Origin of the sequence: Mycobacterium sp. IS-1496 (genome assembly GCF_001499995.1) — a bacterium.
GTDB lineage: Bacteria > Actinomycetota > Actinomycetes > Mycobacteriales > Mycobacteriaceae > Mycobacterium.
In genome coordinates, this window is the sequence record NZ_LQIU01000011.1 from 1 (window position 1) to 57,671 (window position 57,671).

Sequence of the window (57,671 nt, forward strand, 5' to 3'; positions counted from 1 at the left end):
GGGGGGCGGGGGGCGCGGGGGAGGGCCCCGTCGCCTCGGGGGTCTTGGACACCGTCGAATCGCCGGAGCCACAGCCGACGAGGGTCACCAGAGCGGCTGCCCCGACCGCGATCTCGACCACCCGTCTCACAACAGCGCACCGTACCGGGATCGGATGTGAGGTGGGAACAGGCGCGCTGGGCGGAAGCGGCCCGATGGCGCACTAGACTTGCCTCGTTATGACGTCGCCTGAACCGGACGCCCCCGGTACCGAAACCACCTTCGCTGATCTGCAGATTCACCCGGAGGTGCTGCGGGCCGTCACCGACGTCGGCTACGAGAGCCCGTCGGCGATCCAGGCCGCCACCATCCCGGCGATGCTGGCCGGTTCCGACGTCGTCGGCCTGGCCCAGACCGGGACGGGCAAGACCGCGGCCTTCGCGATCCCCATCCTGTCGAAGATCGACACCGCCAGCCGCCACACCCAGGCGCTGGTCCTGGCCCCGACGCGCGAGCTCGCGCTGCAGGTCGCCGAGGCCTTCGGCCGCTACGGCGCGCACCTGCACGTCAACGTGCTTCCGGTCTACGGCGGCTCCTCGTACGGTCCGCAGCTCGCCGGCCTCAAGCGTGGCGCGCAGGTCGTCGTCGGCACGCCGGGCCGGGTGATCGACCACCTCGACAAGGGCAGTCTCGACCTGTCGCACCTGGACTACATGGTGCTCGACGAGGCCGACGAGATGCTGCAGATGGGCTTCGCCGAGGACGTGGAGCGGATCCTCGCCGACACCCCCGAGTACAAGCAGGTGGCGCTGTTCTCCGCGACCATGCCGCCGGCCATCAAGAAGATCACCGCCAAATACCTGCACGACCCCGTCGAGGTGACGGTCAAGGCGAAGACCCAGACCGCCGAGAACATCACGCAGCGCTACCTGCAGGTGTCCTACCCGCGCAAGATGGACGCGCTGACCCGGCTGCTCGAGGTCGAGCAGGGCGACGCGATGATCGTGTTCGTCCGCACCAAGCAGGCCACCGAGGAGGTCGCCGAGAAGCTGCGGGCGCGCGGGTTCGCGGCGGCGGCCATCAACGGCGACATCCCGCAGGCCGTGCGTGAACGCACCATCAGCCAGCTCAAGGACGGGTCGATCGACATCCTGGTGGCGACCGACGTGGCGGCGCGCGGGCTCGATGTCGAGCGGATCTCGCACGTGGTGAACTTCGACATCCCGCACGATCCGGAGTCCTACGTGCACCGCATCGGCCGCACCGGCCGCGCCGGACGGTCGGGCACCGCGCTGCTGTTCGTCACGCCCCGCGAGCGGCATCTGCTGAATTCGATCGAACGGGTCACCCGGCAGAAGCTCGTCGAGATCGCGCTGCCGTCGGTCGAGGACGTCAACGCCCAGCGGGTGGAGAAGTTCCGGGATTCGATCAGCGAGGCGCTCAACGCCCCGGGCATCGACCTGTTCCGCCGCCTCATCGAGGACTACGAGCGGGACAACAACGTGCCGCTCGCCGACATCGCCGCGGCGCTGGCCGTGCAGTCCCGCAACGGCGAGGCGTTCCTGATGACCGAGCCGCCGCCGGAGAAGCGGCGCGAGCGTCCCGTGCGCGAGGACGGCGGACCCCGCAAGGCGCGCGACCGGTCGAGGACGGACCTGGCCACCTACCGCATCGCCGTGGGCAAGCGGCACAAGGTGATGCCCGGTGCGATCGTGGGTGCGATCGCCAACGAGGGCGGCCTGAACCGCAGCGATTTCGGCCACATCTCGATCAAACCCGAGTACTCGCTGGTCGAGCTGCCGGCCAACCTGTCGAAGGACACCCTCAAGAAGCTCGAGCGCACCCGCATCCAGGGCATGCTGATCAATCTCGAACCCGATCGCGGGCCCAAGGCGCGCCACAAGGGCAAGTGACCGCACCGCGCGGCGTGCAGGAGCCGGTCGCTCAGGGCGGGCTCGAATCGGTGTCCAGCGCCGAGCGTGTCGCCTCGCTGACGGGTGTCCGCGCGGTCGCCGCGCTACTGGTGGTGCTGACGCACGCCGCCTACACCACCGGCAGGTATCCGCAGGGGTTCGAGGGTCTGGTCTATTCGCGTATGGAGATCGGCGTGCCGATCTTCTTCGTGCTGTCGGGTTTCCTGTTGTTCCGCCCGTGGGTGCGGGCGGCGGCCCGTGGCGGCCCGCCGCCCTCGGTGCGCCGCTACGCCTGGCACCGGGTGCGCCGCATCATGCCCGCGTATGTGGTGACCGTGGTGGCGGCCTATCTCGTCTATAACTTCCGCACCGCGGGGCCGAACCCCGGACACACCTGGGAAGGGTTGTTCCGCAACCTCACCCTGACGCAGATCTACACCGACGACTACCTCTACTCGTTCCTGCACCAGGGGTTGACGCAGATGTGGAGCCTCGCCGTCGAGGCGGCCTTCTACGTCGTGCTGCCGGCGATGGCGTACGTGCTGCTGGTGGTGGTGTGCCGACGGGCGTGGCGGCCGGGGCTGCTGCTGTCGGGGCTCGCGTTGTTCGCCGCGGTATCGCCGGTATGGCTGTGGCTCGTGCACAGCGTGGACTGGCTGCCCGACGGCGCCCGGCTCTGGCTGCCGACGTACCTGGTGTGGTTCGTCGGCGGGATGCTGCTGGCCGTGCTGGCGGCGATGGGCGTGCGGGTCTACGCGTTGGCGGCCGTTCCGCTGGCGGTGGTCTGCTATCTGATCGCGTCCACGCCGATCGCCGGTGAACCGACCACCTCACCTGCCGGACTGCAGGAGGCGCTGGTCAAGACCGCGTTCTACGCCGTGATCGCGACGCTGGCGGTGGCGCCGCTGGCCTTGGGTGATCGCGGCTGGTACGAGCGGTTCCTGGCGAGCAGGCCGATGGTGTTCCTCGGCGAGATCTCCTACGAGATCTTCCTCATCCACCTGATCACCATGGAGGTGGTGATGGTGGAGATCCTGCGTTACCCGATCTACACGGGGTCGATGCTGTGGTTGTTCGTCGGCACGATGGCGACGACGATCCCGCTGGCGTGGGTGCTGCACCGGTTCACCCGGGTGCGCCCGACCTGACGCCCCCGCACCGGCGCCGAGACCGTCGCGGCGAACGACGGACGTCCGTTCTCGCTCCTGTCTTAGGTTAAGCTGCCCTAAGCTTGACGACGAAGGGTGGGACGCATGGCCGACAAGAAGCCATCGCGCGGGTTCAGCGGCGCAGTGCTCAAGCTGATGCGGGCCGGCGACTACACGCTCACGGTCACCGGCAGGCGCGAGATCGGCCCGTACTACCTGCGGCTGAGCTTCACCGCAGGCGGCATGCTCGCCGACAACCCGCCGCACCCGACGCAGTGGGTGCGGGTGTGGTTCGCCGACGGCGACAAACAGCACCAGCGCGGCTACACCCTGGTCGACCCGGATCCGGCGCGCGACACCGTGGACATCGAGTTCGCCCTGCACGACGGCGTGGCATCGCAGTGGGCACGCGACGCGCAGCCCGGTGACACCCTCGAGATCACCGTCCTCGGCAGCAATTTCGCGCTACCCGAACCGCGCCCGGTCGGTTACGTGATCGTCGGCGACACCGCGTCGCTGCCCGCCATCAACTCGCTGCTGGCCGCCATCGGCGACGCCCCGGCACGGGTGTTCCTCGAAGCCGGCCACGAGGAGGACAAGCAACTGCCGGTCGCCCGCGCGTCCGACGTCACCTGGGTGGACCGCAAGAACGCCGGTGAGGCGCTCATCGAGACGGTCGCCGCGGCGGCGTTCGACGCCGCCGACCACTTCGGGTGGGTGGCCTGCGACAACCGCACCACCCGCGCGGTGTCGAAGGTGCTGCGCGAGGACTACAAGATCCCGAAGAAGTCCATCAAAGCACAGGCGTACTGGCAGGTCTGACGGCCGGCCGGGGCTTTGTGACGGCGCGCCGAAAACGCCGGGGCGCCGCCGCGCACCGGCATAGGCTGGCCGGGCCCGGACTCGAAAAGCGCGGTCCGGGAACCTCGGGAGGCCGGCCATGTCCCACTCGTCACCGGAGCGCGACGGACAGCACACCTCGGCGGCCGCGGTGCGGCGCGACGTGCTCCCGATCCCGGATCCCCGGCACGTCGGTCTGACGACGTACGACGCGAAGGATCCGGACACCACATATCCGCCGATCACCAGACTGCGGCCGCCCGAGGGCGCGCCGAACGTGCTGATCGTGCTGATCGACGACGTGGGCTTCGGCGCGAGTTCGGCGTTCGGCGGCCCGTGCCGCACACCGGTCGCCGAACGGCTGGCGGCCAACGGCGTGAAACTCAACCGCTTCCACACCACCGCGCTGTGCTCGCCGACCCGTCAGGCGTTGCTGACCGGCCGCAACCACCACTCGGTGGGGATGGGCGGTGTCACCGAGATCGCGACGTCGGCGCCCGGGTACAGCAGCATCCGGCCCAAGGACAAGGCGCCGATCGCGGAGACGTTGCGGCTCAACGGCTACTCGACGAGTCAGTTCGGCAAGTGCCACGAGGTCCCGGTGTGGGAGGTGTCGCCGGTCGGGCCGTTCGACCAGTGGCCGACGGGGTCGGGGTTCGAGCACTTCTACGGGTTCGTCGGCGGCGAGGCCAACCAGTACTACCCGGGCCTGTTCGAGGGCACCACACCCGTCGAGCCGGCCAAGACGCCCGAGCAGGGCTACACACTCACCGAGGACCTCGCCGACCGGGCGATCACCTGGGTGCGCCGGCAACACGCGCTCGCCCCGGACAAGCCGTTCTTCATGTACTTCGCACCCGGCGCCACGCACGCGCCGCACCACGTGCCCCGGCAGTGGTCCGACAGGTACCGCGGCGAATTCGACGCCGGCTGGGATGTGTTGCGCGAGCAGATCTTCGCACGCCAGAAGGAGCTCGGGGTGGTACCGCCGCACGCCGAGCTGACGCGACGGCACGACGAGATCCCCGGCTGGGACGACATGCCCGAACGGCTCAGGCCGGTACTGGCCCGGCAGATGGAGATCTACGCGGGCTTCATGGAGCAGACCGACCACGAGGTCGGGCGGCTGATCGACGCCATCGACGATCTCGGCGCGCTCGACAACACGCTGGTCTACTACATCATCGGGGACAACGGCGCGTCCGCGGAGGGCACGCCCAACGGGTGCTTCAACGAGATGTGCACGCTCAACGGTCTGGCCGGGATCGAGACCGAGGACTTCCTGCTGTCCAAGATCGACGACTTCGGCACACCCGACGCCTACAACCACTACGCGGTGGGCTGGGCGCACGCCCTGTGTGCGCCGTATCAGTGGACCAAACAGGTCGCGTCCCACTGGGGCGGCACCCGCAACGGCACGATCGTGCACTGGCCGGCCGGACTCGGCGGCGGCGGCCGGACCCGCGACCAGTTCCACCACGTCATCGACGTCGCGCCGACGATTCTCGAAGCAGCGGGCATCCCCGCGCCGCTGCTGGTCAACGGCATCGCGCAGGCGCCGATGGAGGGCGCCAGCATGATCTCGACGTTGCGCGCCGCCGACGCTCCCGAGACCCACCGCGTGCAGTACTTCGAGATGTTCGGCAACCGCGGCATCTATCACGACGGGTGGACCGCGGTCACCAAACACCGAACGCCGTGGCTGGCCGACCAACCCCCGCTCGAGGACGACGTGTGGGAACTCTACGGCCCGGACGACTGGACCCAGGCCCACGACCTGGCGGCCGAGAATCCGGCGAAACTGGCCGAGCTGCAGCGTCTGTGGCTCATCGAGGCGGTGAAGTACGACGTGTTGCCGCTCGACGACCGGTCGTTCGAGCGCTTCAACCCGGACATCTCCGGCCGGCCGGTGCTCATCACCGGCACCACCCAGACCATCTTCTCCGGCATGCGATTGATGGAGAGCTGCGTGCTCAACATCAAGAACAAGTCGCACTCGGTGACCGCCCGGGTGTCGGTGCCCGAGTCCGGCGCGCAGGGGGTGGTGATCAGCCAGGGCGGTGGCGTCGGCGGGTGGTGCCTCTACGCCCACGAGGGCCGGTGGAAATACTGCTACAACTTCCTCGGCATCGAGTACTACTACGTCACCACCGACGCACCGATTCCGGCAGGCGACCACCTCCTGCGCATGGAGTTCGCCTACGACGGCGGTGGACTGGGCAAGGGTGGCGACGTGACGCTGTTCTGCGACGACGAAACGGTCGGCAGCGGCAGGGTGGAGCAGACCGAGCCGATGGCGTTCTCCGCCGACGAGGCGTGTGACGTCGGTTCGGACACCGGGTCACCGACCTCGCCCGACTACGGACCGCACGGCAATGCATTCACCGGGCGCATCGACTGGGTGAAGATCGACATCGGCGCCGACGGCCACGACCATCTGGTCACCCCGGAAGACAAGCTGACCATCGCGATGTCGCGACAGTGATCACCGCGCTCGTTGCGGGCTGATCAGGACCGGCGCCACGAAGTCCTCGAGCATCGCGCGCTCGTCGTCCTCGTCGCGACCGGGGAACAGCAACAGCGAGGTGAGCACCCGAACCAGCCAGCGCGCCCGTCGCTCGACGTCTTCGGTATGGCCCAGCGACCGCACGAACGCCTCGACCATGGCCGCGACGACGTCGGACCGTTCGGCCCACTCACCGCCGATCGGGCGCGCCGTCGGGGTGAACCACGATGCGAGCGCGGGGTTTTCGCGCACACTGCGCAGGGTGAGCACCGTGCTCTCGATCAGCCGCTCGGCCGGGTCGGCCACCCCGCCGAGCCGTTCGGCCAGCGTGCGGTACAGCCGCTGCGCCTCGCGGTGGACGTAGGCGGTGTGCAGGGTGTCGCGGCTGTCGAAGTGGCGGTACAGCGTCGCCCGCGAACACCCGGCCGCCTTCGCGATGTCGTTCATGCCGACGGTGGCGGCGTCGCGTTCGGCGAACAGCCGCTCGGCCGCGTCGAGGATGCGGTCGGCGGCCGTCACAGCGCGAACGGCACCGACAGCGGACGGCGGACGTAACTGCCGCCCGCCCAGACGATCCCGGCCTCGTCGACGGTGAAGTCGGGACACCGGGCGAGCAGCTCGGTCAGGGCGACCCGCGACTGCATCCTGGCCGCCGCGGCGCCGAGGCAGAAGTGCGCGCCGTGGCTGAACGTCAGGATGTTGCGCGGCCGCCGGGTGACGTCGAGTTCGCCTGCATCAGGACCGAATTCGCGCTCGTCGCGGTTGGCCGACCCGTAGAGCAGCAGGACCTTGCGGCCCGCCGGGATGGTGGTGTCCCCGATGGTGACGTCGCGGGTCGCGGTGCGCGCCAGCCCCTGCACCGGTGAGGTCAACCGCAGGAATTCGTCGACCGCGTCGGTGACGAGCTCCGGTTCGGTGGCGAGCAGGCGCCGCTGGTCGGGGCGCTGATGCAGCAGTTGCACTGTGCCGCCGAGCATTCCGGTGGTGGTGTCGTTGCCCCCGGTGACCATCGTGAACGTGAACGCCAGCACCGGCAGCACGTCGACGCCGGCGGCCACCAGGTGGCTGATGGTGTCGTCACCGGGTTCGCGGCGGCGGCGTTCGATCAGTTCGGCGAAGTAGCCCATCATCGCGCCGATCGCGTCGCCCGCCCCGGTCACCCCGCCGGGCCCGGTGTTGGCCGCGACGATCGCCTCGGTCCATCCGTCGAACTGCGCACGGTCCGCCTCGGGTACGCCGAGGTAGTGCGCGACGACCATCGACGGCAGCGGTTTGAACAACTCCCGGACGATGTCGCCACCGCCGTCCGCACGCAACCGTTCGATGCGCTCGACGACGAACGCGCGGACCGCCGGTTCCACGGCCTCCACCTGCCGGGGGGTGAAACCGCGTGACACCAGCTTGCGGAAGTCGGTGTGCGTCGGCGGGTCCTGCATGACGAACGGCGGGTTGTCCGCCAGGCCGATCATCTCGAGTTCGCCGTAGTTGACGGTGAGGCCCTGCGCGGACGAGAACGTCTCGTGATCGCGGGCCGCGCGCCACACGTCGGCGTGCCGGGACAGCACGTAATAGTCGAGGTCAGGTGTCGCGGGCGGGACGACGTGGTGGACGGGGTCGTGCTCGCGCAGGGCGGCGTACATCGGCCACGGGTTCGTCCAGGTCTCGGCCGTCGCCAGTTCGAAGCGGGCCGCATGAGACACATTCGCCGTCATGTCTCATGGATACGGCAGACCGGTGACGGCGTCAACCCCCGTTGGCCCGTCCGCGCGAAACAGCATTCTCAGTACGCGGCGCCCGGGTTGAGGATCGCGTCGGGGTCGAGGGCCTGTTTGATGCGGCGGTTGAGTTCCATCGCCTCCGGACCGATCTGGCCGGCCAACCACGGCCGTTTCAACCGCCCGACACCGTGTTCCCCGGTGATGGTGCCGCCCAGGCCGACCGCGAGGTCCATGATCTCGCCGAACGCCTTCTCGGCACGCTCGGCCATCGCCGCGTCGGCCGGGTCGAACACGATCAGCGGGTGGGTGTTGCCGTCCCCGGCATGGGCGATCACCGAGATCAGCACATCGCGGTCGGCGGCGATCTTCTCGATGCCGGCGCACAGCTCGGCGAGTCGGGGCACCGGCACGCCGACGTCCTCGAGCAGCAGCGCGCCCTTGGCCTCGACGGCTGGGATGGCGAACCGCCGGGCCGCCACGAACGCCTCGCCCTCGTCGGGATCCGTCGTCGAGAAGACCTCGGTCGCACCGGCTTCGGTGAACACCTTCGCCATGAGCTCGGCGTCCTCGGCGCCGGCCGCACCCCGGTCGTCGGAGGCGGCGACCATCATCGCGGCGGCATTGCGGTCCAGGCCCATGCGCAGCTTGTCCTCGACGGCGTTGATCGCGACGGCGTCCATGAACTCGAGCATCGACGGCCGGATCGTTCCGGTGATGGTGGCCACGGCGTCCGCCGCCGCCTCGACGGAGTCGAACGTGGCGACGACGGTGCACGGTGACGGCTGGGGCGGCAGCAGGCGCAGCGTCACCTCGGTGATGACCCCGAGCGTGCCCTCGCTGCCCACGAACAGCTTGGTCAGCGAGAGCCCGGCGACGTCCTTGAGCCGCGGCCCGCCGAGGCGCACCGCGGTGCCGTCGGCGAGCACCACCTGCAGACCGAGCACGTAGTCCGTGGTCACCCCGTACTTCACACAGCACAGGCCGCCGGCGTTGGTGGCGACGTTGCCGCCGATGCTGCAGATCTCGTACGACGACGGGTCCGGCGGATACCACAGTCCGTATTCGGCGACCGCCTTCTTGACCTCGGCGTTGAGCAGGCCGGGTTGGGCCACCGCGGTTCTGGTGACCGGGTCTACGGTGATGTCGCGCATCTTCTCCGTCGACAGCACGATTGCGCCGTCGAGCGCCGTCGCCCCGCCGGACAGCCCGGTGCCCATCCCGCGCGGAACCACCGCCACCCTGTGCGCCGACGCCCAGCGCAGCACGGTCTGCACCTCTTCTGTGCGGGTCGGGCGCACGACGGCCAGCGCGGTTCCGGCGCTCGGATCGGCCGCCCGGTCCTGCCGGTAGGACGCCACGATGTCGGGATCGGTGACGACGACGCCGTCGGGCAGTTCGGCGATCAGATCGCTCAGGGCGGGGCTCACGTCGCCATGGTAGGTCGTGGTGAGACGGGCTCAGCGGACCGCGAAGACCTTGTAGTGCACGGCGCTGCGCGACACCTCGTTGATCGCCACCGTGTGAAGGCCGGTGAGCCAGCGGTACCGGTGGTCGTCGGTGTCGAACAGCGGACTCGACCGGGCGTAGATCTCGTCGTACCGCAGGAGCGCTCCCGAGGAGAAACGTTGCGCGGCAACGGCGGACATCGAGACGCGGCCGGTGTTGGTGAGGTGGATGTGGGCGCCGTCGTCGGTGCGCAGGGTCGCCCGCACGTCGAGGCGGGCCACGCCGTCGGCTCCGAGCACCACCCAGTCCCCGCCGCCGGGGAGCACGTCGGCGCGGATCCGCGGACCTTCGCAGCGTCCCTCGGCGATGACGTAGGTGGCCCGCATGCCGACGGGCGTCGTGAAGGTGTGGACCGCCGAGAACGCGATGCGGATGTCGAGCAGATGCTCGAGTGCCGGTTCGGCGTCGATGTCGACCAGTGGGGAAGCGGTCATGACCTACGGTAGGAGTATCGCTTGGAAAAAGCAAGTATCCGTTGAAGAGGGGTTGAGCTGCACTAGTTTCGACGCATGCCCCGCTCCTACGGCCAACACTGCGCGCTGGCCAAGAGCCTCGACCTGGTCGGCGACCGGTGGACGCTGCTGATCGTGCGCGAGCTGCTCGACCGGCCGCGGCGCTACGGGGATTTGCTGAGCGGGCTCGCGCCCATCGCCACCGACATGCTCGCCGGGCGGCTGCGCGACCTCGAACGCAACGGGCTGGTGGTCAAACGCGAACTCCCCAAACCCGCGTCGGGCAACGTCTACGACCTCACCGACGACGGCCGCGCGCTCGAAGACGTCATCAACGCGTTCGCGCGGTGGGGCAGGCATCTGCTGTTCACGCGCACCCCCACGGACCTGGTCCGCCCCGAGTGGCTGGCGCGCGCGGTGCGCGCCTATGTGCGTGACGACCGCACCGGACCCGATCTGGTGCTGCGGCTGGCGACCCCGCAGGGCGGTGCGACCATGATGATCGGTGACCGCCGGGTCGAGGTGGTCGGCGACGACGTCACACCCGACGTCGTGCTGACCGGTGAGGTCGACGTGCTGGCCGCCGCCACCGATCCCGCGCGGGTCGACGAGTTGGTCGCCGCGGGCAGGTTGCACGTGGCAGGCGCCCCCGACGCGGTGCGGCAACTCGCGGAGGTGTTCATCCCGCCCCGGGTTCGTCTCTGAGGGGTCGGGCCGGCTCCCGGTCGAGTTCGCGCAGCGCGGGCAGGAAGACGGCCGCCACACCGAGGGCCAGCATCGGCAGCGCGAGCGCGAAGAATGTCGCGGACAAACCCGCGCCGTCGGCCAGGGGACCGGCCACCACCAGGCCGAGTGGTCCGGCGGCGTAGGCCAGCGACCCCATCACCCCGACCACGCGGCCCCGCAGGTGAGCGGGCGCCCGCGTCTGCATGACGTAGTTGTAGATCGGCGCGATCGGCCCGTACACCAGCCCGACGATCGCCGACAGGATCAGGATCACCGGCAGCGGGGGGAGGAATGCGATGACCGTCATCGCGACGCCGAGGGTGAGTACGGCGGCCAGCATCACCGTTCGGCGGTTGACGTATCGCGACAGCGCCGCATAGCCGAGGGCGCCCACCAGCCCGCCGACCGACAGCGCCATCAACACCCAGCCCAGCTGCGCCGGTTCGTCGCGGTCGGTGAAGTACTTCGGGAACAGCACGCTCTCCATCGGCATGTACAGCCCGGTGGCGATCAGGTCGACCACCGCCAGGGTGCGCAACACCGGTGTGCGCCAGACGAATCCGAGCCCTTCGACGATGCCGGCCCACACCCGCTCGGGCAGTTGGTCACGCTCGGGCCGCCCCGCACCCTCCAGGCTCAGCGCCGCGATCGCCAGGATCGACAGCACGAACGCCCCGGCCGTGACCCACATGGTGTTCACGCCGCCCATGGTCGCGATCAACAGTCCGCCGATCCCGGGCCCGACGATGTAGGCGAGGTTGAACACGGCCTCGTACACGCTGTTGGCGTGGTCGAGTGTCCACCCGGCCCGGTGGGCGGCCTCGGGCAGCATCGTCTCGCGGGCGGTCATCCCGGCCGGGTCGAAGAACGCGCCGAGCGCCGCGAGCGCTGCGAGCACCGCCACGTTGACGACCTGCACGCCGAGGGTCCAGGCGAGGACGGGCACCGCGGCCACCGACAGCGCGGACAGCGCATCGGAGATCATCGACACCCGGCGCCGGCCCAGGTAGTCGACGGCCGCGCCGGCGATCAGGGTGGCGACCAACAGCGGCAGGGTCCCGGCCATCGCGACGATCGACGCGTCGACCGCTGAGCCGTTGCGCTGCAACACCAGCCACGGGAACGCCACCAGTGAGATGCCGTTACCCGCTCCCGCGGTCAACGCCGAGAAGTAGATGAGGTACAGCGGACCGCGCTTGCTGGTGATCATGGGTTATCGCGCCCGAATCTAGCAGCGGGCGGCACAGTGGAGACGTGCAATCACCTCACCCGCGCACCGGTGTCCTGTTTCCCTCGCCCGTGCCGCCGGGCACCGGGTGGCCGGGCGACCCGGCCACGCCCGCGACGGCGGTGGCCGCGTCCGCGGCGGCGGTGGAGTCGCTGGCCGAGGCGGCGGGGTCGCTGAACGAACTGGACGCGCTGGTCTCGGTGTGCCGCGCGTGCCCGCGTCTGGTCGAGTGGCGGGAGGAGGCGGCCGCGGTCAAACGCAAGTCGTTCGCCGATCAGCCCTACTGGGGCAGACCCGCACCGGGGTGGGGTGACGCCCATCCGCGCATCATGGTCGTCGGGCTGGCCCCGGCCGCCCACGGCGCCAACCGCACCGGCCGGATCTTCACCGGGGACCGCTCCGGGGACTTCCTGTTCGCCGCGCTGCACCGTGCCGGCCTGGCCAACCAGGCGCTGTGCGTCGACGCCGCAGACGGTCTGGCGCTCAACGACGTTCGGATGGCCGCCGCGGTCCGGTGCGCGCCGCCGGGTAACGCGCCGACCCCGGCCGAGCGAGCGACGTGCGCACCGTGGCTCGACGCGGAGTGGCGTCTGGTCCGCGGTGACGTGCGGGTGGTGATCGCACTGGGCGGCTTCGCGTGGAAGGCGGCGCTGCGGATGCTGCGGCGTGGCGGCGTCGCCGTGCCGGTGCCCGCGCCGACGTTCGGCCACCTCGCCGAGGCCGCGATCGGCGACGTGACCCTGGTGGGCTGCTACCACCCGAGCCAGCAGAACACGTTCACCGGCAAGCTGACCCCGGCCATGATGGACGACGTCTTCACCCGGGCGCGTGACCTGGCAGGACGGTAGCCCGCCGGCCGGCGGGAACGTAGCCGGGCCGGAATGCGTTGACGTTGCCATGCGTCTTTCTGTCCTGGACCTCATACCCGTGCGCACCGACCAGACCACCTCGGATGCGCTGGCGGCGACCACCCGGCTCGCGCAGACCGCCGACCGCCTGGGCTACACCCGCTACTGGATCGCCGAGCACCACAACATGCCCGCCGTGGCGGCCACCAGCCCACCGGTCGTGATCGCCCACCTCGCCGCGCAGACGTCCCAGGTGCGCTTCGGTTCCGGTGGCGTGATGCTGCCCAACCACGCGCCGCTGGCGGTGGCCGAACAGTTCGCGCTCCTGGAGGCCGCCCACCCGGGCCGCATCGACCTCGGGATCGGCCGGGCGCCCGGATCCGACCCGGTGACGTCGATGGCGCTGCGCGGCGCCGCCGGCCGCGACGACACCGACATCGAACGCTTTCCCGACTACCTCGACGACGTCGCGGCGCTGATGAGCCGCCACGGTGTACGGGTGTCGTTGCCGCGCAACCTGATGCGGGAGAACTACATCCTCAAGGCCACCCCCGCGGCGACCACCGAACCGCGGCTGTGGCTGCTCGGCTCCTCGATGTACTCCGCGCACCTCGCCGCGGCCAAGGGGCTGCCGTACGTGTTCGCCCACCACTTCTCCGGCCAGGGCACCGCCGAGGCGCTGGCGACCTATCGCGCCGAGTTCCGCCCCAGCGACGTCGCCGCCGAACCGGTCACGTTCCTCACGGTCAACGCCGTCGTCGCCGAGACCCACGACGAGGCGATGGCGCTGATGCTGCCGAACCTGCACATGATGGCCCAGCTGCGCACGGGTCAGCCGCTCACCGCGCTCGACCTCGTGGAGGACGCGCAGGCCAAGGAGCTCAGCCCGCAGGCCCAGGCCGTCGTCCAGCACGGACTGCAGCGCGCCGTGGTGGGCTCACCGGCGGAGGCGGCCGCGCAGGTGCGGGCGCTGGCCGCCGAGTTCGACGTCGACGAGGTGATGGTCAACCCCGTCGCCTCGGCGCGCCGCGGCACCGATCCCGCGACGGCGCCGGCGCGCGACACCACGCTGGAACTGCTCGCCAAGGAGTTGTTCTAGGGGGTGAGCACGACGATGGGGATCGGCCGCGTCGTGCGCTTCTGGTAGGCGTCGTAGCGGTTGGAGTTGTTGTCGTTGACGATGCGCCACAGCCGGGCGTAGTCCGGGTCGTCGGGCAGGACCGGTCGCGCCGTCACCGCCAACCGCCTTGTCCCGACGTTGATCTCGACCGCGGGATGAGCCTTGAGGTTGTGGTACCAACCCGGTGATCGGGGGGCCCCGCCCAACGACGCGACGATCAGGTAGTCGTCGCCGTCGCGGGCGTAGGTCAGTGTGTTGCTGCGGGCCTTGCCGGTCTTGGCGCCGACGGTGTGCAGCAGCAGGCTCGGCGGGGCACCGGGGATGCGGTGGCCGATGCGGCCGCCCGACTTCTTGTAGAGGAGGTCGTGCACCCTAAGCAGCCGGATGCCGATCTTCTCGGCGGGATCGAGGTTGCTCATTGCACCAGTGTGTCAGCCGCCGCGACCATAGGGTGTCGAGATGCACGACTGGGGCGGGGCGCGCGCGGTGGTGGTCGGAGGCTCCATCGGAGGCGTGACCACCGCATTGTTGTTGCGGCGGCTGGATTTCGAGGTGTCGGTCTTCGAGCGGACACCCGAGGATCTGGGCGGTCGCGGTGGTGGCATCGTCCTGCATCCGGAGACGCTGCGCTGGTTCACCGAGTGCAGCGACCGGCATCCCGAGCAGGTCAGCACGTCGACCCATCACGTGCAGTACCTCGACCGGGGTGACGCCGTGGTGCACACCGAACCGCTGGCCTGGACCTTCACCTCCTGGGGCACGTTCCAGCGCGCGCTGCTCGCCGATTTCGGCACTGACCACTACCACCTCGGTGAGACCGCGACGGGGTTCGACCAGGACGCCGACGGCGCCGAGGTGTATTTCGCCTCGGGTCGTTGTGAACGCGCGGACCTGGTGGTGTTCGCCGACGGCGTCACCTCCACCAACCGGCGGCACTTTTCCCCATCGGCGGATCTTGAGTACGCGGGCTACGTCGGATGGCGCGGGACGCTGCCCGAGAGCCGGCTCTCGGCCGGCACCTTCGAACGGTTGCACGACGCGATCACCTACAGTTTCGCGCCGCACACCCATCTCGTCGCCTACCCGATCCCGTCCCCGGACGGCGGCCTGGCGGTGGGGCGGCGACTGATGAACTTCGTGTGGTACCGCAATGTGGCGGCCGGCGAACTCGCCGAGTTGATGACCGACCGCAACGGTGACGTGGCGGCGGTGTCATTGCATCCCGGGGCGGTGCAGGACCGCTTCGTCGAGGAAATGCGCACAGCAGCAACGGCTTTGCTGGCGCCATCGGTTGCGGAGCTGGTGCTGCGCACCGAACAGCCCTTCCTGCAGGCGGTCTTGGACGTCGGCGTGGACCGCATGGTCTTGGGCCGGGTGGCATTGCTCGGCGATGCCGCGACCACCGCGCGGCCCCACGCCGCAGCGGGCACCGCCAAGGCGGCCGCGGACGCCTGGGCGCTCCACGACGCACTGCGGGCGTGCGGCGGTGTGGCCGAGGCGCTGGCGAAGTGGGAACCCGAGCAGCTCGAGCTGGGCCGGCGCCTGCTGTCCCGGGCCAGGGCCATGGGCACGCGTTCGCAGGTCGACTGCAGCTGGGAGCCGGCCGATCCGCAGAACCGGTTCGGCCTGCACGGGCCGGCGTGGTGACGCTAGGGGGTGGTGTCGAGTTGGGCGAGCGCCTCGCGCAGCAGCCGGCCCGACTCCTCGCGGTCCGGATCCCGGCGCAGCACCATGTTCTTGGCGAACGAGAGCTTGTCGCCGCCGCGGCGGGGCAGCACGTGCAGGTGGATGTGGAACACCGTCTGGAACGCCGCTTTTCCGTCGTTGATCACGACGTTGTTGCCGTCGGCGTGCAGCCCTGAGCGCCGCGCCGCCTGGGCGATGCGCTGTCCGAGGCGGGCCATACCGGCCACGGTGTCCGGCGGGGTGTCGGTGAGGTCCACGCTGTGGCGCTTGGGGATCACCAGCGTGTGGCCGCGGGCGAACGGCCGGATGTCGAGGATTCCCAGATAGTCGTCGTCCTCGTAGACGCGGATGGCGGGCGCTTCGCCGGCGACGATGTCGCAGAACACACAGGACATCCCGCCACGTTAGCCCGCGTGGTCACACGTTCTCGCGTGCCCAGTCGGCCAGCCGGCGGTCGCGCTCCTCGGCCGAGACGTCCTCGACCCGGGTCAGCACGGCCCAGCGCTGACCGAACGGGTCGACGATCGACCCGAACCGGTCCCCGGTGACGAACGTCTGCACCGCTTCGCGCACCGTCGCTCCCGCGGCTTCGGCGCGCGCCACCACGCCGTCGACATCGGTGCAGTAGAGCACCATCGAATGGGTAACCGAGTCGGTCCGCTCCGGGGCCACGAGACCGTAGTCGGGGTTCGGGTCGGACAGCTGCAGGCGGCCGTCGCCGAAGTCGAGTTCGGCGTGCGCGACCGTCCCGCCGGAGCCGTCCATCCGTTCGACGAGTGTGGCGCCGAAGACGCCGGTGTAGAACTGGATCGCCTCCGCGGCGCCGTCGATGACCAGGAACGGGGTCAGGCTCGTATAGCCCTCCGGAATGGGTGAGACGCTCATGGCTCCAGCTTTGTAGCCTGGCCGGTGTGGGGGCTTGGAAAAACTTGTCAGCCGTCCCGGTGCGCGGCGTGGTCGGCCGCGCCGGCAACGCCTCGATGTTCGACCTGAAGCGTTGGGCACCCTCGCCGGAAGCCGCGGTGTTCGTGGAGCACTTCTGGTCGGTCACCTGGGATCTGCGCGGGCAGCCCCCTTTCGACAGCAGCGTCATCGCGTTTCCGTCGGTGCACCTCACCCACGAATGGGGTGACGACGGGGTCCGGCACGGACACCTGCTGCCAGCGACCCTGGTGCACGGCGTGGTGGAGCGGGTGTTCCGCACGACCATCCGCGAGCGGGGCGCGGTCGTCGGTGCGCGCTTTCGGCCCGGCGGGTTCGCCGCGCGTTTCGGCCGCGACGCCGCGCCGTTGACGGGCCGCGTCCAGCCGGTCGACGACGAGCTGTTCGGCGGCCCGCTCGCGGTACCCGACCACATCGGGCGCGCCGGCGAAGTGCTGGACCGGGCCGTCGCCGCGGTCGCCGGCGACGTTGACCCGGTCTACCCGGCGTTGACGGCGCTGGTCGACCGGATCCGTGACGACGACCGGTTGCAGCGCGTCGAACAGGTGGTGGCCCTGTCGCCGTGGAGCGAACGCACGGTTCAGCGGGTGTTCCGCCGCTACGTCGGGGTGCCGGTGAAGTGGGTGCTGTGCCGATACCGTCTGCAGCAGGCCGCCCTGGAGATCGAGAGCGCACCCGACGTCGACTTCGCCGACCTCGCGGCGCGACTCGGCTGGTACGACCAGGCCCACTTCATCAATGACTTCCGCGCCATGTTGGGTTGCACGCCAGGCGAATACGCCTCCCGGCACGGCGCCTGACCGGTCGAAGCATCGGTCAGCGGATGGTGACGTGGACGATGCGGTCGTCGTTGTCGTAGCGGACCGAGACGATGCTGGACTGTTCGAGCGGCTTGTTCATGCCCTGCTTGGTGACGCGGACCTGGTAACCGCGGTCGTCGAGGGAGCTGGCTCAGGACATCTGCTGTGCGAGCGCCACGTCGGCCTCGTACCCGGAGTCGACCGCCAGCGTTCGGTATCGGTCTCGGAGGTGTGCGTAGGTGGCGTTGTCACCACGGACATGGGCCAGGAGCGCGCGCAAGCGCAGCACGGTGGTGTCTCGCGTGCGCCACCCGTCCAGCGCTGTCTCCGCGGCGAGCACACCGATGGTCTCCTCCGCCTCCGCGATCTCGTCGGCATCGCCGCCGTTGAGCAAGGTCTCGACGAACAGGCGAGCGGTCGGCGCGGTGTGCCCGTGCTGGCCTTCCGCGCGCAGAGCGTTCCACGCAGCGCGTAGCACCGGCACCGCGCCGTCTCGATCCCCACGCAGCGTCATCCCTCGACCGATCCAGGAGTCGAGTATCGGCAGGTGCGCCTGATAGAACCGCCCGTCCACACACATCTGGCGGGTCTGCCTCAGCAGCGTCATCGCCGCATCGGCGTCCGGGCGGTCCCCGTGGAGCAGCGCCACACCGAAGCCCATCCGTGCGAAGCCCAACCCGAGGTCGTCCGCCGACCGTTCCGCGAACTGCAGGACGCTCTCGAGTTGACGGCGCACACCCGCATCCGGCTGCAGGATTCCGTGGGCGATCGGCATCGCGAATGCGTACACGATCACGATGCCCAGCGACATCGAGTCCGTCTCGTTGACCATGGCGACGGCCCGGTCCGCATCGACCCGCCACCCGTGCTCGCCGGCCGCTGCCCGGCCGAACGCGCGGGATGCATAGGCGCTTGCCAGCGGGGCTCCGACGAAGAGTCCCGCACCGCTGAATTCGGTGTCGTCGGCGACTTCGATGACCATCTGCGCCCACCGGAGCGCCTCGGCGAGATCTCCGGCGGTCATCCGGATGGCGATCGGTCCCACCGACAGCTGCATCATGAGTGTAGGGTCACCGGAGGATTCGATCAGGGCCGACAACTCCGGCGTCATCTCGATCGCTTCACGCGCTCTGCCTTTCATGAAGTGCTCGCCGAGAACGCCGGACATCGCGACCGCGAGTGACGCTTTGTCTCCCGCCTGTTCACACAGTTCGCGCAGCTCGTCGAAACGCTCGCCGGAGACCTCGAGGCCGGTGCGGAAACCGGAGCCGCACAACATTGTTCGCGGGGCGATCCGCTTGGTGAGGGTGTCGGGCGCGTCGGCGGGTAGTTCGTCGGCGATTCGGCGTGCGCGCTCCCAGCTCACCTGTGCCGCGGAGATGTCGCGCGTGGTCAGCCACGCTCCGGCACGCATGTGCCAGTCGTAAGCGTCCTCCCATTCTCCGGCGCGCTCCAGGTGTTCGGCGATCAGCGCCGCGTTCCCGTCGACGGCAGCGGGATCGAGTGTCTGAACCAGTTCCGCCAGACGACGGTGCAGGATCGCACGATCCGACTTCAGCTGCGACTCGTACGCGACCGCCCGGATGAGCGGCTGGTGAAAGGCGTACAAGGGGCGCGGCGTGAAGCGGATCTGGTCGACCAGCTCGGCCGCCACCAACTCGTCGATCTGCGGCTCGATGCCGAGTCCGTGCAGCGTGCGGGCCTCGAACACCGATCCCGCGACCGCCGCGGCGCAGAGGGTGCGTTTGGCGCCAGGCTGCAGTCGGTCGATACGCGCGGCGATGGTGGCCTGCAATGTCGCCGGAACCGTCAGCTCGTGCCGCCCGCGGATCACCGTGTAATCGCCGCGTTCACCGCGCAACGCACCGCGTTCTTGGAGGTCACGCACCATCTCGCGCAGGAAGAACGGATTACCCCCGCCCTGCTCCACTATCGCGGAGCACAATTCCCGGTCGGCGGCGGCCGGGCCGAGCAGGCCGGTGACGAGGGCGGAGGATTCCGGCTCGGACAGGGGCATGAGCGCAAACGTCTGGGCTACGGGGATGGCGTTGAGAGTGCCGCGGTACTGCGGTCGTGAGGTGATCAGCACCATGCTGGGCACCCGTGGCACCACACTGAGGAAGTCGGCGAGCAGCGATTCGCTGATCCGGTCGATCCAGTGCACATCCTCGATCACGTACAGCGCCGGGGTGGTTCGGCTGAGCGAGACGGCGTTGATCAGCGCAGTGAGCCGGCGGCGACGAGCGTCCGGATCGATCGGAGGGATGTCCGCGTCGGATTCGGCGACCCCGAGAAGTTCCTGGAGGAGGAGCCGGTCCTGTGGATCGGCACCCGGCGTCAGCTCGTCGAGGATCGCTCTGGCGGTGCCGGGCTCGACACCGGACACACCGGTACCGGTGCGGAGGAGTTGCCGGATGACATGGAAAGAGATGTCGCTGGCATGCGATTCGCAGTACACGGAATGGATCTCCATCCCGAGCCGCGCCGCATCCTGCAGCACCGCCCGTACCAGCCGGCTCTTCCCGATACCCGGCGGGCCGACGACGTGTACCACCGAGCCCTGTCCGCCCGTGACCCGCTGCAGGAGCGCCTCGACCGCTGCCCGCTCCCAGCGGCGGCCGACCATGTCGGTGTCATCGATTTGTGCGGTGCGGGCGCCGACGGCCAGCAGACGACGCGCGGGGACGCGGATCCCCGAACCCTTAAGGACGACGGTCTCCGGGTCGCCCAATTCGGCGCAGTCCCGCACCAACCCGGCCGTCGCGGCGCTCAGCATCACCCCGCCGGGCGGGGCGGCGGACTCCATGCGCTGCGCCAGTCCGACGTGTTCGCCTATCGCGGTGTAGATCGGCGAATCGGACCCGACTCCACCGGTGATCACCTGACCGGAATCCAGACCGACGCGCAGTGCAAGTGCCACCCCGTCGCGCGCGCGGATCTGTTCTCGCAGACCGTCTGCCTCCCTCTGGATGTCGATGGCGGCCAGACAGGCGCGAAAAGCGTGGTCTTCCAGAGCGATCGGCGCACCGAAGACCGCCATCACACCGTCACCGGTGAACTTGTCGAGGGTGCCGCCGTAGTGCCGCACGACGCGCGAACACCGGTCGAACACATCTCCCATGATCTCGCGCAGCCGTTCTGCGCCGACGCTCGCGGCCAGATCCATCGACCGGACGACATCGGCGAAGAGCACTGTGACCTGCTTGTATTCCGCTTCCTGCGGTGCGGCCACCGGTGCGCCACAGGCGTCGCAGAACCGGGCGTCAGCCCGCGGGTGTGCTCCACACACCGAGCATTCCGCCGCCGCCGCCGTCATCACCCGCTCCCACCAGCACGCCTCATGCCGAGCATATTGGCCGCGTAAATGCCCGAGGCCGGGTTCGGCGGATGTTCGCATCGGCCGGTTGCGGCCTCAAACAATCGAATTCGCTGCCGAACCGGTTCAGCTACCCCGCCTTCAGCGCCTCGCGCCAGGCCGCCAGCTTGAGTTCGTAGCGCATGGTCTGCGCCGGGCTCGTCGACGGCAGCCGGGAGAACTCGACATCGAACCCGCCCGAGACCAGCCGCCGGAAGTTCTTCTCCGCGGCGGCGCCGTTGAACAGCACCCGTCGAATCGTCGGGTACTCGCCGAAGAAGGACGGGAAGTCGTTGACCACCATGCTCGCCGGCTGCACCGCCGAGTCCAGACTGCCTGCGCGCCGGCACGAGTGCAGCACGTCCCACACGGCCACACCGTGCGCGGTGAGCGCGCTGGTGCGGCACGGGTACGGATCGTCGGCGTCGAATCCGTAGAGCGCACCCATGATGCGCCAGAACGCATTCCGCGGGTTGCCGTAGTACTGGTGTCTGGCCAGCGCCAGCACACTGGGCGCATTGCCCAGCACGAGCACCTCGGGCGCCCCATCGACGATCGGTTCGAACCCCTGCACCAGGTCGGACATCACCGACCATGATGCCCAACGCCCGGCTGGGTATACGTTGGGGCGTGACCGAAGCGCGCGACATCGACGACATCGAGGACCTCCTCGACGGACTGACCGGGGAGGCGCGCGCTGAACGCGCCGAGCTCATCGAGTGGCTGTTCGACCGTGGTTTCAGCACGGCCGAGGTGCGCGAGGCCATCTCGCCGATGCTGCTGGCCTCGCGACGGCACGTCGGCGACGACGGGGTCTACGTGTCCGCCCGCGAGACCAGCGAGAAGTTCGGTATCGACCTGACCCTGCTGCAGCGGGTGCAGCGAGCCATGGGCCTGTCCCGGGAGGACGATCCGGACGCGGCGGTGCATCTGCGCGCCGATGCGGAGACCGCCGCCCACGCCCAGCGGTTCATCGAGTTCGGGCTCGATCCCGACCAGGTCGTCCAGGTGGTCCGGGTGCTCTCCGAGGGACTCGCGAGGGCCGCCGAGGTGATGCGGTACACCGCGTTCGCCGCCGTGCTGACACCCGGTGCGTCCGAGCTCGAGATCGCCAGGAAGTCCGAGGCGCTCGTGCGGGAACTCGCCCCGCAACTCGGTCCCATGATCCACGAGATGCTGCTGCTGCAGTTGCGCCACGCGATGGAGACCGAGGCGGTCTCGGCCACCGAGCGGGCGGAGGGTCTGCCGCTGCCCGGGGCCCGCGAGGTGTCGATCATGTTCGCCGACCTGGTGGGTTTCACCCGCCTCGGCGAGGCGGTGCCCCCCGAGCAGCTCGAGCAGCTCGCGCGCCGGCTCGGCGACCTGGCGCGCGAACTCGCCGTGGCCCCGGTGCGGTTCGTCAAGACGATCGGCGACGCGGTGATGCTCGTGAGCACCGACCCGGCGGCGCTGCTGGAGGCGGCGCTGGCCCTGCTCGACGCGGCGACCAGTGACGCGGACTTCCCGCGGCTGCGGGTGGGGCTGGCCGCAGGGCAGGCGGTCAGCCGGGCGGGGGACTGGTTCGGCAGCCCGGTCAACCTCGCCAGCCGGGTCACCGGCGCCGCCCGGCCGGGAACGGTGCTGGTCGCCGAGTCGGTCCGCGAGGCCATCGGTGACGACGAGCGGTTCTCGTGGTCGTTCGCCGGCGCCCGTCACCTCAAGGGCATCAAGGGCGAGACGAAGATGTTCCGCGCCCGCCGCCCCACCGACTGACCCTCAGCGCGACGGGGTGAACCGTCGCAGCCGCAGGCTGTTGGTCACCACGAACACCGAGCTGAACGCCATTGCCGCACCGGCGATCAGCGGGTTGAGCAGACCGAATGCGGCCAGCGGCAGCGCGGCGACGTTGTAGGCGAACGCCCAGAACAGGTTTCCCTTGATCGTGCGCAGTGTGGCGCGCGAGAGCCGGATCGCGTCCGGCACGGCGCGCAGGTCACCGGTCACCAGGGTGAGGTCCGACGCCTCGATCGCCGCGTCGGTGCCGGTGCCCATGGCCAGGCCGAGATCGGACTGCGCCAGCGCGGCGGCATCGTTGACGCCGTCGCCGACCATCGCCACGACCCTGCCGTCGTCCTGCAGCCGCCGGACGGCGTCGACCTTGTCCCGCGGCAGCACCTCGGCGATCACGGTGCCGGCCCCGACGCCGACGCCGACCTGCCGGGCCACCGCCTCCGCCGCGCGTCGGTTGTCTCCGGTGAGCAGCACCGGGGTCAGCCCCAGCGCGCGCAGGTCGGCGATCGCGTCGGCGGCGTGGTCCTTGACCGTGTCCGAGACGACGGCGACCGCGCGGATCGCTCCGTCGGCGGCGAACCACACCGGGGTCCGTCCCTCGGCCTCCGCCGCGTCGGCGGCGTCGCGCAGGCTGTCGGGTGCCGGTGCGCCGGTGGTCTCGGTCAGCCAGGCCAGCCGCCCCGCCGCGACGCGATGCCCGTCGACCACACCGCCGACGCCGCTGCCCCCGTGGTTCTCGAACTGTTCGACCACCGGCAGCTCACCGTGCTCGGCGGCGTGGGCGGCGATCGCACGGGCGATGGGGTGTTCCGATGCGCTCTCCAGGGCGCCGAACAGCCGCATCGTCGCCTCGTCGGCGAAGGTGGCGACGACCGACATCTGCCCCGTCGTGACGGTTCCGGTCTTGTCCAGGACCACGGTGTCGACGCGGCGGGTCGACTCCAGCATCTGCGGACCCTTGATGAGGATGCCCAGCTGGGCGCCGCGGCCGGTGCCGACGAGCAGTGCGGTCGGCGTGGCCAGGCCCAGCGCGCACGGGCAGGCGATGATCAGCACGGCGACCGCAGCGGTGAAGGCGGCGTTGACCGATCCGCCGGTCAGCAGCCATCCCACCAGCGTCAGCAGCGACAGTCCGATCACCACCGGGACGAAGACCGCCGAGACCCGGTCGGCCAGGCGCTGCACCTCGGCCTTACCGCTCTGCGCCTCGTTGACCAGCCGGGCCATCTGCGCCAGCTGGGTGTCGGCGCCGACCCGGGTGGCGCGCACCGTGAGCCGGCCGCCGACGTTGACGGTGGCGCCGACGACGTCGTCACCGGGGCCCTTCTCGACGGGCACCGACTCGCCGGTCAGCATGGACATGTCGACGGCGGAGGAGCCGGACGCCACCACCCCGTCGGTGGCGATCTTCTCGCCGGGGCGCACCACGAACTCGTCGCCCACCACCAACTGGTCGACGGGGATCCGGACCTCACGCGAACCACGCAGCACCGCAACGTCTTTGGCGCCCATGTCGAGCAGCGCACGCAGCGCCGCGCCGGACTGGCGTTTGGCCCGGGCCTCGAAGTAACGGCCTGCGGTGAGGAACGTCGTCACCGCTGCGGCGACCTCGAGGTACAGGTGTGCGTCACCGGTGTCCGACGCCAGCAGGTCGAACGTCATCGTCATCCCCGGCATGCCGGCGTGGGTGAAGAACAGCGCCCACAGCGACCACAGGTACGCGGCGCTCACGCCGACGGAGATCAACGTGTCCATGGTGGCCGCACCGTGGCGCAGGTTCACCCACGCGGCCCGGTGGAACGGCCAGGCGCCCCACACCACGACGGGAGAGGCGAGCGTCAGCGTCAGCCACTGCCAGTTGTCGAACTGCAGCACCGGGATCATCGACAGCAGCACCACCGGCAGTGTGAGCGCCGCCGAGACCGTCAATCGCTGTCGCCACGCGGCGGCCTCATCCGGGCGGGCCGGCTCGATCTCAGCGGGTTCCGGGGTGGGCAGGGAGGCGGTGTAGCCGGTCGCCTCCACGGCGGCGACCAGGTCCTCCGGTCGCACGGTGTCGGGGTAGGTGACGGTGGCCTGTTCGGTCGCGTAGTTCACCGACGCGCTGACGCCCTCGATCCGGTTGAGCTTTTTCTCGACGCGGGCGGCGCAGGAGGCGCAGGTCATACCGCCGACATCGAGGACGACCGAGCTCATGGCGTGGGGCGTACGTCGTATCCGCAGTCCTCGATGGCGGAGACGACGGCGGTCTGGTCGGGTTCACCGCTGACCGTGACGGCCGAGGCGTCCAGATCCACCGCGACGGCGGTGACGCCGGGCAGCGGCTGCACGGCCTCGGTGATGCTGGCGACGCAGTGCGCGCAGCTCATCCCTTCGACTTCCAACTTCAGGCTCATGACCCGAGCATATACCCGTAGGGGGTATGGGTAAACGGCCCGGTCCTCATCCGAAGGCGGCCGCGAGCGCCTTCTTGTCGACCTTCTCCCCGGCCAGCGTGGGAAGGGGTTCGCTCCGGATCAGCCACCGGGTCGGGACGGCGAACGAGGACACCACGCCCGCGAGGTGGCGCCGCAGCTCCTCCTCGGTCGGTGGCCGGGCGCCCGTGCGGTGGACGACCACCGCGGCCAGCTCCTCGCCGAGGTCGGGGTGGGGCAGGCCCAGCGCGGCGGCCTCGACCACGGCCGGATGGCTGGTGAGCGCCGCCTCGACGTGGGGGCACGCGATGTTCTCACCGCCGCGGATCACGATGTCCTTGCTGCGGCCGTCGATGAAGAGGAATCCGTCGCTGTCGAGGTGGCCGAGATCGCCGGTGTGCAACCAGCCGTCGGCGTCGACGGTCTCGTCGTCGGCGCGACCCGCGTAGCCCAGCATCACGGTCGGGGAGCGGGCCAGCACCTCACCCACACCTTCGTCGTCGGGTCGATCTATGCGCAACTCGACGACGGGATAGGGCCTGCCGACCGTGCCCGGCCGCGCGCGCAGGTCCCGGCTGTCGGCGACGGTGAGAAAGCCACCCGCCTCGGTCATCCCCCAGGTGTTGGACAGTCCGCGCTCACGCAGGTTGGGCAGCGTCGCGCGGATCCGGTCGAGCAGTTCGGGACTCACCGGGGCGCCACCGAGCGGCCAGGACCGCAGGCTGCTCAGGTCACGCGACCCGGAATCCGGGTGTTCGAGGACGCGCACGGCCATGGTGGGCACCGCACCCCAGATCTGCACGCGTTCGCGCTCGATCAGCGACATCACCTGCCCGGCGTCGAACCTGCCCTGCGCCAGCACGATTCGGCCGCCGGTCAGGAAATGCGTGAGCAGGCTCGACAGGCCGCCGATGTGGAACATCGGCGTACTCGCCAGGCTGACCGCCTGCGGCGAGTCGGCGTCGAGCAGGTGGGGCAACCTGCCGTTGCGCGCCAGGATGTTCTGCTGATTGGCGATCACCGAACGTCGCGACAGCTCAACGGCTTTCGGTAGCCCGGAGCTGCCGGAGGTGAACAGGATGACCGCGACGTCGTCGAGGTCCGGTTCGATGTCCGGGTCGACGCCGACGTCGCCCGAGGTGTCGGGGCCAGCACCCTCGAAGGCGGATGCGAGGCCGGCGAGTGGGCTGGTGGCGGTCGACGTGTCCAGCGCGGTGTCGGTCAGGATGTGGCGCAGGTCGAGCAGGTCGCCGGCATGGGCCACCTCGGTCCGGCTCCACCAGCGGTTGCCGAGCACCGGAACCGCCCCGCGCAGCAGGAGCGCGAACACGGCCAGGACCCACTCGGGGCTGTTGTACCCGAAGACCATCACCCGGTCCCGTGGGCGCACCCCGAGGCCGTCGATCTGCGCGCCGGCCCGGCCGAGGGCGCTGCGGAATTCGGCGTAGGTGATGCGGCGCTCGCCGTGGACCAGGAACTCCCGGTCCGTCCAGCAGCGGGTGCCCGCGATGAGATCGCCGATCGTGGTGGGGCTGCGGCGGTAGAGGCGGCCGGGGTGACCGGCGTAGACCCCGTCGAACGCCTCGCTGTCCCAGTCGCTCACGATGCGGCCACCTCCTTTCCGCGCCGAGACTACGGTTCGTGACGCTTTCCGCGCCGGACGCGTCAACAACCGTAGTGTCGCGGCCTGCGCCGCCGCGCTGACGTTCGCCCCTGGAGAAACCCTTCCACCAGTAATGTAACGGTGTAATCATGTAATCATGAAGACACATCATCACCGCCGACCCGGCCGGCCGGGCGGCTGGCAGCAAGCCGATCAGCCCGACGCGGGCGACGCCGCCGACTGGTTCGCGGGCCGGATACCGGACGGGTGGTTCGCCGGCGACCCCACCGTGGTCGTCGACCGCGAGGAGATCACCGTGATCGGCCGTCTGACCGAACCCGACGAACAGGAGAGCGAGGCCCGGGCCTCCGGGCGCGCCGCCCGCTTCCGGGAGCAGACGCGTCCGGAGCGCATGCAGATCGCCGACGAGGCCGAGGCCCGCTACGGCCGCAAGGTCTCCTGGGGCGTCGAGGTGGGTCCGGCTGAGCACACCGAGCGAATCCTGTTCACCCACATCGCCGTACCGGTCATGACGCGGCTCCGCCAGCCCGAGCGTCAGGTGCTCGACACGCTGGTCGACGCCGGGGTCGCGCGGTCACGCTCGGACGCCTTGGCCTGGTCGGTCCGGCTGGTGGGTCAACACGCCGACGAGTGGCTGGCCCAACTGCGCGAGGCGATGGCGAAGGTCGACGATCTGCGCGCCGACGGCCCGCAACTCTAGGGAGTCACCGCGCCGGGGCCACGGTTGTTGACGCAATCTCGCCGCAGATCCGTCATCAACCGTCGTCTCGCGGCAGGCGCTCGACCCCGACCCACGCCTCGCTGAGCGTCGAGGTCTGCGACAGCGGATCGAGTCCGGTGCCGTCCACGAGCAGGTTGCGGTTGACCCCGAACGACTGTGGCTCCGCCCCGCCGCGCGGATCGAAAACCCGTGAGCCCCAGCCGTGGTCGAGGACCACGAGCCCGCGGCGCGGCTGGTCGCTGACCGCGGCCCGCAGTTCGACGGCGCCCACGGGGGAGAACACCCGCACCCGGTCGCCGTCGGCCACGCCCAGGGCGGCCGCGTCGTCGGGATGGATGACGACCTCGTTGCGCTTACCGGCCGGGTGCAGGCCCGGCAGGTCGTTGAGCCACGAGTTCATCGAATGGCGGTGGCGCCGGTTGCCCAATTGGAACGGGTACCCGTCCGGGGCCATCGGAGGCGGGGCGGCGAGCAGTTCACGCGCCCGCGCCACGAACTCCGGCGGCGCCGCGTGCACCTTCTTGTCCGGCGTGCGCAACGCCTCGCGGAAGTGCCCGAACTCGCGGGGGCCCAGCACCAACCCATGCGGACTCCGCACGACGTCACGCCATTTCAGCTTACGCCCGTTGACCTTCCGCGCCGTCGCGATGAGGATCCGGTTCATCCACTGCGGGCTGAACGCCAGCGCGGGACGACGGCTCACCGCGGCGGCCCGCCGACTGGCCCGGACGAACGCATTCATCCCCTTCACCCCGAACAGCGGCCGCCCCATCGCGAGTGTGAGGTCGGTGAAGATCTGCCACTCCTCGCGAGCGCCCGGCGGAGGGTCGACGGCCCGGCGCCCGTACTGCACGAACGGTTCGTCGTGCATGCTGCTGGTGAACGCCAGCAGATCGTCGCGTTCGAGCCAGTGCGCGGCAGGCAGCAGCCAGTGCGCGTGGCGGTGACTCTCGCGCTGCACCAGGTCGATCACCACCAGCAGGTCGAGCGTCGCCAGCGCGCGGTCGAGTTTGGCGCCGTCCGGGCCGGACACCACCGGGTTGCCGCAGTTGATCAGCATGGCCTTGATCTGGCCCGGCCCCGGTGTCGTGATCTCGTCGGGCAGCTCGGCCAGAGCGTGTGCGCCCGAGACCATCTCGCGTCCGGCCACCCGGCTCACGTGGGGTGTGCCCTTCGCCAGGTCCGCGAGCCGCAGCGCGTCGACGTAACCCGGTTCGAACCGCCGCCCGCCGGGCCGGTCCATCCGGCCGGTGATGACGTTGAGCACGTGACCGAGCCATTCGGCGACCGTGCCCGCCGCGTGCAGCGACACCCCGGTGCGGGTCACCACCATCGCCCCACCGGCGGTCGCGAAGTCGCGCGCCACCCGTTCGATCGTCGCGCGGTCGATCCCGCAGCGCGCCGCGAGGTCGTCGAGGTCGGCGTCGGCGACCAGCCCACGCAGCTCCGGCACGCCGACGGCGAGGTCGGCGCAGTCGCCGCGATGCTCGAGGCCCTCGTCCAGAACGACTTTCACCAACGCCAGCAGCAGCGCCCAGTCCTGACCGGGCCGCACCGCGAGGTGGACGTCGGCCTTCTCGGCGCTCTCGGTGCGGATCGGGTCGACGACCACCAGCGTCGCGCCCCTCTTCTGGCGCTCCAGCGCCCGGCGCCACCCGCCGGGCACCGTCTCGAGCCAATTCCACGCGCTCACAGCGGGATTGGTGCCGACGAGCAGGAAGTAGTCACAGTTGTCGATGTCGGACACCGGCGCCATGAGCATCGACCCGTACATCGCCTCGGCGACGACGTGCATCGCGTTCTGGTCGACCGAGCCGACGAAGTACCGGTTGCGGGTGCCGACGGCGTCGAGCCAGGCGTTCATGAAGATGACGTTGGAGCCCGAGAAGCCGGTGGGGTTGCCGTAGTAGGCGCCGATCGCGTCGGGCCCGTCGGCGTCGATCGCGGCGTTCATCCGCGCGGCGATGTCGGTGATCGCCTCCTCCCAGGTCGCCTCGACGTAGCGGTCACCCATCCGTCGCATCGGGGTGAGGATCCGGCGTGGATGCTCGACGAGTTGGGCCGCGGTGCGACCCTTGGCGCAGAAGTCGTGCCAGCTGTGCGGGTTGAGCCGGTCGGCGGAGATCTTGCGGACGCGGTTGTCCTCGACGGTGACCTCCACCCCGCACGACGCCAGGCAGTAGCGGCAGAAGGTGTGCACGGTGGTGCTGGGCATACCGCGCATCCTGCCCCACCGCGCGGGCGGCGGGACGCGGAATCGTGACCAGCGGAGTGCTTAAACCTGTGTCATGGACCAGTATTCGCCGCGCCGGGCGACGAGGTCGTCGTGCGTTCCGCGCTCGACGATCCGGCCGGCCTCCATGACCAGGATCAGGTCGGCGTCGCGGATGGTCGACAGCCGGTGGGCGATTATGAAACTCGTCCGGTCGCGGCGCAGTTCGGCCATCGCCTGCTGGATGAGCAGTTCGGTCCGGGTGTCCACCGAACTCGTCGCCTCGTCGAGCACCAGCAGTTGCGGCTGGGCGAGCACCGCCCGGGCGATCGTGATCAACTGCTTCTCGCCCGCACTGATCGAGCCGCCGTCGTCGCTGACCCGGGTGGCGTAGCCGTCGGGAAGGGTGTGCACGAAGCGGTCCACGTGCGCGGCTTTCGCGGCCTCGATCACCTCGTCCTCGGTCGCGTCGGGCCTGCCGTAGGCGATGTTGTCGTAGATCGTGCCGGCGAACAGCCAGGTGTCCTGCAGCACCATGCCGATCCGCGAACGCAGGGAGTGGCGGCTGACGGTGGAGATGTCGACGCCGTCGAGCAGGATCCGGCCGGAGTCGACGTCGTAGAACCGCATCAGCAGGTTCACCAGCGTGGTCTTCCCCGCACCGGTCGGCCCGACGATGGCCACGGTGCTTCCCGGTTCGGCCACCAGCGACAGATCCTCGATCACCGGTGCGCCCGGCCGGTAGCCGAAGTGCACGTGGTCGAATTCGACCCGCCCCCTGGTGGTGGGCAGCGGTGTCGCCGGATCGGCGGACTGCTCGTCGGCGTCGAGGAGTTCGAAGACGCGCTCGGCGCTGGCGATCCCGGACTGCAGCGTGTTGTACATGCCGGCGACCTGGGTCAGCGGCTGGTTGAACTGACGCACGTACTGGATGAACGCCTGGATGTTGCCGAGCGTGATCTGTCCTCCTGCCACCTGCAGCCCCCCGACGACGGCGACCGCCACGTAGCTGAGGTTGCCGATGAACCCCGTCGCCGGTGAGACCAGTCCCGAGAAGAACTGGGCCCCGAAGCTCGACTGGTACACCTCGTCGTTGAGTTCGCGGAACCTCTCCTGCGCGGCGGCGCGGTGCCCGAACGTCTTGACGATCGTGAAGCCGCTGTAGGTCTCCTCGATGTGGGCGTTGAGCCGGCCGGTGTTGCGCCACTGCGCGACGAACAGCCGCTGGCTGCGCCGGGTGATCCAGCGGATCGCCAGCAGTGACAGCGGCACGGTCAGCACGGTGAGCAGGGCCAGCAGCGGTGAGATCGTCAGCATCATCACCAGCACCGCGACGATGGTCAGCAGGGAGGTCAGCAGCTGGCTGATCGTGATCGTCAGCGAGGTCTGGATGTTGTCGACGTCGTTGGTGACGCGGCTGAGCACCTCGCCGCGCTGGCGGGTGTCGAAGTAGGACAACGGCAGCCGGTGCACCTTGTCCTCGACGTCGGCGCGCAATCTGACCATCGTGCGCTGCACGACCACGTTGAGGATCCGGGCCTGGATCCAGACCAGGAGTGCGGCAACGAGATACAGACCCAGCGCCAGCGCCAGCGTGCGGGCGACGGCGCCGAAGTCCACTCCCTGCCCGGGTACCACGGCCATCCCGGACAGCAGGTCGGCGAAGGTCGAGTCGCCCCGGGCCCGGGCCGCCTCGATGGCCTGCTCCTTGGTCAGCCCGGCGGGCAGCCCCCGGCCGATCACCCCGTTGAACAACAGGTCCGTCGCGTGTCCGAGGATCCGCGGTCCGATGACCCCGAGGGCGATGCCGGCGACCCCCAGCGCGATCACCGTCGCGGTGAGCGTGCGCTGCGGGGTGAGCCGCCGGACCAGGCGCAGGGCGGAGCCCTTGAAGTCGCGGGTGCGTTCGGCAGGCGCCTGCGGCAGGCCGCGCATCGGACGGCCCATCGGTCCGGTCACGGGCGACCGCCGACATCGGCGCCGACCGACTGCGACTCGGCGAACTCCGCGTAGGTCGGGCAGTCGACCAGCAGCGATTCGTGCGTGCCGACGCCGACCACGCGCCCGTCGTCGACGACGATCACCTGATCGGCCTGCGTGACGGTCGAGAGCCGTTGCGAGACGACGACGACGGTGGCCTCGGCCGACACCTCGCGCAGCGCGGCGCGCACGCGGGCGTCGGTGTGCACGTCGAGTGCGGAGAACGCGTCGTCGAACAGGTACACCGACGGTCGGCGGATGACGGCGCGGGCGATCGCCAGCCGCTGCCGCTGTCCGCCGGAGAAGTTCATGCCGCCCTGGGCGACGCGCATCTGCAGTCCGTCGGCGTGCGCGCGCACGAAGTCGTCGGCGGCGGCCACCCGCAGCGCGGTCCACATCTGTTCCTCGGTGGCGTCGGGATCGCCGTACCGGAGGTTGTCGGCGACGGTTCCGGTGAACAGGTAGCCGCGCTGGGGCACCAGCCCGATCAGCGACCACAGCCGTTCGATGTCGTAGTCGCGCACGTCGATCCCGTCGACGCGGATGCTGCCGCCGGTCACGTCGTACAGCCGGCAGATCAGCGAGATCAGGGTGGACTTCCCGGATCCGGTGGACCCGACGATGGCCGTCGTGGTCCCGGGTCGTGCGGTCAGCGAGACGTCCTCGACGACCGGCCGGTCCGCGCCGGGATAGCAGAAGGTGGCCCCGTCCAGGCGGATCTCCCCGCGCACGGTGTCGGGCCGGACGGCGTCGGGCGGGGTGTCGATGCCCGGCCGGGTGGCCAGCACCTCACCGATCCGGTCGGCGCACACCGCCGCCCGCGGGATGATGATCAGCATGAAGGTGGCCATCAGCACGGCCATCAGGATCTGCATGAAATAGGACAGGAACGCGATCAGCGAGCCGACCTGCATCTGGCCGGCGTCGATGCGCAGGCCGCCGAACCAGATCAGCGCGACGCTCGAGATGTTGATGACCAGGGTGGTGACCGGCAGCATCAGCGCCTGCCAGCGGCCGGCGTCGAGGGCGGTGTCCGACAGCGTCTGGTTGGCCTCGGCGAAGCGGTCGCGTTCGAGCGGCTCCCGGGCGAACGCCCGGATCACCCGCAGCCCGGTGAGCTGGTCGCGCATCACCCGGTTGATGTTGTCGATGAGCTGCTGCATGCGGCGGAAGATCGGCAGCAGATGCGAGACGATCCAGTAGTTGGCCAACGCCAGCACCGGGATGCTGACCAGCAGCAGCCACGACAGCCCGGCGTCCTGGTGGATCGCCATGACGATGCCGCCGACCGACATGATCGGGGCGGTGATGAGCATCGTGCACGTCAACTGCACGAGCAGCTGGATCTGGCCGACGTCGTTGGTGGTGCGGGTGAGCAGCGACGGGGCGCCGAACCGCGCGGTGTCCTCCGCCGAGAACCGCGTCACCCGGTCGAAGATCGCCGAGCGCAGGTCCCGGCCGAACCCCATCCCGGCACGCGAGCCGAAGTACACCGCGCCGACCGCGCACACCACCTGTAGCGCGGTGACCGCGAGCATCACCATGCCGAGTTCGACGATGGTCGCGGTATCGCCGCGGGCGACACCGTCGTCGATGATCGCGGCGTTCACGGTCGGCAGGTACAGCGAGGCGAGTGTGCTGACGATCTGGAGCCCGGCGACCACCGAGAGCAGTCCGCGGTACGGCCGCACGTTGCGCCGCAGCAGACCCCAGAGCATCTCGCTACTGTCGCACATCGAACGAACTTGCAGGTCAACCGGCATGTCGGTGGTTCACGATCAGTGCTGCCGCTACAGTGCATGGCGTGAACCCCAGCACGCGCACGACGGGACGGACCCGCCACGCGAAAGCGCTGGCCGCGCTGGCGGCGGCCGTGATCCCGCTGCTGGCCGCCTGTTCCTCGGACTCGGAGCCCGCGGCACCGGGTGAGTCGCCGCAGGCCACGCAGGCCCAGCAGGACATCAAGCACGGCCCGTTCTTCCCCCAGTGCGGCGGGATCAGCGATCAGACCATCAGCCAGCTCACCGAGGTGCCGGGCCTGGTGAACACCGCGACCACGTCCGTGGGCTGCCAGTGGCTGGCCGGCGGCAGCATCGTCGGGCCGCACTTCTCGTTCACCCATTTCCGCGGCAGCCCGATCGGTCGCGAGCGCAAGACCGAGGAGTTGTCGCGCACCAGCGTCGAGGACATCAACATCGAGGGCCACGACGGGTTCATCGCCACGGGCGACGACCTGACGCTGGGCACCAACCTGTGTGAGATCGGCATTCAGTTCGACAACGACTTCATCGAGTGGTCGGTCAGCTTCGCCCAGAAACCGTTCCCGGATCCGTGTGAGGTCGCCAAAGAGCTCACCCGTCAATCGATTGTGAATTCCCGATGAGCCGCTCCGCACGGACTCTGGCCGTCGTGGCCGCGCTCCTGGCCGCCCTGACGATGCTGCTGGGCTGCACCCGTACGGTCGAGGGCACTGCGGCGCGTGCGGGTTCCGGCGGCGGGCCCAGCAACAACGACTCTGAACGGCAGTACCCGAACCTGCTCAAAGAGTGCGATGTGCTGACCGAGGACATCCTGGCCGAGACGGTCGGCGCCGACCCGCTGGACATCCAGAGCACCTTTGTGGGCGCCGTCTGCCGCTGGCAGGCCGCCAATCCCGCCGGCCTGGTCGACATCACCCGCTTCTGGTTCGAGGAGGGCAGCCTCGACAACGAGCAGCAGACGGCCCAGAAGCTCGAGTACCAGATCGAGAACCGGTCGGTGGCCGGGGTGCCGTCGATCGTGATGCGGCCCGGCGATCCGAACGGTGCGTGCGGGGTGGCCAGCGATGCGGGCGGCGTGGTCGGCTGGTGGGTCAACCCGCAGGCGCCCGGGATCGACGCGTGCGGGATGGCGATCAAGCTGATGGAACTGACGCTCGCCACCAATTCCTGAGATCGCCGCGTCAGCGAGGCACGTGGAAGGTGAGCAGCGCGGCGCCGCCGAGCGCCACGCGATCCCACGGCTGCGCGGTGCGCAACACGGCGATCGCCGAGGTCGGGAACTTCGCCGCGATGCCCGCGGCGGCCCTGCGGTCGCTGTCCTCGACCCCGGCCAGTCCCAGTGCGACGTGCGACATGGCCGGTTCGTGCCCGATCACCAGGAGCGTGTCGACCTGGTGGTCGAACCGCTGCGCGACCTTGTTGATCTCGTCGATCACCGTGCCCGGCGTGGCGTCGTAGAGCCGGTCGGCGTAGTGGACCGGTGCGTCGATACCCGTGCGCTCCAGGGTCTGTCGCGTCCTGGTGGCCGTCGAGCAGAGCACCGCGTCCAACGGCGTCAGGTGGGCGCGCAGCCAGTCGCCGGCCAGAGCGGCTTCGCGGATCCCCCGCGCGGCCAACGGCCGTTCGTGGTCGTCGACGCCGTCGGGGTAGTCGGACTTGGCGTGCCGGAGCAGCACCAGGGTGCGGATGTTCGTGCTCACCCCCTCCACGTTAGGTCGTGCGGCCACATGCCGGTCGAGGTCCGCTGACTTGTCGGTGCCCGGTCCTACACTCGCCATGCACCACGACGACGAGGGGAAAGGGACGGGGCCACATGCGATTTGTGCATACCGCCGACTGGCAGCTCGGGATGACCCGCCACTTCCTCAACGGTGAGGCGCAGCCCCGTTATTCGGCCGCGCGGCGCGAGGCCGTCGTCGCGGTCGGCGCGTTGGCGGCCGAGGTGGGCGCGGAGTTCGTGGTGGTCGCCGGTGACGTGTTCGAGCACAACCAACTCTCCCCGCGCGAGGTCGGCCAGTCGCTCGAAGCCATGCGGACCATCGGTGTCCCGGTGTATCTGCTGCCCGGCAACCACGACCCGTTGGACGCCTCCTCGGTGTACACCAGCGCCCTGTTCACCGCCGAATGCCCGGACCACGTCACGGTGCTCGACCGCGCCGGTGTCCACGCCGTGCGGCCGGGGCTCGAACTCGTCGCGGCGCCGTGGCGGTCGAAGGCGCCGACGAGCGATCTCGTCGGTGACGTGCTCGCGGACCTCCCCGCCGACGGCGTGACGCGCATCGTGGTGGGGCACGGTGCCGTGGACCTCATCGACCCGGGCAAGGACAAGGCGGCGCTGATCCGGCTGGCCGCCGTCGAGGCCGCGCTGGCGCGCGGCGCCGTGCACTATGTGGCGTTGGGCGACAAGCACTCTCGCACCGAGGTCGGCGCCACCGGCCGGGTCTGGTACTCGGGTTCCCCCGAGGTCACCAACTACGACGACATCGAATCCGGCTCGGGCCACGCCCTGGTGGTCGAGATCGACGAGGACGCTGATCGGCGGCCCGTGCGGGTGCGCCCCGAGCGGTTGGGCCGCTGGCGGTTCGTCACGCTGACCCGTTCGGTCGACAGCAGCCGCGACGTGGCCGATCTCGACCTCAACCTCGACCTCATGCCGGACAAGGAGCGCACCGTCGTCCGCCTCGGGCTGACGGGGTCGCTCACCGTCACCGACAAGGCCGCGCTGGATGAGTGCCTGCTCAAGTACTCCCGGTTGTTCGCGGCGCTCACGGAGTGGGAGCGCGGCACCGACATCGCGGTCCTGCCCGCCGACGGTGAATTCGACGATCTGGGCATCGGAGGGTTCGCGGCTGCGGCCGTCGACGAGTTGGTGGAGGCCGCCCGCGCCGACGGGGAGCGCGCCGAGGATGCCCGTGCCGCGCTGGCTCTGCTGCTGCGCCTGGTCGAACGGAGCGATGTCGCATGAAACTGCACCGCCTGGTGTTGACCAACTACCGCGGCGTCAGCCGCCGCGAGATTGAGTTCCCCGACCATGGTGTCGTGGTCATCAGCGGCGCCAACGAGATCGGCAAATCGTCGATGATCGAGGCGCTCGATCTGCTGTTCGCCGCCAAGGACCGCTCGACGAAGAAGGAAGTCAAGCTGGTCAAACCCACCCACGCCGACGTGGGGGCCGAGATCAGTGCCGAGATCAGCACCGGGCCTTATCGTTTCGTGTACCGCAAACGCTTCCACAAGCGCGCGGAGACCGAGCTGACCATCCTCGCCCCGCAGCGTGAGCAGCTCACCGGTGACGAGGCACACGAGCGGGCGCTGGCCCTGCTCGAACAGACCGTCGACATGGACCTGTGGCAGGCACAACGGGTCTGGCAGTCCGCCTCCACCGCCGCGGCGGACTTCTCCGGGTCCGATGCGCTCGCCCGCGCGCTCGACGGGGCCGCCGGCGAGGCGGCCACCACCTCGGGGGCCGAGCCGCTGCTCGTCGACCGCATCGACGAGGAGTACGCCCGCTACTTCACGGCCACCGGCCGGCCGACGGGGGAGTGGGCCGCCGCGATCAAACGGCTGCAGGCGGCCGAAGCCGAGGTGGCACGGTGCGCGGAAGCGGTCGGTGAGGTCGACGAGGCGGTGCGCCGGCACGCGGCGCTGACCGACCAACTCGCCGAATCGACCGGGCAGCGGGCGGCGCTCGCGCACGAACTGGTGGCCGCGCGCGACGCCGCGCAGGCGGTGGCGGCGCTGCGCAGGCAGGCCGACGAGGCCGACGTCGTCGCGAAGGCGGCCCAGGCCACCCGCGCCGCCTCGCTCGCCGCGGTCACCGAACGCCGCCGCGTGCGAGCCGACATCGACGAACGTCGCGCGGCGCTCACCGAACTCGACGCCGCGGTGGCCGCCGCCGTCGGCGAGGAGGCCACCGCCCGCGAGGTCGACGAGGCCGCGCAGCAGGCCGCCGAGCAGGCGCGGGCCGCGGTCGACGAACACCACGCCCTCGTCGATACGGCGCGCGTTGTGGCACAACGTCTTTCCGACCGGGACGAGGCCGACCGGTTGGCGGCCCGGCTGGCGAAGATCGACGCGGCAGTGCGCGAGTTGGCGGTCGTCGACGCCGAGCTGGCCGGGATCGCGGTCACCGACACTTCGATGCGACTCGTCGAGGCGGCCGCGGTGGCCGTGGAACGGGCCGCCGGGCAGGCCGAACTCGCCTCTGCGCGAATCGAACTCGATGCGATCGCCGACGTCGAGGTGCGGGTGGGTGACGAGGTGGTGCGGGTGTCCGCCGGCGACGGCTGGTCGGTCAACGCGACGTCGCCGACGGAGATCACCGTGCCCGGGCTGCTGACGGCGCGCGTGGTGTCCGGCGCCCCGGCCGTGCAGACCCAGGCGCGGCTCGAGACGGCCGAGGCGGAACTGGCGGCCGCGCTGCAGGCGGCCGGCGCCGCCGACATCGCGACCGCGCGGGGCCTGCACGACCGGCGCCGTGAGCTGACGCAGACGCGGGCGACGTTGCGCGCGACGCTCGATGCGCTCACCGGCGACGACACCGAAGCGGCACTGCGGGCCCGGCTGGCCGAACTGCGGGACGGGCAGTCGGAGCCCGAGGGGCTGTTCGATCTCGACGGGCCGGCCGACGCCGCCGCGGCGCGCTCGGCCCTCGCCGCCGCCGTCGCCGCGCACCAGCGGGCCATCGGCGACTGCGAGACGCACCGCAAGGTGGCGGTCGCGGCGTCGGCCAAGTTGGGGGAGAAGGTCACTCGGCTCGGTGTCGCGCGCGAGAAGCTCGCCGCCGCACAGGCGGAGCTCAACACCGCCACCGAGCGCCTGGCGGCGGCGCGCGCCACCGTGGCCGACGAGAGTCTGTCGGTGGCGGCTGAAGCCGACCGTGAGGCGGCCGAGCACGCCGTCGCCCGTGCCGCCCGGCTGCGTGACGAATTGGCGCAGAGCGCCCCGGCGGCGGTCGAGGCCACTCTCGACGAGGTGACCCGCCGCGACCGGGCGCTGCAGGCGCGCCACGAGGACACCACCGAGGCGTTGCGCGAAGTGACCGCCGCGCTGAAGGTGTACGGCACCGAGGGCAGACAAGGACAATTGGACAGCGCGAACGCCGAACGCGAACACGCCGAGTCCGACTATCTGCGGGTGCACCGCCGGGCGCGGGCGGTGGAACTGCTGCGCTCGGTGATGAGCAGGCACCGTGCGGCGACGCGGGAACGCTACGTCGAACCGTACCGCCGCGAGGTCGAACGGCTCGGGCGGCTGGTGTTCGGCGACAGCTTCGAAGTCGAGATCGACAGCGATCTGCGAATCCACAACCGCACGCTCGCCGGTCGCACCGTGCCCTACGAGTCACTGTCCGGCGGTGCGAAAGAACAGTTGGGCATCGTGGCCCGGCTCGCCGGCGCCGCCCTTGTGGCCAAGGAGGACTCGGTGCCCGTCGTCATCGACGATGCGCTGGGCTTCACCGACCCCGACCGGTTGACCAAGATGGGTACCGTTTTCGACGTCATCGGCGGTGACGGTCAGGTGATCGTGCTGACCTGCAGCCCGCAGCGGTACGCCTCAGTGCCCGATGCGCACCACATCGAGTTGACCGTCTGACCGCCGTTTTCGCATTACCGTGGCGTGTGGCACGTGAGGTATCCGCGAAAACGGGTATGGGGCCTACGAGCCATACGTGAAACGGGAGGCCATGGTGTCATCAGAAGACACGTCAGAAGACAAGGGCGCGCCGCTGCAACAGCGCGTCACCGATCTGCTCGCGACAGTAGGAGTGGCGCTGGGCGAGCTGGCGCAGCGGGCGCGTGACACCGTCCAGGGGGCGGCTGGGCGCGTCGGCATCGGATCGTCGTCCGACGACGACGGCCCCGCCGCGCTGCCGTCCGGGGAGAAGGCCACGACGAGTTCCGGGCCGGCGAGTTCCGGGCCTGCGACGAAGACTCCGGTGACGAAGGCCCCTGCCAAGAAGGCCCCCGCCAAGAAGGCGGCGGTGAAGGCCCCCCCGGCGAAGACCGAAGCGGCCAACATGGCGCCGTCCAAAGCGACGCCCGCCAAGGCGACGCCCGCCAAGGCGACGCCGGCCAAGGCGCCCGCCAAGAAGGCTGCGGTGAAGGCGACTCCGGCGAAGACCGAGGCGGCGAAGACGCCACCGGCCAAGGTGACTCCCGCCAAGACGCCGTCCGCCGGCGCCCCGGCGAAGAAGACGCCTGCCCAGAAGGCGCCTGGCCAGAAGGCCCCTGCCAAGAGTGCGCCGGCGAAGAAGACCACCGAACCGGCCAAGAAGGCAGTCGAACCGGCCAAGAAGGCAGTCGAACCGGCCAAGTCCGCCGTCGCGAAGAAGGCGCCCGCCAAGAAGGCCCCGGCCAAGAAGGCGCCCGCGAACAAGGCAACCAAGCGCCCCGGTAGCCCGGGCTGACCTCAGGCCCCGGAACCGCTCAGAAGTAGGCGTTCGCCGGAACCGGCGTGCCGTGCAACAGGTTCTCGCCGATCACCCGCGCCTTGTAGGCCACCGGGTTGTGCAGCGTGATCGTGCGGATGTTGCGCCAGTGCCGGTCGAGGTTGCGCTGACGGCTCGCTGCGCTGGCCCCGCCGAGCTCCAGCAGGCGGGTGGCCGCGTCCGGCGCCACGCGGTCCAGATGCACCTTCACCTTCGCGACCGCCAGCTGCGCCTCCTGCGCCAGCGTCGCGTCCGGCACTCCGTCGACCGCCGAATCGGTGGCCGCACCGATGATCGCGGCGGCGTCCAACACGGCCGCCCGGGCGACGTAGGCGGTGCTGGCCAGTTCGCCGAGCTGACGTTGCAGCAACGGATCGTCGGTCGGTCGCTCGGCCACCGCATGGCTGAAGTTGCGCTCACGCGACTCCAGCAGCGCGACACCGTCCTCCACCACGTTCGCCAGGATCCCGGCCACCACCGCATGGATGAACAGCTGCAGCGAGGCGTACTGCACAGTCGGCTCGGCCTGGGCGTCGTACGGCGAATCGGTGAGCACCTCGTCGGCCGCCACCGCGACGTCGGTGAACGTGGTGGTGCCGGTACCCGTCCGTCGCTGGCCGAAACCGTCCCAGTCATCGACGATTCCGACCCCTTCGCGATCAGTGGGTACCACCACCGTCGCCACGGAATCGTGGTCGGTGGTCGCGGTCACCGTCAGATAGTCGGAGAACAACGTGCCGGTGCTGTAGTACTTCTCGCCGGTGAGCCGGTAGCCGCCCTGCCCGTCGGGCAGCAGGCGGGTGTTGAACACCAGGCTGCCGACGGCCAGCCCGCCCTTCTCGCTGAACGCATTGCCGAAGATCTTGCCGTCGAGCACTTTGTCCAGCCAGCGCCGCGACGCCGGGTCGCCGACGGTGCGCAGCCGCTCCTCGACGAACCAGAAGTGGGTGCGGAAGATGTGCGCGACGATCGGATCGGCGGCGGCGACATCGATGATCGTCGAGAACAGTTGCGGCACAGTCAGTCCCGCACCGCCCAGATGTTCGGGCAGTCGCAGCGTGCCGAACCCGGCCCGCTTGAGCGCGCCCACCTGGTCGAACGGGTTCTCGTCGGCCCGGTCGCGGTCGCGTGCGCCCGCCGCGATCTGGGCCAGCAGGACGGCGAATTCCGGTGACCCGGGCAGGGCTCGGGTGTTCTCCACAGTCGTCATGTCCACGGTTCTACCGAGGACCCCTCGCGGGGAGCACCGTTTGGATCAGCCGGACCCGAAGTCCGGTGTCAGTGCGAAGAGTCCGTTTGCGTGACGTCACGGCGGAGATCAGCGGCTGGAATCGCCACCGCGTTACGCAAGTCGCCCGCGAAGTGGGCCCCGCACACCGGCTACTTCACGAAGCCGATCTTCGTGTAGTCGGCGTCCGCGAGGCCGAACGCGCCGAAGTTGGCGAGGTTGGCCCGCACCGCCACGTTGCCCGGCGACTGCGTCAACGGCAGGCTGAAAACCTCGTCCCACAGCAGTTTGTCGACCTCGTTGGCTTTCTGCTGAGCCTTCGCCGGGTCCAGTTCCTCCAGCGCCTCCTCGATCTTCGCGTCGATCTCGGGGCTGCCGATCTTGCCGAAGTTGCTCTCCCCGTTGGACGCGTAGATCTGCGTCAGCCCCGAGAGCGGGAATGCGTCGCCCACCCACGAGAACTGCGCCATGTCGAAGTCACCGGTGTTGATGTAGTCGGTGAAGAAGCCGGCCGCGCCCTTCGCGTCGAGGTCGAGTTTGACCCCGATCTGAGCGAGGTTGTTCTGCGCGATCTGGCCGAACTGGCGCGTGCTCAACGCGTCGAACAGCACGTCGCGGATCACCAACTGGCGGCCGTCCTTCTCCCGGAACTGCCCGTTGAGCCGCCACCCGAGCGCGTCGAGCTCCTGTTTGGCCTTCTCGGGGTCGAAGGCCACCACCGCGCTGTTGTCCTGGTAGCCCTGCTGGCCTGCGACGAAGATGTGGTTGTTGAGGGGAACCGGGTCGTCCGCGAGGCCGCGCTGGGTGACCGCCGCAATGGTCTGGCGGTCAATGCCTTTCGCGATCGCCCGGCGCAGCGCCTTGTCGGCCAGGATCGAGCCCGGCGCGCCGTTGAACGTGAAGTGGTACCAGCTGTTGCCCGGCGCCCGCCGGATCGCCACGCCGTTGGTGCGCCGCGCGATCGTCAGCTCGTCGAGGGTGGCCAGTCCCGTCGCGTCCAGCGCGTTGTTCTGCAGCGCCGGGATCCGGGCGGCGTCGTCGAGCACCGAGTAGGTGATGCTGTCGAGCACCGGCGGCGTACCCCACCATTTCGGGTTGCGGGTCAGCGTGATCCGCTGGGCCGTGCGGTCGAGGTTCGACACGATGAACGGCCCCGCCGACGGGCCCGGCGCGTTGAGCTGGCCGCGGTTGAAGGCCTCGGGCGTCGCGGTCATGCTCCTGGGCAGCAGCATGGTGTTGCCCGAGAGCATGCCGCGCCATTCCGCGTAGGGCTTGGCGAAGGTCATCACGGCCTGCCGGTCGTCGGCCCCGCGGGTCACCGAGGCGACGCGGTCGGAGCCGTTGGGGCTGGCGAAGGCGAACCCTTCCTGCTTACCGCTGGTGGCGTTCACCTGCGCGGCGATGTCCTCCCAGGTGATGGGCGTGCCGTCGCTCCACACCGCCTTCGGGTTGATCGTCCACGTGACGACCTGGGGGTCGGTGCCGGTGATCTCGGCGCCGGTGAAGTAGTCGGTGTACAGCGTCGCCGAACCGTCCGCGGCGATCCGGAACGCGCGCGGCATGGTGGCCTTGAGCATCCCTGCCGCGTCGGCGACGTTGCCGTCGATGTGCAGGCTGTTGAAGTTCGCCGGGAACGCGGTCAGCGCCAGCCGCAGGTTGCCGCCCTGCCGCAGGGTGCCCACGTCCTGCGGGTTGACGTCGTTGGTGGCGCCCACCTCCGCGCTACCGCCGGCCGGCGGCGTGTCCTCGTTGCCGCTCGAACACGCGGCCAGGGTGAGGGTGGCAACGAGGGCGGCTGAGATCAGGCGTCGCAACGTCATGCACACGGACTCTAACGTTGCGGGACCGTCGGCTGGGGGACCGCCGCCAACAGACGCCGCGTGTACTCGTGCGCAGGGGCGGTGAAGACCTGCTCCCCGTCGCCCTGTTCCACGATGGCGCCCTTGTGCATGACGGCCACCCGGTGGGCGAGGTGCCGCACCACCGACAGGTCGTGCGAGACGAACAGATACGACAGCCCGAACCGCTCCTGCAGATCCAGCAGCAGGTTGATGATTCCGGCCTGGATCGACACGTCCAGCGCCGAGACGGGTTCGTCGAGGGCGAGGATCTTCGGCTGGGTGGCCAGCGCCCGCGCGATGCCGATGCGCTGCTTCTGCCCGCCCGAGAACTCGGCGGGGTAGCGGCTGGCGTCCTCACGCCGCAACCCGACGATCCCGAGCAGCTCCGCCACCCGCTCGTCGATGCGGCTCTTGTCGAACTTGTTGGCCTGCAACGGTTCCGCGAGCACGTCGAATACCGGTAGGCGCGGGTCGAGCGAGGCCACCGGATCCTGGAAGACCACCTGCAGGTCACCGCGCAACGCCCGTCGCCGCCGGGTGTCGAGCGCGGCGACGTCCTCGCCGAGCACCTCGATCGAACCGCTCTGCGGCGGGGCCAGTTCGAGGATCTGGTGCAGCGTCGTCGACTTGCCCGATCCGGATTCGCCGACGATCGCCAGCGTGCGTCCCTGCTGCAGGTCGAAGGTGATGCCGTCGACGGCGCGCACCTCGCCGATCCGGCGCCGGAAGACGGTGCCCTTGGTCAGCGCGTAGGTCTTCACCAGATCGTTCACGCGCAGCACCACCGGATCGTCGGACGACGGCGGCGACGCGGGAGGCGCGGTGGACACGCCGTACACCTCGGCGGCGCTGCGGCCCGCGACGTGTTCGGTGCGGATGCACGCCGCCCGGTGCCCCGGCGCCACCTCGATCAGCTCGGGTTCGGCGGCCCGGCAGTCGTCGATCGCCAGTGGGCAGCGGGGTGCGAACGGGCAGCCCGGCGGCAACGCCGCCAGCGCCGCCGGCGCACCGGGGATGGGCACCAGCCGGGCGCCCTGCCGCGCGTCGAGCCGGGGCACCGACCCGAGCAGTCCGACGGTGTAAGGCATCCGCCGCGCGCTGTACAGCTCCGACACCGTGGCGATCTCGACGGCCCGGCCGGCGTACATGACCAGCGCGCGGTCGGCGAACTCGGCGACGACGCCGAGGTCGTGGGTGATGATCAGCACGCCGGCCCCGGTGACGTCGCGGGCGGTCCGCAGCACCTCGAGGATCTGCGCCTGCACGGTCACGTCCAGCGCGGTGGTCGGCTCGTCGCAGATGAGCAGGTCGGGGTCGTTGGCGATCGCGATCGCGATGACCACCCGCTGGCGTTCGCCGCCGGACAGTTCGTGCGGGAAGGCCCGGGCGCGCCGTTCGGGCTGGGCGATGCCCACCAGTTCGAGCAGTTCGACGGCGCGGGTGCGGGCCGCGCGCCGGTCGAGGTCGCGGTTGTGCACGCGCAGCGCCTCGGCGATCTGGTCGCCGACGGTGTACACCGGCGTCAGCGCCGACATCGGGTCCTGGAACACGGTGCCGATGCGGCGGCCGCGGATCCGCGACATCTCGGCGTCGGAGAGGCCGAGCAGTTCGGTGCCGTCCAACCGCACCGAACCGGCCACCTCCGCGTGTTCGGGCAGCAGCCCGGCGACGGCCATCGCCCCGGCCGACTTGCCCGCCCCGGACTCGCCGACCAGCGCCACCACCTCACCGGCGTCGACGTGGTAGTCCAGGCCGCGCACCGCGGCCACCCGTTCGGTGTCGGTCGCGAACGTCACCGTCAGTCCGGAGACCTCGAGCAGGCTCATCTCTTGCCGCCCTTCCGGGCCGGACGGGCAGCCGGATCGAGCGCGTCGCGCAGCCCGTCGCCGACGAGGTTGGCGCACAACACGATCAGCACCAGCACGCCGGCCGGGAACAGGAACACCCACGGGAAGGTGGTGACCGAACCGGTGCCGTCGGCGATCAGCGTGCCGAGCGAGACGTCGGGCCGCTGCACCCCGAACCCCAGGAAGCTGAGCCCGGTTTCGGCGAGTACCGCCAGCCCGACGTTGAGCGCGGTGTCGATGATGAGGATCGACGCGACATTGGGCACGATGTGGCGCACGATGATCCGCCAGTGCGGCACCCCCATGTAGCGCGCCGCGACGACGAACTCGCGGTCGCGCAGGCTCATCGTCAGGCCCCGCACGATGCGGGAACTGATCATCCAGCTGAACGCCGCCAGCAGCAGGATCAGCCACAGGATGGTGCCGGACTCCTTGGTCCGCGGTGTCACGATCGCGATCAGGATGAAGCTGGGCACCACCAGCAGCAGGTCGACCAGCCACATCAGCGTGCGGTCGCGCCACCCGCCGAAGTAACCCGCGATGGAGCCGACGGTGGCCGCGATGATCGTCGAGATGAACGCCACCGCGACGCCGATGAGCATCGACTTCTGCATGCCGCGCAGCGTCTGGGCGAGCAGATCCTGGCCGAGTGCGTTGGTGCCGAACCAGTGTTCGGTGGTGGGCGGTTGCTGCAGTGCGTAGTAGTCCAGGTCGGTGTAGCTGTAGGGCAGCAGCGGGGGAACCAGGTAGCAGCCGGCGAACATCAACACCAGCAACGCCAGCGCGCCGACGGCCGCCTTGTTGCGCAGGAACCGCCGCAGCACGAGGGTGCGGCGCGAGGCGAACCGCGAGGTGTCCAGCCCCGAGCGGGCGGTGGTGCTCGTCGAATCCGTCATCGCACCCTCACCCTCGGGTCCAGCGCCGCGTAGATGACATCGGACAGCAACCCGGCCAACAGGATCATGGCCCCGGAGAACACCGTGATCGCGGCGATGATGTTGGTGTCCTGGGTCGCGATGCCCTGCACCACCCATTCACCCATCCCGTGCCAGCCGAAGATCTTCTCGACGAACACCGCACCGGTCACCAGCCCGCTCACCCCGTAGGCGAACAGCGTCGCCATCGGGATCAGCGCGGTCCGCAGACCGTGTTTGAACAGCGCCTGACGCCGGGTCAGGCCCTTGGCGCGCGCGGTCCGGATGAAGTCCTGGCCGAGCACGTCGAGCATCGCGTTGCGCTGGTAGCGGCTGAACCCGGCGATCGCGGCCAACGCGAGCGTGACCGTCGGCAGGATCAGGTGCTGCAACCGGTCGACGAACTGGTCGACCGGTCCGCCGACGGCATCGGGCGACGTCTCGCCGGTGTACTCGAACACCTGCACGTCGAGCCAGGAGTTGGCGTTGAGCGCCCCGAGGATCAGCAGGTTCGCGATGACGAACGTCGGGGCGGACAGCACCAGCAGCGACAGCACCGTGATCACCCGGTCGGAGAGCCGGTACTGCCGGATGGCGCCCCACGCACCGACCACGACGCCGATGACGGTGCCCAGCACCGATCCGATGACCAGCAACCGAAGGCTCACCCCGATCCGGCGGCCCAGTTCGTCGGAGACCGGCTGGCCGGCGACCGTCGTGCCGAAGTCGCCGCGCACCGCGTCGCCCAGCCACTGGGCGTACCGCACCGGGATGGGCTTGTCGAGGTTGAGTTCGGCGGCCTTCGCGTCGATCGTCGACTGCGGGGGCCGCGGATTGCGCTGCAGCAGACTGTCGAGCGGTTCGAAGGTCAGCGACGTCAGCGTGAACGTCAGGAACGACGCGAGCGCCAGCAGCACGACGTAGTTGAGCAGCCGGCGGGCCAGGAACCGCGTCATCGGCGACTGCCGGTGCAGGGCTGCATGGGCTAGAGGGTAGAAGAAAACCCGCCGCCCGCAGGTTCAGGGCTGCGGCGGTGGCGGCGCGCCCGGTCCGCCGAACCCGCCCGGCGGCGGACCGAACGGCTGGTGGGAGGGGGGTCCGGGGCCGCCGGCGCCGTGATCGGTGGCCGCGTAGACGGCGCCGCCGCCCAGCGCGGCGATGACGGCGGCCGCGGCGATGGCCGCCGCTGTCTCGCGCAGACTCCAGCGCCCGTCGCCGGGCGAACCCCACACTTCACTCATGGGACCACTGTGCGGGGCCGGTGTGGGTGGCGGCTGTGCGCCGAATGTGAAACCACGGCGCCGACTGTGTGGCCATGGCGAGATCTCGCCCCGGATCCCGCCGCTGATACACATTCGACGCCCGGGCTTCACAGCAGGCGCATAGACAACGCACAGGACCGGCCCATCGCGGTGCGAATAATGGGGGAATGAGCCCGAACCAGACCGACACCGAGCGGTCGGTCATGCGCCGCGCCGACGGCAACCCGGTGCGGGTGCTCGTGGTCGACGACGAACCGGTGCTCGCCGAACTCGTCTCCATGGCGCTGCGCTACGAGGGGTGGGACATCGCGACTGCGGGCGACGGCGCGACGGCGATCGCGCTGGCCCGCGAGAACGCGCCCGACGTGGTGGTACTCGACGTCATGCTCCCCGACATGAGCGGGCTCGACGTGCTGGCCAGGCTGCGCGAGCAGATCCCCGGGTTGCCGCTGCTGCTGCTGACCGCCAAGGACTCCGTCGAGGACCGCATCGCCGGGCTGACCGCCGGCGGCGACGACTACGTCACCAAACCGTTCTCACTCGAAGAGGTGGTGCTGCGGCTGCGGGCCCTGCTGCGCCGCACCGGGGTGAGCGAGACCGGCGGCGCGAAGATCGTCGTCGGCGACCTGGTACTCGACGAGGACAGCCACGACGTGACCCGCGCGGGCGACCCGATCACGCTCACCGCGACGGAGTTCGAACTGCTGCGGTTCATGATGCGCAACTCCAAGCGGGTGCTCTCCAAGGCGCAGATCCTCGACCGCGTGTGGAGCTACGACTTCGGCGGCCGCTCCAACATCGTCGAGCTGTACGTGTCGTATCTGCGCAAGAAGATCGACAGCGGCCGCGAGCCGATGATCCACACGCTGCGCGGCGCGGGCTATGTCCTCAAACCCGCCGGCCGCTGAGCCGGTCGGCCGCACACGGCTGCGTTCGCTGCGCACCTGGTCCCTGCGGGGCCGACTGCTGGCCACACAGATCGCGCTGCTTGCGCTGGTGTGCGCCGCGGTCGGGCTCGGCACCGAACTCGCGCTGCAGCGGTTCCTGGTCAACCAGCTCGACACCCAGCTCGCCGAGACCGCCCGCCGCTCGGCCGGCCTGTTCGCCTTCGGCCCCCCACCGCCCGGCCCGCCGATGATGATGCCGGTGCCGCGGTTTCCGCCGCCGCCGGGATTCCCGCACCGGCGGATCATCCGCGACGACACCGGACCGGGCCCTGCGTTCCTCAACGCGCCGGGCCAGGCCGCCCGCACGGTCGGCGCCGTCGTCGACCACGGCGCACCGGTCGACGCCGGCGTCATCACCGCCGACGGTGACCGCGTCGAGATCAGCGACGCCGCCGCCACCCAGCTCGCCGGGGTGCCCGCCGACGAGACCCCGCGCAGCGTCACGCTCGACGGCCTCGGCCGGTACCGGGTGATCGCCCTGCCCGCCCGGGGACCCGCCGAGGTGATCGTCACCGGACTGCCGACCTCCGACGTCGACGACACCCTGCTCACCGTGTTGGTCATCTTCTGCGTGGTGGCGGCGATCGCGCTGATCGGCGCCACCGCGGCCGGGGTCTGGATCATCCGCAGGCAGTTGGCGCCGTTGTCACGGGTGTCGGCGGCCGCGCGTGAGGTCGCCGATCTGGAACTCGACCGCGGCGAGGTGCGGCTGCCCACCCCGATCGTCGACGTCGACCCGGCGAGTGCGCACACCGAGGTCGGCCAGCTCGGGACGTCGCTGAACCGGATGCTCGACCGGATCGCCGGGGCACTGTCGGCGCGGCACGCCAGCGAGACGCGGGTGCGTCAGTTCGTCGCCGACGCCAGCCACGAGCTGCGCACCCCGCTGGCCGCCATCCGCGGTTACACCGAACTGGCGCAACGACATTCCAGCACGTTGCCCGGCGACGTCGCGCACGCGATGAACCGCGTGGATTCCGAGACGGCACGGATGACGCGACTGGTCGAGGACATGCTGCTGCTGGCACGGCTCGATGACGGCCGGCCCCTCGAGCGCGAGCCGGTCGACCTGTCCCGGTTGGTCGTCGACGCGGTCAGCGATGCGCACGCCGCCGGACCCGACCACATGTGGTCGCTGGACCTGCCGCCCGAACCGGTGGTCGTCGACGGCGACGAGGCCCGGTTGCACCAGGTGCTGGCCAACCTCCTGGCCAACGCCGGCGCCCACACACCGCCCGGCACCACGGTCGTCACGTCGCTGGCCGAGGGTCCCGACGGCGGCGCCGTGCTGAGGGTGACCGACGACGGCCCCGGGATCCCGCCCGCACTGCAGCCCGAGGTCTTCGAGCGCTTCGCCCGCGGCGACTCGTCGCGGTCACGCCGCGACGGGGGCACCGGGTTGGGGCTGGCCATCGTCGCCGCGGTGGTCAAGGCCCACGGCGGGTCCATCGGCGTGGACAGCGGGCCCGGCCGCACCGCGTTCGTCGTGGCGCTGCCGGGCGCGGGCCCTCACCGGCCTGACCCTCACCCCGACCGCCGAGCAGACACAGAATCGCACGAATGACCTTGGCAGAGCGCGATTTCGCGTCTGCTCGCCGAGGCGCCCGCATGACTCATAGCCGGCACACAGTTTCATCCCATCACGGGCACACGCAGCGCTACGACCATGGTTCCCATGACAGGAACTGCCGTGGACATCGACGCTGACCGCCGCCCCGACGTCGTGGAGACGGCCCGCGCCTCGGGGGCACCGGTGCTCGACGTCGTCGTACCGGTCTACAACGAACAGGCCGCGCTGGCGGAGTCGGTGCGCCGCCTGCACCGGTACCTTCGCGACCACTTCCCGTTCTCTGCGCGGATCACGATCGCAGACAACGCCAGCGTCGACGCCACACCGCAGATCGCCGCGCAACTCGCGGTCGAACTGCCCGACGTGCGGTTCGTGCGGCTGGAGGAGCAGGGCCGCGGCCGCGCCCTGCACGCGGTCTGGTCTGAGTCCGACGCGCCGGTGCTGGCCTACATGGACGTCGACCTGTCCACCGATCTGGCCGCCCTCGCACCGCTGGTCGCCTCGCTGATCTCCGGGCACTCCGACCTCGCCATCGGCACCCGGCTCAGCCGCGGCGCCCGCGTGGTGCGCGGCGCCAAGCGGGAGTTCATCTCGCGGTGCTACAACCTCATCCTGAAATCGACACTGTCAGCGCGGTTCTCCGACGCCCAGTGCGGGTTCAAGGCGATCCGCGCCGACGTCGCCCGCCGGCTCCTGCCGTACGTGTCCGACACCGGCTGGTTCTTCGACACCGAACTGCTGGTGCTCGCCGAGCGCAGTGGTCTGCGCATCCACGAGGTACCGGTCGACTGGGTGGACGACCCCGACAGCCGGGTCGACATCGTGTCCACCGCAACCGCGGACCTCAAGGGCATCGGCCGGCTGCTGCGCGGTTTCGCCGACGGATCGATCCCGGTGCAGTTGCTCGCTGCGCAGTTGGCGCCGTCGCGGCTGGCGGCCGCCCCCGGATCGCTGCTGCGCCAGGGCGTCCGGTTCGCGGCGGTGGGCGTGGTCTCCACACTGGCCTATCTCCTGCTGTACGTGCTCACCCGCGGGTGGCTGGGCGCCCAGGCCGCCAACCTGATCGCGCTGGCGGTGACCGCGGTCGGCAACACGGCGGCCAACCGGCGCTTCACCTTCGGCGTCGCGGGACGCCGCCGGGTTGCCCGCCACCACCTCGAAGGCCTCATCGTCTTCGCGATCGCGCTGGGCATCACCAGCGGGTCGCTGGCCGTGCTGCACTCCGTCACCTCAGAACCGCACCGGTTCGTCGAACTCGGCGTCCTGGTGGCCGCCAACCTCGCCGCGACCGTCATGCGTTTCGTTTTGTTGCGGGGCTGGGTGTTCCACCCCCGCCGGACCCGCTGAACTCACCCCTTCTACACCGAGGATCTTCGATGACCGTGACCGCCGACGCACCACCCCTGACGGCGCCTGACACGTCCGACCGCTCCCCGCGCTGGGTGCGCCCCGCACTGCTGGGCCTGCTCGCCGCCACCGCGCTGCTCTACCTGTGGGGCCTCGGCGCAGCCGGGTGGGCCAACGAGTACTACGCCGCCGCGGTGCAGGCCGGAAGCCAGAACTGGACGGCCTGGCTGTTCGGGTCGCTGGATCCCGGCAACTCCATCACCGTCGACAAACCGCCCGCGTCGCTCTGGCTGATGGTGCTGTCCGCCAGGCTGTTCGGCTTCAGCGCGTTCGCGATGCTGTTGCCGCAGACCTTGATGGGGGTGGCGACGGTGGCCGTCCTGTTCGCCGCGGTGCGACGGGTCAGCGGCCCGGCGGCCGGCCTGATCGCCGGTGCGGTGCTGGCGGCGATGCCGGTGGCGGCGTTGATGTTCCGCTTCAACAACCCCGACGCGCTGCTGGTCCTGCTGCTGGTCGTCGCCGCCTACGCCATGGTGCGGGCGATCGAGACCGGAGGCACCCGGTGGATGGTCGTCGTCGGCTGCGCACTCGGTTTCGCCTTCCTGGCCAAGATGCTGCAGGCGTTCCTCGTGATGCCGGGTCTGGCGCTGGCCTTCCTGGTGGCCGCGCCGGTGGGACTGTGGCGGCGCATCGGCACGCTCGCCGTCGGCGCAGTGGCGATGGTGGTGTCCGCGGGATGGTTCATCGCGCTGGTCGAGGTGTGGCCCACCTCGTCGCGTCCCTACATCGGCGGTTCGACCGACAACAGCCTGCTGCAGTTGGCCCTGGGCTACAACGGCATCGAGCGCATCGCCGGAGGCGGGGGACCGGGCGGCGGCCCCGGTGGCGGTGCGGGACGCGGGGCGAACCTGTTCTTCGGCGGCGAGCCGGGACTCGGGCGGCTGTTCGGGCATTCGATGGGTGTCGAGGCATCCTGGCTGCTGCCCGCGGCGCTGCTCGGCCTGGCGGCCGGACTCTGGTTCACCCGGCGCGCCGCGCGCACCGACGCCGTGCGCGCGAGCCTGCTGCTGTGGGGCGGCTGGCTACTGGTCACCGGTGCCGTGTTCAGCTTCATGGACGGCACCATCCACCCGTACTACACGGTGGCCCTGGCCCCCGCGGTGGCGGCACTCGTCGGGATCACGGCCGCGGAATGCTGGCGCGGCAGACGCTACGTGCTGCCCCGGATCGTCCTGGCGGCGATGACGGCGGCGACGGGCATCTGGGCGTTCGTGCTGCTCGACCGGACCCCGGACTGGCAGCCGTGGCTGCGGTGGGCGGTGTTGGTGGGGGCTGTCGGGGCCGCGGCCGTGCTGGCCGTCGGGGCGCACCGGCTGGGCCGGGCGACGGCGGGTGTGGTCATCGCCGCGGTGCTGGCCGGCCTCGCCGCGCCCACGGCGTTCGCGATCTACAACGTGGCGCACCCCGCCGGTGGCCCCGGCACCATGTCCGGTCCGGCGCGGGCGGACGGATTCGGCGGTATGCCGCCCGGCGGGCATGGTGCGACCGACGACACCGCGCTGCAGGATCTGGTCCGCGGGACCGACAACCGCTGGGCCGCCGCCAGTGTCGGCTCGATGGGTGCTGCGGGCCTGCAGCTGGAGACCGGGGCGTCGATCATGGCGATCGGTGGGTTCACCGGTTCGGACGACTCACCGACGCTCGAGCAGTTCCAGCAGTACGTCGCCGACCACGAGGTGCGGTACTTCATCGAGGACGGGCGGGGCGGGCCGGGCGGTCCGCCCGGATTCGGCGGCGACGGCACTGCCGCCGAGATCACCGCGTGGGTGCAGCAGAACTTCAGCCCGATGCGGGTGGGCGCAAGCACCGTCTACGACCTGCAATCCGGCTGATTCTCACCGGTGCTCGAGCGCGTCCGGGTTGCTATCGTCGCGCCATGTCGGTCACCGATGAGTACCTGAAGAACAACGAGGAATACGCGAAGACGTTCAGCGGTCCACTCCCGCTGCCGCCGAGCAGACACGTGGCGGTGGTGGCGTGCATGGACGCCAGGCTCGACGTCTACCGGATCCTGGGTCTCGCCGACGGGGAGGCGCACGTGATCCGCAACGCGGGCGGTGTGGTCACCGACGACGAGATCCGCTCGCTGGCGATCAGCCAACGGCTGCTGGGCACGAAGGAGATCATCCTCATCCACCACACGGACTGCGGAATGCTCACCTTCACCGACGACGAGTTCAAGAAGGCGATCCAGGACGAGACCGGTATCAAACCCGAGTGGGCGGCCGAGGCGTTCGCCGATCTGGAAGATGATGTGCGGCAGTCCATCCGGCGTATCGAGGCCAGCCCGTTCGTCACCAAGCACGAATCGCTGCGCGGTTTCGTGTTCGACGTGGCCACCGGCCGGCTGACCGAGGTGACCGTCTGACGACGCCGGCGTCCACTGTGTCGTGACGGCGTCCACTGTGTAGCCGGGGCGGGGATCCGGCCGGATTCTCGCCCTGTGGACACACTCGACGCCCTGACGGCACACTCGACGATCTTTGACACCGCCACCCTTGCGCGCTAGATTCCTCGTAAATCTGGCAAGTTCAACCAACTTAACGAGGAATGCGATGACAGCCGCTCAGGTGGCCGCCCCGGAACCGGGCCAGTACGAGCTGAGCCATCTGCGCTCGCTGGAGGCCGAGGCAATCCACATCATCCGCGAGGTCGCCGCCGAGTTCGAGCGGCCCGTGCTGCTGTTCTCCGGCGGCAAGGATTCGATCGTCATGCTGCATCTGGCGATCAAGGCGTTCGCCCCGGCACGGCTGCCGTTCCCGGTGATGCACGTCGACACCGGCCACAACTTCGACGAGGTGATCGAGACCCGCGACCGCCTGGTCGCCGAGAACGGCGTGCGCCTCGTCGTCGCCTCGGTTCAGGAGGACATCGACGCCGGCCGGGTCGTCGACAACGGGCCGTCCCGCAACCCCCTGCAGACCGTCACACTGCTGCGGGCGATCCGCGAGAACAAGTTCGACGCGGCCTTCGGCGGCGCGCGCCGCGACGAGGAGAAGGCCCGCGCCAAGGAGCGGGTGTTCAGCTTCCGCGACGAATTCGGCCAGTGGGATCCCAAGGCGCAGCGGCCGGAGCTGTGGAACCTCTACAACGGCCGCCACCGCAAGGGCGAGCACATCCGCGTCTTCCCGCTGTCGAACTGGACCGAGTACGACATCTGGGCCTACATCGGCGCCGAGGGCATCACGCTGCCGGGGATCTACTACGCGCACACCCGTCCGGTGTTCCAGCGCGACGGCATGCTGTTGGCCGTCCACCCGTTCATGCAGCCCCGCGACGGTGAAGAGGTGTTCGAGACCAGCGTGCGCTTCCGCACCGTCGGTGACGTCACCTGCACCGGTTGTGTGGAGTCGACCGCGTCCTCGGTCGAGGACATCATCGCCGAGACCGCGGTGTCCCGGCTGACCGAGCGCGGTGCGACGCGCGCCGACGACCGGATCTCCGAGGCCGGGATGGAAGACCGCAAGCGAGAGGGCTACTTCTGATGATGGAGCGAGCGAAGCGACGGGGGATTGAACAGTGACCACGCTTCTCAGAATCGCCACCGCGGGCTCCGTCGACGACGGCAAGTCGACGCTGATCGGCCGGCTGCTCTACGACTCCAAGGCCGTCATGGAGGACCAGCTCGCCGCCGTCGAGCGCACCTCCAAGGAACGCGGTAACGACTACACCGACCTCGCCCTGGTCACCGACGGGCTGCGTTCCGAGCGGGAACAGGGCATCACGATCGACGTCGCGTATCGCTACTTCGCCACGGCCAAGCGGAAATTCATCATCGCCGACACGCCCGGCCACCTCCAGTACACCCGCAACATGGTCACCGGCACCTCGACCGCCCAGTTGGCGATCGTGCTCGTCGACGCGCGCCACGGCCTGCTCGAGCAGTCGCGCAGGCACGCGTTCCTGGCGTCGCTGCTCGGCGTGCAGCACATCGTGCTCGCGGTCAACAAGATGGACCTGATCGACTGGAATCAGGAGAAGTTCAACGACATTCGCGACGAGTTCCACGCGTTCGCCGCACGCCTCGACATCCACGACGTCACCACCATCCCGATGTCGGCGCTGCTCGGCGACAACGTCGTCACCAAATCCGACAAGGCCCCGTGGTACGACGGACCGGCGCTGCTGAGCCACCTCGAAGAGGTCTACATCGCCGGTGACCGCAACCTGACCGACGTCCGCTTCCCGGTGCAGTACGTGATCCGCCCGCAGACCCGCGACCACGCCGACCACCGCAGCTACGCCGGCACCGTCGCCAGCGGCGTGATGCGCGTCGGCGACGAGATCGTCGTGCTGCCCAGCGGTAAGAGCAGCAGCATCACCGCGATCGACTCACCGACCGGCCCTGTCGCCGAGGCGTTCCCGCCGATGGCGGTGTCGGTCAGCCTGGCCGACGACATCGACATCTCGCGCGGCGACGTGATCGCCCGGGTCAACAACCAGCCGCACGTGTCGAACGAATTCGACGCCACGGTCTGCTGGATGGCCGACACCTCGGCACTCGAACCCGGCCGCGAGTACCTGATCAAGCACACCACCCGGGTCACCCGCGCCCGTGTCGCGGCGCTCGACTACCGCCTCGACGTCAACACGCTGCACCGCGACAAGTCGGCCACCGCGCTCAAGCTCAACGAACTCGGCCGGGTCACGCTGCGCACCCAGCAGCCGCTGCTGCTCGACGAGTACTCCCGCAACGCCGCGACCGGGTCGTTCATCCTGATCGACCCCGACACCAACGGCACCGTGGCGGCGGGCATGGTCCGCGACACCACCCCCGTCGCGAACCGGACCGCCACCCCGAACACCGTCCGGCACCAGTCGCTGGTCAGCGCCAAGGACCGGCTGTCGAAGGGCCGCACCGTGTGGTTCACCGGCCTGTCCGGCTCGGGGAAGTCATCGGTGGCGATGCGGGTGGAGCAGAAGCTCCTCGAACGGGGTTGTCCCGCATACGTTCTGGACGGTGACAACCTGCGGCACGGGCTGAACGCCGACCTCGGGTTCTCGATGGCCGACCGGGCGGAAAACCTGCGGCGCCTGGCCCACATCGCGACCCTGATGGCCGACTCCGGCCTGACGGTCCTGGTGCCGGCGATCAGCCCGCTCGTCGAGCACCGCGAACTGGCCCGCGCCGTCCACGTCGACCAGGGCTACGACTTCTTCGAGGTGTTCTGCGACACCCCGCTGGAGGACTGTGAACGGCGTGACCCCAAGGGCCTCTACGCCAAGGCGCGCGCCGGGGAGATCACCCACTTCACCGGGATCGACAGCCCGTATCAGCGGCCCAAGACGCCGGATCTGCGGTTGACCCCCGACCGTGACGTCGACGATCTGGCCCAGCAGGTCATCGACATGCTGGACGGCGCCCGGTGAACGATCACGAACTCGCCGCACGGCTGGCGACCCGGGCCGGTGACCTGCTGCTCGACGTGCGCGCGGAGTTCGCCGACGCCACCGCCGAGGAACGGAAAGCCGCCGGCGACAAGCGCTCTCACGACTTCCTGATGGCCGAGCTCGGTGAGCAGCGCCCCGGTGACGCGGTTCTGTCCGAGGAAGGCGCCGACGATCCGGTGCGGCTGCGGTCACAGCGGGTGTGGATCGTCGACCCGCTCGACGGCACCAGGGAGTTCTCCGAACTCGACCGCGACGACTGGGCGGTACACGTGGCGCTGTGGCAGTCCGGCGAGTTGGTGGCCGGGGCCGTCGCGCTGCCCGCGCAGAACACCACGCTGGCCACGCCGGACGTCGCGGCCCCCAGGCCGCTCGACGGCCCGCCGCGGATCGTGGTCTCGCGCACCCGCCCACCGGCCCTGGCGCTCACGGTCCGTGACGCGCTCGGCGGCACACTGGTCGAGATGGGTTCGGCGGGAGCGAAAGTCGCCTCGATCATGCAGGGGCGCTCGGACGTCTACGTACACGCGGGCGGGCAGTACGAGTGGGATTCGGCCGCGCCGGTCGCGGTGGCCCGCGCCGCCGGGTTGCACACGTCCCGTATCGACGGCTCACCGCTGGTCTACAACCGCGAGGACCCCACGTTGCCCGATCTGGTGGTGTGCCGGCCGGAGCTGGCCGAGGCGGTGCTGGCCGTCACCCGCTGAGTAGGCTCGACGCCGTGGCGAATCCAACCCTGCGCGTGCTGGCCGACCTGCCCCAGCAGCCCGTCAACCTCTCCGAGTCCGCCCTGGTCCTCATCGACTGCCAGAACACCTACACCCGCGGTGTGATGGAACTCGAGGGTGTGCAGGCCGCGCTGGAGGAGGCGGCGTCCCTGCTCGACCGGGCGCGCTCCGCCGGCATCCCGGTCATCCACATCCAGCACTCGGACGGCCCCGACGGGCTCTACGACATCGAGGGGGAGAGCGGGGCGATCGTGCCGATCGTCGCGCCACGCGAGGGCGAGCCCGTCGTGGTCAAGAACTACCCGAACTCGTTCGTGCAGACCGACCTCGACGACCGGCTCAAGGCCGTCGGCGCGTCGAACCTGGTCCTGGCGGGGTTCATGACGCACATGTGCGTGAATTCGACCGCGCGCGGCGCGTTCAACCTGGGCTACGCGCCGACGGTGGTGGCGTCGGCGACCGCGACGCGTGCGCTTCCGGGTCTCGGCAGCGATGACACCGTGCCCGCCGCCGCCATGCAGACCGCCAGCCTCGCGGCGATCGCGGACCTGTTCGCGGTGGTGGTGCCCAGTTCGCAGGACATCCCCGACTAGCCTGGGGTCATGCGGATGTCGGCCAAGGCGGAGTACGCCGTCCGGGCCATGGTGCAACTGGCCACGGTCGACGACGGTGTGCTGGTCAAGACCGACGACCTGGCGAAAGCGCAGGGGATCCCGGCGCAGTTCCTCGTCGACATCCTCTCCGATCTGCGCACCGACCGGCTGGTGCGCAGCCAGCGCGGCCGCGACGGCGGGTACGAACTGGCGCGGCCGGCCGCCGACATCAGCATCGCCGACGTGCTGCGCTGCATCGACGGCCCGC

48 protein-coding genes and 2 pseudogenes (1 of these 50 running past the window's edge) are annotated in these 57,671 nt (G+C 70.1%); 26 read left to right on the plus strand and 24 right to left on the minus strand.

The window, feature by feature from the left end:
• Window positions 1-112 (minus strand): annotated as a pseudogene (locus tag AU195_RS25635) (LppP/LprE family lipoprotein); the annotation flags it as partial.
• Between the two features lie 106 nt (window positions 113-218).
• Here AU195_RS25635 and AU195_RS07025 point away from each other — a divergent pair.
• The 4 genes from AU195_RS07025 (at window position 219) to AU195_RS07040 (ending at window position 6,365) form a co-directional block, all read left to right on the plus strand.
• Window positions 219-1,892, plus strand: a complete 1,674-nt coding sequence (locus AU195_RS07025; protein ID WP_059158353.1) for a DEAD/DEAH box helicase — start codon at window positions 219-221, stop codon at window positions 1,890-1,892.
• On the plus strand, window positions 1,889-3,040 hold the full coding sequence (locus AU195_RS07030) for an acyltransferase family protein (protein WP_059158354.1): 1,152 nt from the start codon (window positions 1,889-1,891) through the stop codon (window positions 3,038-3,040). The genes AU195_RS07025 and AU195_RS07030 overlap by 4 nt, the downstream gene beginning before the upstream one ends.
• A gap of 105 nt (window positions 3,041-3,145) precedes the next feature.
• A complete protein-coding gene (locus AU195_RS07035) occupies window positions 3,146-3,862 on the plus strand; it encodes a siderophore-interacting protein (RefSeq protein WP_059158355.1) in 717 nt (238 codons plus the stop codon).
• 118 nt (window positions 3,863-3,980) lie between these two features.
• Window positions 3,981-6,365 carry an arylsulfatase gene (locus AU195_RS07040; RefSeq protein WP_059158356.1) on the plus strand — a complete coding sequence of 795 codons (2,385 nt, stop codon included), beginning with the start codon at window positions 3,981-3,983 and terminating at the stop codon, window positions 6,363-6,365.
• On the opposite strand, the gene AU195_RS07045 is transcribed toward AU195_RS07040, so the two are convergent.
• From AU195_RS07045 to AU195_RS07060, 4 genes are all read right to left on the minus strand, one after another.
• Window positions 6,366-6,905 (minus strand): TetR/AcrR family transcriptional regulator, encoded by a 540-nt coding sequence (locus AU195_RS07045; RefSeq protein WP_082702987.1) that lies wholly within the window; start codon window positions 6,903-6,905, stop codon window positions 6,366-6,368.
• Window positions 6,902-8,098, minus strand: a complete 1,197-nt coding sequence (locus AU195_RS07050; RefSeq protein ID WP_059158357.1) for a cytochrome P450 — start codon at window positions 8,096-8,098, stop codon at window positions 6,902-6,904. The genes AU195_RS07045 and AU195_RS07050 overlap by 4 nt, the downstream gene beginning before the upstream one ends.
• Window positions 8,099-8,166: 68 nt before the next feature.
• A complete protein-coding gene (locus AU195_RS07055) occupies window positions 8,167-9,531 on the minus strand; it encodes an FAD-binding oxidoreductase (protein ID WP_059158358.1) in 1,365 nt (454 codons plus the stop codon).
• 30 nt (window positions 9,532-9,561) lie between these two features.
• Window positions 9,562-10,044 carry a DUF3237 domain-containing protein gene (locus tag AU195_RS07060; protein WP_059158359.1) on the minus strand — a complete coding sequence of 161 codons (483 nt, stop codon included), beginning with the start codon at window positions 10,042-10,044 and terminating at the stop codon, window positions 9,562-9,564.
• Between the two features lie 75 nt (window positions 10,045-10,119).
• Between AU195_RS07060 and AU195_RS07065 the strand changes: the two genes are divergently transcribed.
• On the plus strand, window positions 10,120-10,767 hold the full coding sequence (locus tag AU195_RS07065) for a winged helix-turn-helix transcriptional regulator (protein WP_059158360.1): 648 nt from the start codon (window positions 10,120-10,122) through the stop codon (window positions 10,765-10,767).
• On the opposite strand, the gene tap is transcribed toward AU195_RS07065, so the two are convergent.
• Window positions 10,742-11,998, minus strand: a complete 1,257-nt coding sequence (gene tap, locus AU195_RS07070; protein WP_059158361.1) for a multidrug efflux MFS transporter Tap — start codon at window positions 11,996-11,998, stop codon at window positions 10,742-10,744. The genes AU195_RS07065 and tap overlap by 26 nt on opposite strands.
• Before the next feature lie 44 nt (window positions 11,999-12,042).
• On the opposite strand from tap, the gene AU195_RS07075 reads away from it, so the two are divergent.
• A complete protein-coding gene (locus AU195_RS07075) occupies window positions 12,043-12,864 on the plus strand; it encodes a uracil-DNA glycosylase (RefSeq protein WP_059158362.1) in 822 nt (273 codons plus the stop codon).
• Between the two features lie 49 nt (window positions 12,865-12,913).
• Entirely contained in the window at window positions 12,914-13,963 is a 1,050-nt protein-coding gene (locus tag AU195_RS07080) for an LLM class flavin-dependent oxidoreductase (RefSeq protein ID WP_059158363.1), read from the plus strand.
• Here AU195_RS07080 and AU195_RS07085 read toward each other — a convergent pair.
• Complete coding sequence (locus AU195_RS07085; RefSeq protein WP_059158364.1) at window positions 13,960-14,403, minus strand: nitroreductase family deazaflavin-dependent oxidoreductase; 444 nt, start codon at window positions 14,401-14,403, stop codon at window positions 13,960-13,962. The genes AU195_RS07080 and AU195_RS07085 overlap by 4 nt on opposite strands.
• Window positions 14,404-14,443: 40 nt before the next feature.
• Between AU195_RS07085 and AU195_RS07090 the strand changes: the two genes are divergently transcribed.
• The gene (locus tag AU195_RS07090; protein ID WP_059158365.1) at window positions 14,444-15,631 is read left to right on the plus strand and encodes an FAD binding domain-containing protein; all 1,188 of its coding nucleotides are present in this window, start codon (window positions 14,444-14,446) and stop codon (window positions 15,629-15,631) included.
• A 2-nt stretch (window positions 15,632-15,633) separates the two neighbouring features.
• Here the strand turns inward: AU195_RS07090 and AU195_RS07095 are convergent, their stop codons facing one another.
• Both AU195_RS07095 and AU195_RS07100 read right to left on the minus strand, forming a co-directional pair.
• A complete protein-coding gene (locus tag AU195_RS07095) occupies window positions 15,634-16,065 on the minus strand; it encodes an HIT family protein (RefSeq protein WP_059158366.1) in 432 nt (143 codons plus the stop codon).
• 22 nt (window positions 16,066-16,087) lie between these two features.
• A complete protein-coding gene (locus tag AU195_RS07100) occupies window positions 16,088-16,555 on the minus strand; it encodes a VOC family protein (RefSeq protein ID WP_059158367.1) in 468 nt (155 codons plus the stop codon).
• Between the two features lie 26 nt (window positions 16,556-16,581).
• On the opposite strand from AU195_RS07100, the gene AU195_RS07105 reads away from it, so the two are divergent.
• Window positions 16,582-17,412 (plus strand): AraC family transcriptional regulator, encoded by an 831-nt coding sequence (locus AU195_RS07105; protein ID WP_059158368.1) that lies wholly within the window; start codon window positions 16,582-16,584, stop codon window positions 17,410-17,412.
• Window positions 17,413-17,563: 151 nt separating this feature from the next.
• On the opposite strand, the gene AU195_RS07110 is transcribed toward AU195_RS07105, so the two are convergent.
• Complete coding sequence (locus AU195_RS07110; RefSeq protein WP_353612152.1) at window positions 17,564-20,644, minus strand: ATP-binding protein; 3,081 nt, start codon at window positions 20,642-20,644, stop codon at window positions 17,564-17,566.
• 214 nt (window positions 20,645-20,858) lie between these two features.
• Window positions 20,859-21,353, minus strand: a complete 495-nt coding sequence (locus AU195_RS07115; protein WP_059158370.1) for a DNA-deoxyinosine glycosylase — start codon at window positions 21,351-21,353, stop codon at window positions 20,859-20,861.
• A 44-nt stretch (window positions 21,354-21,397) separates the two neighbouring features.
• On the opposite strand from AU195_RS07115, the gene AU195_RS07120 reads away from it, so the two are divergent.
• A complete protein-coding gene (locus AU195_RS07120; RefSeq protein WP_059158432.1) occupies window positions 21,398-22,519 on the plus strand; it encodes an adenylate/guanylate cyclase domain-containing protein in 1,122 nt (373 codons plus the stop codon).
• A 3-nt stretch (window positions 22,520-22,522) separates the two neighbouring features.
• Here the strand turns inward: AU195_RS07120 and AU195_RS07125 are convergent, their stop codons facing one another.
• Genes AU195_RS07125 through AU195_RS07135 form a run of 3 tightly spaced genes read right to left on the minus strand, consistent with a single transcriptional unit; the run spans window position 22,523 to window position 26,554 of the window.
• A complete protein-coding gene (locus AU195_RS07125; protein WP_059158371.1) occupies window positions 22,523-24,733 on the minus strand; it encodes a heavy metal translocating P-type ATPase in 2,211 nt (736 codons plus the stop codon).
• Window positions 24,730-24,933: a heavy-metal-associated domain-containing protein gene (locus AU195_RS07130; RefSeq protein ID WP_059158372.1), complete on the minus strand. Its 204-nt coding sequence runs from the start codon at window positions 24,931-24,933 to the stop codon at window positions 24,730-24,732. Before AU195_RS07130 ends, AU195_RS07125 begins: the two co-directional genes overlap by 4 nt.
• Window positions 24,934-24,979: 46 nt before the next feature.
• A complete protein-coding gene (locus tag AU195_RS07135; protein WP_059158373.1) occupies window positions 24,980-26,554 on the minus strand; it encodes a class I adenylate-forming enzyme family protein in 1,575 nt (524 codons plus the stop codon).
• A gap of 157 nt (window positions 26,555-26,711) precedes the next feature.
• Here AU195_RS07135 and abmR point away from each other — a divergent pair, with 157 nt between their 5' ends.
• Window positions 26,712-27,275, plus strand: coding sequence for an ATP-binding transcription factor AbmR (abmR, locus tag AU195_RS07140; RefSeq protein WP_059158374.1), 564 nt, complete (start codon window positions 26,712-26,714; stop codon window positions 27,273-27,275).
• Between the two features lie 55 nt (window positions 27,276-27,330).
• Here abmR and AU195_RS07145 read toward each other — a convergent pair whose 3' ends face one another.
• The 3 genes from AU195_RS07145 to AU195_RS07155 are packed head-to-tail and all read right to left on the minus strand — an operon-like array spanning window position 27,331 to window position 33,206.
• Complete coding sequence (locus tag AU195_RS07145; RefSeq protein WP_059158433.1) at window positions 27,331-29,511, minus strand: molybdopterin-containing oxidoreductase family protein; 2,181 nt, start codon at window positions 29,509-29,511, stop codon at window positions 27,331-27,333.
• 60 nt (window positions 29,512-29,571) lie between these two features.
• Window positions 29,572-31,455, minus strand: coding sequence for an ABC transporter ATP-binding protein (locus tag AU195_RS07150; protein WP_059158434.1), 1,884 nt, complete (start codon window positions 31,453-31,455; stop codon window positions 29,572-29,574).
• 8 nt (window positions 31,456-31,463) lie between these two features.
• Window positions 31,464-33,206, minus strand: a complete 1,743-nt coding sequence (locus tag AU195_RS07155) for an ABC transporter ATP-binding protein (RefSeq protein WP_157531056.1) — start codon at window positions 33,204-33,206, stop codon at window positions 31,464-31,466.
• A 77-nt stretch (window positions 33,207-33,283) separates the two neighbouring features.
• Here AU195_RS07155 and AU195_RS07160 point away from each other — a divergent pair, with 77 nt between their 5' ends.
• Window positions 33,284-33,871, plus strand: coding sequence for a DUF3558 domain-containing protein (locus AU195_RS07160; RefSeq protein WP_059158376.1), 588 nt, complete (start codon window positions 33,284-33,286; stop codon window positions 33,869-33,871).
• On the plus strand, window positions 33,868-34,419 hold the full coding sequence (locus AU195_RS07165) for a DUF3558 domain-containing protein (protein ID WP_059158377.1): 552 nt from the start codon (window positions 33,868-33,870) through the stop codon (window positions 34,417-34,419). Before AU195_RS07160 ends, AU195_RS07165 begins: the two co-directional genes overlap by 4 nt.
• Before the next feature lie 10 nt (window positions 34,420-34,429).
• On the opposite strand, the gene AU195_RS07170 is transcribed toward AU195_RS07165, so the two are convergent.
• Window positions 34,430-34,948 carry a SixA phosphatase family protein gene (locus tag AU195_RS07170; protein ID WP_059158435.1) on the minus strand — a complete coding sequence of 173 codons (519 nt, stop codon included), beginning with the start codon at window positions 34,946-34,948 and terminating at the stop codon, window positions 34,430-34,432.
• A gap of 113 nt (window positions 34,949-35,061) precedes the next feature.
• Between AU195_RS07170 and AU195_RS07175 the strand changes: the two genes are divergently transcribed.
• The 3 genes and pseudogenes from AU195_RS07175 to AU195_RS26445 all read left to right on the plus strand — a co-directional run.
• Window positions 35,062-36,213: a metallophosphoesterase family protein gene (locus AU195_RS07175; RefSeq protein ID WP_059158378.1), complete on the plus strand. Its 1,152-nt coding sequence runs from the start codon at window positions 35,062-35,064 to the stop codon at window positions 36,211-36,213.
• On the plus strand, window positions 36,210-38,843 hold the full coding sequence (locus tag AU195_RS07180) for an AAA family ATPase (protein ID WP_059158379.1): 2,634 nt from the start codon (window positions 36,210-36,212) through the stop codon (window positions 38,841-38,843). Before AU195_RS07175 ends, AU195_RS07180 begins: the two co-directional genes overlap by 4 nt.
• A gap of 688 nt (window positions 38,844-39,531) precedes the next feature.
• Window positions 39,532-39,627 (plus strand): annotated as a pseudogene (locus tag AU195_RS26445) (hypothetical protein); the annotation flags it as partial.
• A 49-nt stretch (window positions 39,628-39,676) separates the two neighbouring features.
• Here the strand turns inward: AU195_RS26445 and AU195_RS07190 are convergent.
• The 6 genes from AU195_RS07190 to AU195_RS07215 form a co-directional block, all read right to left on the minus strand.
• Window positions 39,677-40,888 carry an acyl-CoA dehydrogenase family protein gene (locus AU195_RS07190; protein WP_059158436.1) on the minus strand — a complete coding sequence of 404 codons (1,212 nt, stop codon included), beginning with the start codon at window positions 40,886-40,888 and terminating at the stop codon, window positions 39,677-39,679.
• A gap of 170 nt (window positions 40,889-41,058) precedes the next feature.
• Window positions 41,059-42,726, minus strand: coding sequence for an ABC transporter family substrate-binding protein (locus AU195_RS07195; protein WP_059158381.1), 1,668 nt, complete (start codon window positions 42,724-42,726; stop codon window positions 41,059-41,061).
• Window positions 42,727-42,737: 11 nt separating this feature from the next.
• Window positions 42,738-44,573 (minus strand): dipeptide ABC transporter ATP-binding protein, encoded by a 1,836-nt coding sequence (locus tag AU195_RS07200; RefSeq protein ID WP_059158382.1) that lies wholly within the window; start codon window positions 44,571-44,573, stop codon window positions 42,738-42,740.
• Window positions 44,570-45,490, minus strand: a complete 921-nt coding sequence (locus AU195_RS07205; protein WP_059158383.1) for an ABC transporter permease — start codon at window positions 45,488-45,490, stop codon at window positions 44,570-44,572. The genes AU195_RS07200 and AU195_RS07205 overlap by 4 nt, the downstream gene beginning before the upstream one ends.
• Window positions 45,487-46,464, minus strand: coding sequence for an ABC transporter permease (locus AU195_RS07210; protein ID WP_059158384.1), 978 nt, complete (start codon window positions 46,462-46,464; stop codon window positions 45,487-45,489). Before AU195_RS07210 ends, AU195_RS07205 begins: the two co-directional genes overlap by 4 nt.
• Before the next feature lie 63 nt (window positions 46,465-46,527).
• The gene (locus AU195_RS07215; RefSeq protein WP_059158385.1) at window positions 46,528-46,749 is read right to left on the minus strand and encodes a hypothetical protein; all 222 of its coding nucleotides are present in this window, start codon (window positions 46,747-46,749) and stop codon (window positions 46,528-46,530) included.
• Window positions 46,750-46,973: 224 nt separating this feature from the next.
• Between AU195_RS07215 and AU195_RS07220 the strand changes: the two genes are divergently transcribed.
• The 10 genes from AU195_RS07220 to AU195_RS07265 form a co-directional block, all read left to right on the plus strand.
• Window positions 46,974-47,678: a response regulator transcription factor gene (locus tag AU195_RS07220; protein WP_059158437.1), complete on the plus strand. Its 705-nt coding sequence runs from the start codon at window positions 46,974-46,976 to the stop codon at window positions 47,676-47,678.
• Window positions 47,653-49,281: a sensor histidine kinase gene (locus AU195_RS07225; protein ID WP_059158386.1), complete on the plus strand. Its 1,629-nt coding sequence runs from the start codon at window positions 47,653-47,655 to the stop codon at window positions 49,279-49,281. Before AU195_RS07220 ends, AU195_RS07225 begins: the two co-directional genes overlap by 26 nt.
• A 111-nt stretch (window positions 49,282-49,392) precedes the next feature.
• Window positions 49,393-50,634 (plus strand): bifunctional glycosyltransferase family 2/GtrA family protein, encoded by a 1,242-nt coding sequence (locus AU195_RS07230; protein ID WP_286149153.1) that lies wholly within the window; start codon window positions 49,393-49,395, stop codon window positions 50,632-50,634.
• 29 nt (window positions 50,635-50,663) lie between these two features.
• On the plus strand, window positions 50,664-52,526 hold the full coding sequence (locus tag AU195_RS07235) for an ArnT family glycosyltransferase (protein WP_059158388.1): 1,863 nt from the start codon (window positions 50,664-50,666) through the stop codon (window positions 52,524-52,526).
• A gap of 44 nt (window positions 52,527-52,570) precedes the next feature.
• Window positions 52,571-53,062: a beta-class carbonic anhydrase gene (locus AU195_RS07240; protein ID WP_059158389.1), complete on the plus strand. Its 492-nt coding sequence runs from the start codon at window positions 52,571-52,573 to the stop codon at window positions 53,060-53,062.
• A gap of 187 nt (window positions 53,063-53,249) precedes the next feature.
• Window positions 53,250-54,179 (plus strand): sulfate adenylyltransferase subunit CysD, encoded by a 930-nt coding sequence (gene cysD / locus AU195_RS07245; protein WP_059158390.1) that lies wholly within the window; start codon window positions 53,250-53,252, stop codon window positions 54,177-54,179.
• 34 nt (window positions 54,180-54,213) lie between these two features.
• Window positions 54,214-56,064 (plus strand): sulfate adenylyltransferase subunit CysN, encoded by a 1,851-nt coding sequence (gene cysN / locus AU195_RS07250; protein WP_059158391.1) that lies wholly within the window; start codon window positions 54,214-54,216, stop codon window positions 56,062-56,064.
• Window positions 56,061-56,789 (plus strand): 3'(2'),5'-bisphosphate nucleotidase CysQ, encoded by a 729-nt coding sequence (locus tag AU195_RS07255; RefSeq protein ID WP_059158392.1) that lies wholly within the window; start codon window positions 56,061-56,063, stop codon window positions 56,787-56,789. The genes cysN and AU195_RS07255 overlap by 4 nt, the downstream gene beginning before the upstream one ends.
• Window positions 56,790-56,803: 14 nt before the next feature.
• Window positions 56,804-57,403, plus strand: coding sequence for a cysteine hydrolase family protein (locus AU195_RS07260; RefSeq protein WP_059158393.1), 600 nt, complete (start codon window positions 56,804-56,806; stop codon window positions 57,401-57,403).
• A 9-nt stretch (window positions 57,404-57,412) separates the two neighbouring features.
• Window positions 57,413-57,671 carry the 5' portion of an Rrf2 family transcriptional regulator gene (locus AU195_RS07265; RefSeq protein WP_059158394.1) on the plus strand. Its footprint extends 230 nt past the window's final position, so only the first 259 of its 489 coding nucleotides appear in the window; it begins with the start codon at window positions 57,413-57,415; the stop codon falls past the right edge of the window.

What these genes read in the sequence shown, in the direction of transcription:
- AU195_RS07025 (WP_059158353.1), top strand. Translation starts at nt 219, where the DNA reads ATGACGTCGCCTGAACCGGACGCCCCCGGTACCGAAACCACCTTCGCT.
- AU195_RS07035 (WP_059158355.1), top strand. Translation starts at nt 3,146, where the DNA reads ATGGCCGACAAGAAGCCATCGCGCGGGTTCAGCGGCGCAGTGCTCAAG.
- AU195_RS07040 (WP_059158356.1), top strand. Translation starts at nt 3,981, where the DNA reads ATGTCCCACTCGTCACCGGAGCGCGACGGACAGCACACCTCGGCGGCC.
- AU195_RS07050 (WP_059158357.1), bottom strand. Translation starts at nt 8,098, where the DNA reads ATGACGGCGAATGTGTCTCATGCGGCCCGCTTCGAACTGGCGACGGCC.
- AU195_RS07060 (WP_059158359.1), bottom strand. Translation starts at nt 10,044, where the DNA reads ATGACCGCTTCCCCACTGGTCGACATCGACGCCGAACCGGCACTCGAG.
- AU195_RS07065 (WP_059158360.1), top strand. Translation starts at nt 10,120, where the DNA reads ATGCCCCGCTCCTACGGCCAACACTGCGCGCTGGCCAAGAGCCTCGAC.
- tap (WP_059158361.1), bottom strand. Translation starts at nt 11,998, where the DNA reads ATGATCACCAGCAAGCGCGGTCCGCTGTACCTCATCTACTTCTCGGCG.
- AU195_RS07080 (WP_059158363.1), top strand. Translation starts at nt 12,914, where the DNA reads ATGCGTCTTTCTGTCCTGGACCTCATACCCGTGCGCACCGACCAGACC.
- AU195_RS07085 (WP_059158364.1), bottom strand. Translation starts at nt 14,403, where the DNA reads ATGAGCAACCTCGATCCCGCCGAGAAGATCGGCATCCGGCTGCTTAGG.
- AU195_RS07090 (WP_059158365.1), top strand. Translation starts at nt 14,444, where the DNA reads ATGCACGACTGGGGCGGGGCGCGCGCGGTGGTGGTCGGAGGCTCCATC.
- AU195_RS07095 (WP_059158366.1), bottom strand. Translation starts at nt 16,065, where the DNA reads ATGTCCTGTGTGTTCTGCGACATCGTCGCCGGCGAAGCGCCCGCCATC.
- AU195_RS07100 (WP_059158367.1), bottom strand. Translation starts at nt 16,555, where the DNA reads ATGAGCGTCTCACCCATTCCGGAGGGCTATACGAGCCTGACCCCGTTC.
- AU195_RS07115 (WP_059158370.1), bottom strand. Translation starts at nt 21,353, where the DNA reads ATGTCCGACCTGGTGCAGGGGTTCGAACCGATCGTCGATGGGGCGCCC.
- AU195_RS07125 (WP_059158371.1), bottom strand. Translation starts at nt 24,733, where the DNA reads ATGAGCTCGGTCGTCCTCGATGTCGGCGGTATGACCTGCGCCTCCTGC.
- AU195_RS07130 (WP_059158372.1), bottom strand. Translation starts at nt 24,933, where the DNA reads ATGAGCCTGAAGTTGGAAGTCGAAGGGATGAGCTGCGCGCACTGCGTC.
- abmR (WP_059158374.1), top strand. Translation starts at nt 26,712, where the DNA reads ATGAAGACACATCATCACCGCCGACCCGGCCGGCCGGGCGGCTGGCAG.
- AU195_RS07145 (WP_059158433.1), bottom strand. Translation starts at nt 29,511, where the DNA reads ATGCCCAGCACCACCGTGCACACCTTCTGCCGCTACTGCCTGGCGTCG.
- AU195_RS07150 (WP_059158434.1), bottom strand. Translation starts at nt 31,455, where the DNA reads ATGGGCCGTCCGATGCGCGGCCTGCCGCAGGCGCCTGCCGAACGCACC.
- AU195_RS07155 (WP_157531056.1), bottom strand. Translation starts at nt 33,206, where the DNA reads ATGCTCTGGGGTCTGCTGCGGCGCAACGTGCGGCCGTACCGCGGACTG.
- AU195_RS07165 (WP_059158377.1), top strand. Translation starts at nt 33,868, where the DNA reads ATGAGCCGCTCCGCACGGACTCTGGCCGTCGTGGCCGCGCTCCTGGCC.
- AU195_RS07175 (WP_059158378.1), top strand. Translation starts at nt 35,062, where the DNA reads ATGCGATTTGTGCATACCGCCGACTGGCAGCTCGGGATGACCCGCCAC.
- AU195_RS07180 (WP_059158379.1), top strand. Translation starts at nt 36,210, where the DNA reads ATGAAACTGCACCGCCTGGTGTTGACCAACTACCGCGGCGTCAGCCGC.
- AU195_RS07190 (WP_059158436.1), bottom strand. Translation starts at nt 40,888, where the DNA reads ATGACGACTGTGGAGAACACCCGAGCCCTGCCCGGGTCACCGGAATTC.
- AU195_RS07195 (WP_059158381.1), bottom strand. Translation starts at nt 42,726, where the DNA reads ATGACGTTGCGACGCCTGATCTCAGCCGCCCTCGTTGCCACCCTCACC.
- AU195_RS07200 (WP_059158382.1), bottom strand. Translation starts at nt 44,573, where the DNA reads ATGAGCCTGCTCGAGGTCTCCGGACTGACGGTGACGTTCGCGACCGAC.
- AU195_RS07205 (WP_059158383.1), bottom strand. Translation starts at nt 45,490, where the DNA reads ATGACGGATTCGACGAGCACCACCGCCCGCTCGGGGCTGGACACCTCG.
- AU195_RS07210 (WP_059158384.1), bottom strand. Translation starts at nt 46,464, where the DNA reads ATGACGCGGTTCCTGGCCCGCCGGCTGCTCAACTACGTCGTGCTGCTG.
- AU195_RS07215 (WP_059158385.1), bottom strand. Translation starts at nt 46,749, where the DNA reads ATGAGTGAAGTGTGGGGTTCGCCCGGCGACGGGCGCTGGAGTCTGCGC.
- AU195_RS07220 (WP_059158437.1), top strand. Translation starts at nt 46,974, where the DNA reads ATGCGCCGCGCCGACGGCAACCCGGTGCGGGTGCTCGTGGTCGACGAC.
- AU195_RS07225 (WP_059158386.1), top strand. Translation starts at nt 47,653, where the DNA reads ATGTCCTCAAACCCGCCGGCCGCTGAGCCGGTCGGCCGCACACGGCTG.
- AU195_RS07230 (WP_286149153.1), top strand. Translation starts at nt 49,393, where the DNA reads ATGACAGGAACTGCCGTGGACATCGACGCTGACCGCCGCCCCGACGTC.
- AU195_RS07235 (WP_059158388.1), top strand. Translation starts at nt 50,664, where the DNA reads ATGACCGTGACCGCCGACGCACCACCCCTGACGGCGCCTGACACGTCC.
- AU195_RS07240 (WP_059158389.1), top strand. Translation starts at nt 52,571, where the DNA reads ATGTCGGTCACCGATGAGTACCTGAAGAACAACGAGGAATACGCGAAG.
- cysD (WP_059158390.1), top strand. Translation starts at nt 53,250, where the DNA reads ATGACAGCCGCTCAGGTGGCCGCCCCGGAACCGGGCCAGTACGAGCTG.